Genomic DNA, 57671 nt, shown 5'->3' on the forward strand with positions numbered 1-57671 from the left:
CAGAAGTGAAACGCAAACGCGCCGATGGTAGTGTGGGGTCTCCCCATGTGAGAGTAGGTCATCGCCAAGCGCCTAATAATCTCATTGAGATGTAACCAAGCCAGCTGAATAAGCTGGCTTTTTTACGTCTGCAATTTGTCTTAATCCCATCTATACATTGCTCTCATTCATGTGATTAACGTAGAAGAGTGAATCTCTATCTGATAATAACAAGCTTTTAGGTGCTTGCTTATCTTGGGTTTGGTCTATTCTTGTCTGTTATGTCATAAGTAACTCAACTATCGAATTGGCCAAGTTATTTTCTGAATCACGGGTGTTACTATAAAAGTAGCCTTCTGACACGCTTAAGTCGATAGAGTGCATAAACAATTCATTTCATCGGTGCAATATTTTGATTTTATTTAACTTACTTTGTTAATTGCTGGTCGCTGTAGAAGTTGTGTTAAATCGATGACTCTATCTGCAGCTTTAATGGTTTCGGGCCGATGGGCGATTACCACTCGGGTGATATTCAATTTTTTCATCGCTTGATTAACAACAGACTCAGTGACAATGTCTAAGTGACTTGTTGCTTCATCCATAAATAAAATCTTCGGTTCCCGATACAGCGCTCTTGCCAAAATTAACCGTTGTTTTTGCCCACTGGATAGTGCTGAGCCCATATCGCCTATTAAACTTTTATAGCCCATTGGCATTTGACAAATATCTTGGTGTATTGCTGCCATTTGTGCACAACGAGTGAGCTTTTCGACATCAATTTTTTCCGAAAAAAAAGTAATATTATCTTCTATTGTCCCACCAAGTAATCGGTCTTCTTGCATTACAGCTGCGACTTGCTGGCGATATTGAGCTAATCCTAATTTCACCAATGGTATGTCATCGATTAAAATCTCACCTTCGGTTGGTGTTAATAGCCCTAATAACAGTTTCATTAAGGTACTCTTACCACAACCGGATGGACCTATAATTGCAACCGACTCACCGGCGTTTATTTGTAATGCTAGATTGTATAACACTGGCTCAGCGACGGAGCTATAACTAAAACTAACCTGTTGTAGACAGATATTTCCGGCCACTTTATGCAGCATTGGTTGTGGTGGATAAGTTTGCTCTTTGGCTGTTAGGGCAATATCTGCAATCCGTTCAAAATGTAAACTTAGCATGCGATATTCAATTAACTTTTCGATCAACTTGCTCATACGCTCCATAAATTGGGCTTTATAGGCAATAAACGCAAATAACATTCCTGTGGTAAAACTGCCCGCCATTACTAATTCTGCAGCAAGATAGATCACTACAATATTTTCTGTACCAAATAGCAATTTGTTCATTATTTGATACGAAATTTCATATTTCCCGAGCGTAATGGTCCTGTTCGTTGCTTTAACATAGTGATTTTGCCAAATCGCTTCTCGCTGACTTTCAAAACCAAATAGCTTAACCGTTTGAATTGCTCGGATCGTTTCCATAAAGTTAGATTGTTCACCTGCTAAAGCTAGAATTTGCTGCTCTGAGGCTAAGCGTAAGGACCGATATAACGCTAATCTCAAGGCGCAATATGCTAGCACTGCCACTAGCACGACGAGAGACAATAACGGGCTGTAAAAGAAGATCATGCATAGAACTCCTAGCGCCATAAAACCATCAATGATGGCTTCAATAATGCCGGTAGTCAGCAGTTCCCGTAATTGCCTTAAAGAACCAAATCGTGATACCAGATCCCCCATATGACGTTTTTCAAAATAGGCCAATGGTAGCCGCACTAAGTGATGGAAAAGGTTACTGGCTAGCTGCACACTAAGTTGGCTGCTGAAATTCAGTAGCACTAAGCTGCGTAAAGCATTGGTGGCAACATCAAATAATAGTAACAAGGCAAAGCCTAATGCCAACACTAATAGCAACTGACCATCATTATTGATAATAACGGCGTCTACCACGAGTTGAATGTAATAAGGTGAGGCTAAAATAAACAGCTGTAAAAAAACGGACAAACTGAGTAACAACCCTAACGATTGCTTTAAACCAGTGATCTTAGAAAAAAAGGATGAGAATGTTAGTGATTGTTTAGCTTGTTCTGCAGTAAATGTAGCTGTCGGTGTCAATTCTAAAGCGATACCAGTAAATGATTTTGACACTTCTGTTAGGGATATTCGCCGCACTCCTAAAGCTGGGTCATGAATAATACAGTGTTGAGTGTTCACTGACTTTAGTACCACAAAGTGATTGAGATCCCAGTGCAAGATACATGGCGTAGCTAAGTCGGATAATTCTTCTAATTCAATTTTCAGTGGGCGGCTACTGAGTTGCAACTGCTCTGCAATATGCATCAGATCCAGTAAGGTACAGCCTTCTAGCGATAGCGAAAAACGTTGTCTTAAGCTATTTAAATCAGTTTGATAGCCATGCATGCTTGCCACCATAGCTACACAGGCTAAGCCGCATTCTGTGGCCTCAGTTTGAACGATCATAGGTAAGCGGTGGCCAGACCAAGTTCTAAGCTTCTCTTGCAGTGTTGCCATTAGTTTTGACCCTTATCATCAACATTTGGTGTAAACAACCACTCCAATAGTCTGCGTGGCGCGAAGCTAATATCAACCTCTAATCCCATACCTGCTCTCAGTGGCAATTTTTTTGCGTCTTCCGTCAATGCTAAAACGGCTCTATAACTCGGCTCCGATAAGGGTTGCGATTCATTTATAGTTATAGGCTGACTTCCTATCTCAACCAGAGTGGCTGTTTGCACACCAAAATGTTGATAGGGAAGTGCCTCTATGCGCATTTGTAGCTCCTGCCCCAATGTGAGTTGTCCTATAACTCTTGAGGGCACATATACAATTGCGAACAAGGTTTCTGGTTGCGATAATAACGATATTGAGGGGTTTGATGGGCCGATATCCTCTCCAGACGGCAATAAAACTTCGGTAACCGTTCCTGTAAAAGGAGCTTTTAGTAAAAATGATTTTCCCATCGTATTTGGGAGGTTCAGCTGTTGTACTAAAGGTTGATTCTGCTGCACTTGCTCGCCAACTTGTACTAAAAGATGCCCTGCGTTGACTGATTTAGGAGTGGGCAAACGAATCGCCATCATGGCTGGCTCGATAGAACCTTGCACATGTTCTTTGCGTTGATACTCGCTAAAATACAAAAATAGTAATGCACATAAAAAAAGCGTGCTAATCAATACTGTGAAACCAATAAAACTAACTGGCTGGGTTAAACTTACTTCCCCTTGTAATCTTTGCTGTTGCTGTACAACAACTTCTTTTCGAAATAAATCGCTCATTGCGATAAACCTCGTACTGGTTGTGCGCGTTTGCTTAGATAGATACGGCGTAACATGTCATAAACGACAAACTCTTGCTCTCGACCATAAGCCTTGAATAAACGGTTAGTAAACATATGTAATAACGAGCCTAATAAATTATCGCGACTGCCTTGTGCCTGTTGGGACTCAAATAACGCCAACATTGCCTGACAACATGGTGTAATCGAAGATGAAAACTGCTGTAAACTCTGCTGAATTTGTTGTTTAAATGGCTCAATAGTTTGGTTCTGCCAATCCAATAATTGGCTATCTTGTTGTAATTGTGATTGATAGTGTCGATATTTATCGCCCATCTGCTGGCGTAACTCTAAGTCTTCTTTAAATTCTTGTGCAAAACCTGCCCGCAAATTATCGATCAGTGTAAATTTCTCGGCGGGTAAATAATCGAATTGAGTTAAAATTAAATCTATTGCTAAAATGGCTAAGCGCCACCTCAAACTGTCATCTTGTTCACTGAATATTATCGCCTGCAACACAAACTGGCTGTCCAAACAGAAAAAGCGCTCAGCCAAAGGCATCATATGATCGCCCCCGTAACGTTCTGTCTCCTGCATGTAAGTGAACAACTCAATGCGATGTAAGCCTGCACTGGCTAGGGATGGTGCTAATAAACAATTTAGCGCGGGTAGTAACTCCCCATATAATTGTTCCGGCTTGCCAAAACATCGTAACCGTAGATGCCAATCGGGATCGCCATAGCGAATAAAGAACCAATGCTTGAGCACACCATCTTGCTGCATCTGCGTTAGCCATGGTGCCAATTGCTTTAGTAATAGTTGCTCCACACTACTTAGCCCTGCATATAATTTGACACTGAGCCATTCTGAGCCAGGCGCGAAATGCCTACACTTGTCATTGGTTGAGTTCGTCAATGGTACTATGCGTGGTGCTAAGTATGGGGGTGCGGCACTATTTGACAGCGGTACAATTATTTCATGTTGATAAGGGCCATCTTGCCCTTGCAGTGAAGGTTGGTATTTCATCGCGAGCACTTCATTCAACCTAATGTGGCTTTTATGATTTACCTCTGCCAACAACATTTGGAACATCATATTATTTTGCAGATCGATCAGTAACACATGGTCGGCTATGGCATAGCTCATATAACGCTCTAAACCATATTCTTTCTGCAGTTGTTGCCAATCGGATTCAACAAACTGGCCTTCTTGCCATAAGCGTTTCAATAGTGCTACTGGAATATTGCAGTGGGCCTCTTGCAGGACCAGATTATCTAACATGATCCTTGGAACTCGTTTTGCTTTATGCAGGTTATCAGGTAAGGAGAAGTGAGGCATTTGTAAGTTTTGATGTTGAAGTGAGCATAAAAACCGATAAATCCCTAAACTACGATCACTGAAATTATGGGCAGAGGATAAACGGGGAATTATTCTTTTTTGTAGTCGCTGTGACCACAAACATAACACGTTATTTTCTTGATAGACCAATAGGTCGCTGATTGGGATTTGCCACTCATTTGCTAAGTGACTGTCAGCAAGAAAAACAATCTCATAGGCTCTAAATGTCGGTCTAGCGATGACATTGCCTGGACGCCCCTCGGGCATATGTAGTACTTCTGCAAAAAGGACTTCTGGAGAATGCGCTTCTTCTTGAGATAAATGTTGTTTGACCTGTTGCAGCATATCTGTTGATAAATGACAGAAACGTCCGAGTAAATTCGCTGCAGAAGGACCATAGCAACCATGATAATAGTAAATAACTCGGCCATCCTCTTGTTGATACGCTGACAAATTAATCGCGAAGGAAGCGGGTAACTTAGCCATTAATGTCGCACTTTCATGTTTAGACAATAACGAATCACTTGTTAATTTCAGCACAGTTTCGCTTGGGGATACATCACTTAGAGCAGCGATAATCGTCTGTTGCAATGGTTCGATAACATCTTGTGTGGGGGGGTGACGATTGGTGATATTTAACCCCGCTAACAAAGAAGTGTGGTAGCCAATATCGCTGGAGAATGAAATACCAACTTCGTCATCTAATAAGGTCAACAGTGGCACATACTGGCTACCAAATCTTGCTTCAAATTTTTGGCTAAAGTCATTAAGTGGTGTTTTATAAGGTTTTCGTATCGCTAATAATGCCAATAATGCAGGCATCAGGGCAGAGACTTCTGCTTGTGCTAATTGGCACTGTGAAAATGAGCGCAAAATATCAGTCTGTAATAGGCGATTCTCGCTTACAGGATACGGCAGTGTTTGCAAGCTATGATAAATTTCTTGATATTGCTTAAGCGGGTTAACAGGTTGTTTATCCATGCTGTTTAACTGAGTGAGAGCTCGTTGCAATATATCAGCACTGTCTGTAGCGCCCATACTTTGTAACGCCGTAATAAAAGTTTGATCTGGGGAGCCAGAAGTTAACGTTAGTGGTAATTTGACTTGCAGCACACCGGCAGTAAGTAACTGCTTAATATAATCCTGTATGCTTGCAGTATTCGCCGTAGGATAGAGTTGTTGAAATCCATCTTGTAACGAAGCAAAGTTCCCTTCCTTCTTCGCCAGTTGCAGCATAGCAAGCAAATATTCATCTAATACCAAGGTACTTAAACGATATTTTTGCTCAGTATCTGAAAAATACGGTTCAATATAATGCAGACCATCGCTCTGTTGTTGCAACGTCGGATTTGCTTGATAGCACAATAACGGCCACTTCTCGGCCTCATTTGGTTCACTTAACTGGGCTCGAATTGCAGTTAAATAGGCTATGTCAAAGCGGGTATGGCGCTTATCTCGCAGCATGCTATTACACTGTAAGCGCGTTTCATTTGCTACTTGCCCCAAGGCTACGCCTGCAAATAACCCAAATGGCGTCGCTCTAGAGCTAAACCGAATAAAATATTTCAATAAGGAGTTAGTTATTTTAATTGCCGCTTTACTGTGTGGTTGCAGTTGCCAATTAGGCAATCTTTCCATCAATGAAGGACTTGCAAGATATAAGGCTTCTTGTACTGCTGGGTTTGCTAACCAACTGGCGAGAAAATCGACTAAGGCCGTAGGCTCTGTTGGTATTTTTCGTAGTTGAGACAAACTTGATCTAGGTGCCCGGATAACAAAAAAATCCGCGGCTTGCAAAACCTCTACACTCATAAACAATCCCTTGTTATAAAAATAGCCAATACATCGAAATCAATTATTGGTTAATAAAAGCGCATCTAGCCAATTAGTTTCTACGTTGAAGGCCATCAATAGCACTAAACCTATACCGGCATAGCCTCCAAGTAAGCCATGGTCTGGTAGGCGGCAGGTTGAGTTATCTTGTTCGCGTACGGCATTAAAACCGTCGAGTCCTGATGTTTGATATAGTGCTAACGTATGTTCAAACCAATATTGTGCAGCCTGTGAAAGAGAAGATTCGGTGTAATAGCGCGTTATGACTTGAAAGATTAAAGCCAAACCTGCACTACCATGACAGATACCTGCATCCTGCACTTGGCTACTTGTTAACCTACGCTGAGCAGCTTTTAAGGCAATGTTCTTACCTGCGGCGGTAAAGTTATCGCTGTCTATTGCATTGCCCACTCGCAGTAATGTTAAGGCGATGGTGGCATCTCCATAACACCAACCGAGTCGTGACTGGCACGGTTGATCAGTTATGTAAGCAAAGCAACTACCAAATATCTCGGATGCCTGTTGCTGCTGAATTAACCACTGACAACTGGCTTGCAACAACGTCTTAATTTGGCTGTGCAGTTGCTGATGCGCTAATAATGGTAATAGGGAGGCAATGATTGAAGGGACTCCGTGAGCTAATCCTAAATTAAACTCAGAGTCATCTGTTGCATGATTAAATCTAAAGAAAGAGTTTGTTGCCACTTCCCAAGCACCAGTACCATCGGCAAATTGATGCCATTGCTGTTCCAGTAGTGTCAATAACGCTTGGGCCAAAGGTAAGCCTAATTCCGCGGTTTGACGCCGCGCTATATAGACTGCAAAACCACTTAGTCCGCGAATAAATTCCAATTCTCCAGTCCAGTCGTTCTGTTGTAAATGTTGTAGTAAGAGCACATCAGTATTGTGATTAAACTCCGCTTGGTAATTCCCTTCATGCAAAAAAAATTCATATAGCCAAGCGACACCAGTCAGTCCATAGCCAAACGCGAACTGTGAATGTAGGAATGGTATTTGCTCTTCTATTAATGTCATTCGTGCTGAAAATTCATGTTGGCATGCTAGTTCTGGAAACTGTTTATGTAATTGCCAGAAAAATAATTGTTGCCCAGCTAAGCCAGTTAACAAACCAACCCCTTGCTGCTCTAATGATTGTTTGGCATCTTTCACTAATAGCGCAGCTATGTCGTTCAATGCCTGTCTAGCAAGGCTAGACTGATGGGGTTGATTAAATTGCACTGAACCACCTTCCTTTATTTCCATGAAGTACAGCTTCTACATATTGGCTCATTTAGAAAGTCAAAAGGGCATAGTGGATATGCCCTTTACATATCTACTGATAAAATATGCTGTGTTATATTGTGACGTCACAACCTATTTGGTTACTTGAACCCCGTATTAAGGGATTTGACAGCAGCGATGAGTGCTACCTGTACGATCAGAAGGGCAGGTGTATGCATTGGCAGTCAACTCTCCGCAAGCACGAGTTATCACACCACCAGCAACTTGTGGTGTTAATTCGCTAGGTAAGACTTTTTTATCATGGGACAGATTCACTAACTCAGCTTTTTTTAATTTAAGTTCCATCATGTTATTCCTTTTACTTGATTAGTAATTTTTCGCCCTATCATTTAGGCAACTTATTTCTAACATTTGATGGGGAGAGTTTAAATCAGTATAAAGAATGAGCAGGTTGAAGGTTGAATAAGTCTAAAGGTTGAATGTTTTTTATGGAATAGGATTAGAGCATTGATCTTTTCATGCTTAGTGAGGCTTTGAAGCTGATAATGACTCTTGCTAAATAATGCCTTTATGACATTTTTTGTTACATTTGTTTCTGGATCTAGCCAAAATATATAGTGTAAATCATAATGCATACGGTTAAATGTGTAGGCTAAATAGTATTTATCCTTGCTCAAGGTTTTGATTTTTAAAAATATTTAATTATGAGATAACGCTTTGCGGATAGTTAATTATGTTGGCTGGAGGAACAGAGACTATTCGATTTTACTCAGTTCGAATTCTTTGTAGTTAATTAAGTGATAAGTCTTTTATCTACAAATGCTTAACTGTCTTTTATAAAGCGAGTTGATAAATAATAGTCTATGAAGACTGTAAAATGATATGTCTTTTATATTTATAATTTGTTCTACCAAATATATAAATAATGCCTTTACAGGCACTCGTACCATTTGTTGCTTAGCAGCTTTGCTGTGTTAAATGACATTAAGCTGTGAAGTGGGAATGGGCTTACTGAGCTTTAATGTTTCTGAAATATCAGTTTTACTAAGCTTTAATAGAGCCGCCAGTTCATATGTGACACTAAGCTGGCGGTTTTAAATAGATAAACTGAAGCGGTATGGGTCACTCTTTGTTTATTTTAGCTTTGAAGCTGGCTTTGGTATTGTCGTTAGCTTGTTTGTACCAGTAATCCAGCATTTGACTGATTTCAGCTTGGCTAGGTGTGGTTGCAGGAGTAGTTTGTTGAGCCTTGTCATTGACCGCTGCGGCTGAGGATGACATAACTGCTGGCGCGATCAAGTTCGTGGATGTGACTACTGCTGTTTGGCGTATTTGTGGCTGGCTTGCCAATACGGGTGTAATAGCGTCGCTTGGTTGTGTTGTCGCGGTATTCATAGTGAGATTTAATGAAGCCGGATGATTACTAAGGTTGTACTGCAGTATCTCGTGTTCGAAATCCCGTCCCAGTTGAATGCCATTCTTAATCAATTTATCGCTGGTAAAACCCACTGCTTCATCTTGAGCATTTAATAGTGTCAGCTTAGGTGACTCATCAAATTTCTTTGCATCTCTGGCTGAGTTGATAGCGGGAAGTGTCAGCGTGAGTGTTTGTGCTGACGCATCAAAACGGACGATGAGCACGTCGGAGAGATAATGTACTGAGTCAGCTTGTTGTCGATATTGCGCGGCATAACGGAAGGCAATCTGATTGGTCCCATCGGCTAAAACGAGATCGCCACTCTTTACGGCTGGCTTGCCATTGACCGTTAACACTTCAGTATTTTTAGGTAGTTTGAGATTAACATCGGCCGTTGCTGGCTGCACAGTCCCCAGCACTAATGCCGTGGCACATAAGATTGATTGATATTTCATAAGCTTTCTCTGTTGTTGCGAGGACGCCGCTAAATAATAAGGCAGATATTTGGCGACACAAAGCAGGTTTAACCTTTAGTGTGGAGCATGATGAGCTAAATGGCGACACACTGTTTATAGCGCGCAGATTAGCGTTAATTTGATCTGCAGGGAATAAAAAAGGCTCACGAGGAGCCTTTTGAGCATGATATTTTGGAATTGAACGCTTATTTGGTTAGGTTGATGCTATAAACGGCGAAACCCAGTTCATCCTTACCGATCTTCTTCATTTCACGTTGTTTATTGGCTTCGATAAAGGTAGCGGCTTTGTCACTGTCTTGGGTTTCGAAGCGAACGTCCAATGTGACGTTGGTAGTGATGGTTTTGAAATCCCAGTTGTAATCAGCACTTGGATTGACCATAGCTTCGTACTTACCTGTGGTTTCGTTGTACTGAGATTGCGCTGTGATATAAGCAGCTAGTGCTTCACGGTTAGTATCGGGCAGTTCAAGCACCACATGGTCGCTACCCGTACCAGCAAACTTACCCCCAAAGGCGCGGTAGTTATTTGAGGTAACGATAAACTCTTTCGCGGCAAATTCTTCACCTGTGATGACTTTGCCGTTTTCGTCTTTATAGCTTAAATCAACGATACGGTTTGCGTTGGCATTAACGACGGCGCAATCGCGGTCAAACTTGCTCGGTTGGGTCACATCAATTTTATAGGTTAAGCCATCGAGTACGTCGAAGTTATAGGTTGGATGACCATCCCAGTTGATTAAACCTTGTGGGGTGGTTTTTGCTGGGTCGATTTGATTGAACTGGTTTGCTGAGCACTCTAGCCAATCTTTCAATTCGGCGCCCGTCGCTTTGACTGCCACCATAGTATTGGGATACAGGTACAGATCGGCGGCGTTTTTAAAGGTCAGTGGGCCTTTATCAACTTGCACAAATTGATCGGCATCACTGGTTGTACCGTGGCGACCGCCCGCTTTAAAGGGTGCGGAGGCTGATAGCACTGGCAGACCTTTTAATGCTGCAGGTAATTTCGCTTTCACGTTAGCGATTTGCGCATCAGAAACGATTTGTACCGTAGGGTCGTCCTGCACTAAGGTAAGGAAACTGTACATGTCGGCGGCGGCAACGCCGATAGGTTCATCCACAAAGGCGAGGGTGCCTTGGTGTTCTGCTGCGACTGCATCTTTAATTGCAGGATCTTGGCTAACTAACTCTTCCTTAGTCGCACCATTATAGATAGGGCGAGCTTGCGTTTTGGCACTAAGGACATGCCATTTACCATCTCTACGTTCAAGTTTAAAGTCAACAACCCCTAAGTTATCACCCCAACGACCTGGCATCACTGCGGGGACGCCGTTCAGTAGGCCCTTAGTGACGTCGGTATTGGGTAAGTCGGCATATTTAGCATCTGGGAAGATAGAGTGGCTGTGGCCGAATAGAATCGCATCGATACCGTCAACATAAGTCAAAGCGTAAGTGGCGTTTTCAGCCATAGGATCGCCAGGATTTTCCGTCGAACCAATGCCAGAGTGTGGAATGGCGATAATGATATCGGCACCTTTGGCTTTCATTTCGGGGACATATTTTTTCGCGGTTTCAATAATATCTTCGACCGTCACTTTCCCCGTCAGATTTTGCTTATCCCACAATAGAATTTGCGGTGGCACAAAACCAATATAACCAATGTTAATGGTTTGATTATTGAGTTCGCTGTCGATAATAATTTTTTGTTTAATGATATAAGGGGTGAATAAATGCTCACCTTTTTTAACCTCATTCCAGCAACCATTATCGTCGGCGCAATAAACGTTTGAGTTGATATAAGGGAAATCTGCACCACTAATAGATTTATTTAAGAAATCTAAACCATAGTTAAATTCATGGTTGCCGATATTACCGACTTCATAATCTAATAGGTTCATGGCTTTATAGGCTGGATGAATATCACCCATTTGCAGGCCAACTTTAGCCATGTAATCGCCCATTGGGCTGCCTTGTAGTAGATCGCCGTTGTCGACGAGTACGCTGTTTTTGGCTTCGTTGCGTGCAGCGTGGATTAAGCTTGCAGTACGGGCTAGACCGATAGTGGGGTCATTTTTGCCACTGTAGTAGTTGAAATCCATGATATTTGTGTGCAGATCTGTGGTTTCGAGTACCCGTAAATCGGCTTGAACGACTTTGTCGTCATCAGAATTACAGGCGCTTACACCAAGGGCGGCAGTGATCATCACTGCGAGTATTTTCTTATTTAACATAGTTATCTCTATTTATATTTATTTGACCCCAATGCATGTTCCGTAAAAGAACATGCCCATCATCCCGTTAATTCAGCGTAATTTAACTGTTAGGTTAATTTTCCGCTAAGTTAACGAGCGGGAATTATAAAGACATTTGATGATCTGAATGTGACATTAATCGGATAAAAGCTGTTTCAAATTGTGACCCAAGGTTTGCCTGCTTAAATAGTGAGCCGTTTAGCCTGTTTATTTGTTACGGCAATGTTTAAATAATTACAGTAAACAGTTTATTAAGAAGAATTAATATTTGTTATTGGAATGGCATTTTATTTGCTCAGCCCCTTGTCTATGTCGGGGATATTTGACGTAAAACTTCAGTAGAATTGTTTTAAATAATTCTTTTACATCAAATTTTAGCCAATGTTGATCACTTATGCTCGCATGTCTCTTGGCTTGATTGAGGTGAGTTAGGTTTAGCGTAGCGTTGGCATAGGCTTATTTAGACGGGTAATACACATAAAGTGATACAAATTAGCTGTGCTCTGGGCGGGTAAAACTTGGCTGAAATGCGCGTAACTTGTTAAGGTAGTTCATCGAAATTGACGTACGAAGCTACACAAGTTCGTTAAAACAGACTGTTGTAAACCGAAAGCCAAAATCCGTTTGCGCGCACCTTTCACCTTAAAAATACAATCGAAAGGGCAGCAATATCCAAGGGAGTTAATATGCGTAAGTCCGTTATTACCACAGCCGTAGCTGCGGCATTGTTACTTGGCGCTTGTTCAGACAAGCCTGATGTAAGCACCAATGAAGCCAAAAATGCCGTTGCGACTCAATCCGCCGTCAAAGCCGAAGCAACTAATGTGCTGCTGAGCAAGAGTCCACTGCAAGATCAAGCGCCGCAATTTAATCTTATTCAGTCCGCAGATTATGCTCCCGCCTTCGAGCAGGGCATTAAAGCTCACGATGCAGAAATCGCTGCGATTGTGAATAACAAACAAGCGGCCAGTTTTGACAACACCATTCTCGCCATGGAAACCTCGGGTGAATTGTTAACGCGCGTATCGCGTACCTTCTTTAATCTCGCAGGTCTGATTTCTGATAATGATTTCCAGAAAACCGAAGCGGATCTTGCACCTAAGCTATCTGCCCACCGAGATAATATTTATCTCGATCCGACTTTATTTGCCCGTGTTGAAGCCGTATACCAGCAAAAGAGCAGCCTAAATGCGGAAGATCAGCGTTTAGTTGAATACTACTATGAGCAGTTTGTCCGCGCTGGCGCGAAATTGTCGGCCGAAGATAAAGCTAAGATGCGAGACTTTAACGCTGAGCTTGCAACTTTAGCGACGGACTTTTCACAAAACAGCTTAAAATCATTTAAAGATGATGTGATTGTTGTGACTGATAAAGCCCTGTTAGCCGGTTTATCCGACAGCGAAATTGCTACTTTAGCTGCGGCTGCTAAAGCTGCTGGTAAAGAAGGCTATTTGATTACCTTAGTAAACACGACACGCCAACCTGTACTTTCTAGCCTGAGCAACCGTGAACTGCGCCAAAAAGTGTGGGAAACCTCGGCGCACAGAGCCGTCGCAATCAATGGTCCATTGATTGTCAAAATGGCGCAAATACGGGCTAAAAAAGCCAATTTACTGGGGTTCGATACTTGGGCATCCTATGCGGTTGCCGATCAAATGGCGAAAACCCCTGCTGCTGTGTATGAAATCCTCGATGATTTAGCGCCAAAAGCTTTAGCTCGCGCCAAAGTGGAGGCGGCTGATATTCAAGCTGAAATCAAAAAGGCGGGCGGTGATTTTGAGCTGCAACCTTGGGATTGGGCTTACTACGCTGACAAAGTGCGTCAAGAGAAATACTCCCTCGATGAAAGCAGTATCAAGCCTTATTTCGAGTTTAATACTGTACTGAAAGACGGGTTGTTTTTCGCTATGCATAAATTGTATGGCATCAGCTTAAAACCGCGTACTGATTTACCTGTGTGGCATTCCGATGTTTTAGCCTTTGAAGTCTTTGATAAAGATAACAGTTCTATTGGCTTATTCTACCTAGACCCGTATGCCCGTGAAGGCAAAGGCGGCGGTGCGTGGATGGATGAGTTCGTCACCCAAAGCGGTCTGCTCGGCACTAAGCCCGTTGTCTATAACGCGCTTAATATTCCTAAGCCAGCCGATGGCCCAACGCTAATGACCTTCGATGAAGTGACCACTCTGTTCCATGAATTTGGCCATGCGATACACGGTTTATTCTCGCAGGTGAAATACCCAAGCGTTGCTGGCACATCAACTGCACGTGACTTTGTTGAGTTCCCATCACAGGTCAACGAAGATTGGAATATCGACCCTGCTGTGATTGCTAACTATGCAAAACACTACAAAACGGGTGAGCCAATTCCTAAGGCGCTGCTCGATAAAATTTTAGCGGCCAATAAGTTTGGCCAAGGTTTTGATACCGTTGAGTACCTGTCAGCGGCCTTGTTAGATATGGAATGGCACTCTATCAGCGCCGATACTCAAATTAGCGATGTAGAGAAGTTTGAGCACCAAGTGCTAGCTAAACATGGTCTTGATTTTGCGCCAATTCCACCCCGTTATAAGTCGAGCTACTTTAGCCATGCCTTCTCTGGTGGTTATTCCGCAGGGTATTACGCGTATTTGTGGACAGAAGTGTTTGCCGCCGATGCCTTTGCCTATATGGGCGAGCAAGGTGGATTGAAAGCCGATAATGGTGACAAATTCCGTAAGGAAGTCTTATCTAAAGGTAACAGTGAAGATCTCATGCAAGATTATATTCACTTTACTGGTAAAAAACCGACAACAGAGGCACTGTTAAAGCGCCGCGGTTTAGTCGATTAATTGATTAATTGTAAAAAGCTAAAGGCTTGTTAGGGAAATCTAGCAAGCCATTTTTTACTGATGTCAGGGCGGATTTATTAACCATTTTTTGTTTCAAGACAGGAGGTTTAGAGGATAAGGAAATCTGCAGGTAACGCTCCTAATCACAGTTCCAAAATAGTTTGTTGGAATGTTGTCGAAAGACAGTCTTAAACTATTTTTTATTGATTAAATTGTTATGTTTGATTGTCACTTATAAAGTTAGCAATAGTGTCCTCCTTACGTTGACTCTCTAATAGCCACTCAACCCTCCATTCTGTTAGGCGTTCACCTGTTTTATGAATGAATTTTCCTGCTTCTGGTTCATCAATCCATTCAAGCTGTTTAATAAGTACTAAAGGCGCTTCAGACCCATCAGTTTCATTCGAAAATTCAAGAGCCTCATTATAAGTATGAAAGGCGTAATAGTAGATTTCACCATCAAATTCATCTGGAGCGCCTTGCCAAGGGCGGCACCAAACACGATATTCTAGTACTTGATCATAGAAATAACCGCCGCCTGATTTTGTTTCCGCCGGATACTCTCCAATCCTATTCTCATCGATTGAATCAGGATACATCTACAATCCCTCAATGGAATATAACGCCATATGCAACAGCGGATAAGGTTTACCCTGTCCATCAACGGGTGAGCGACCCGTTACTGAAAAACCAATATGCTGGTAAAAACCTAATGCTTGCTGATTCTGCTCATTAACATCAACCTTTGTGGCTCCCAGTTCATTAATTGCATGTGTCGCTAGCATGGAACCAATCCCTTTTCCGCGCGCGTCAGGTGAGATGAATAGCATTTCAATATTGCCATCATGTATCCCACAGAACCCGAGTATTTCTCCATTGTCATTTTTAGCGCACTTTAAGTGAACGGCGTCAAAATATTGTTCGAGGATCAACGGCTTTAATTCCTGTAGATCTTCTTCTGCTAAAAAGTCATGGGTTGCTCTTACCGATGCTTCCCAAATATCGAGCAGACTAAGATGATCTGCTTTTTCTACCATCTCAATATTCATCATATAACTCTATTGAAAATTTAATGCCGCCTAAGCGGTGAATCATAGTGGGTTAACATGTGAAGCGTAAAGGTACCAACCTTTACGAATCCGCGTTTAAAAAGTTTAGGCGTTAGTTCCGTAGCATCTTTTTCCCAAGATGTTAGCTGCCAAGCTGCACTCTGTCATCTTGACCCTTCCTTGCCATTTCCCTATTTGGTATCAGTAAAATAAAAACAGGGAGTGTTAGCTCCCTGTTGGTGATATTTCAAACTTCAATTTAGAGGGATGATGTTATGTTACTCGGCCAGTAATCCGCGGCTACGTAGTAGCGGCTCTATACCGGCTTCTTTACCGCGGAATTTTTTATACATCAGCATAGGATCATCACTGCCGCCTTTCGACAGGATATTATTACGGAAGGAATCCGCAGTGGCTTTGTCGAAAATGCCGTTTTCTTTAAAGGCTTCGAAAGCATCTGCACCTAAAATATCCGACCAGAGGTAGCTGTAGTAGCCTGCTGAATAACCGCCCGCGAAAATATGCGAGAAGTAAGTGCTGCGATAGCGTGGGCTAATTTCTTCAATCAGTCCCATTGCCGCTAATGAGTCCGCCTCAAACTTGGCCGCATCCTTTGGCGTAGTGTCGGTCAGTGTGTGCCAATCTAAATCGAGTTTAGTGGCCGCCATGTATTCAACGGTAGAAAAACCTTGGTTGAACTTGCTGGCTGCTTGGATTTTCTTCACTAGTTCTTGCGGGATCACTTCGCCGGTTTTGTAGTGCTTGGCAAATTGTGCTAACACTTCTGGCTGAGTCATCCAGTTTTCATTCACTTGCGATGGGAACTCAACGTAATCGCGAGGTACGGCGGTGCCGCCTTGTGAGCGATATTCGACGTTCGATAACATGCCGTGTAGTGCGTGGCCAAATTCGTGGAATAGTGTGCTGGCTTCATCGAAAGTCAGCAACGCTGGCTCATTACCCGCTGGTCGAGGGTAGTTTAATACGTTGACAATAATAGGTTTAGAATCAACGCCATTCATATTGTATTGTTTGCGGAAGGAGTTCATCCAAGCGCCGCCACGTTTGCTGTCACGGGTGAAATAGTCACCCATAAAGATGGCCATCAGTTTGCCGTCTTTATCGTAAACTTCCCAAGTACGAACTTCTGCATTGTATTTGGGCAAGTCGGTGCGTTCTTTAAAGGTTAAACCGTACAAACGGTTAGCCGTGTAGAACACGCCTTTTAATGTACTGTCGAGGGAGAAATACGGGCGAGTTTGTTGTTCGTTAAAGCTGTACTTAGCAACACGGATCTTGTCTGCGTAGTAATCCCAGTCCCACGCTTGCAGCTTAAAATTGCCACCTTGAGCGTCAATCATGGCTTGCATATCAGTCACTTCGTTTTTGGCTTGGGCCAATGCCGCTGGCCATACTTTATTGAGTAAACCGTAGACGTTTTCTGGTGTTTTAGCTGTGCGTTCTTCTAACACGAAATCCGCATGGGTTTTATAGCCCATCAGTTGAGCACGTTCAGCACGCAGGGCAGCAATCTTAGCGAGGATAATCTTGTTATCGTTGGCGTTATTGTTGTTACCGCGCTCGATATACCCTTTGTAGAGCTTTTCACGTAACTGGCGATTATCGGCATAGGTCAAAAAAGGCGTAATAGAAGGGCGAGACGTGGTAAATACCCACTTGCCTTCATGGCCACGTTTTTTGGCAGTTTCAAAGGCAGTGGCAATCACATCTGCGGGTAAACCTGCGAGATCGGCTTTGCTATCAACCACTAATTCGAAGGCATTGGTTTCGGCTAATAGATTGTCACCAAAGGCTAAATTGAGTTTGCCGATCTCTTCGTTCAGCGCGCGCAGTTTGGTTTTATCTGGCTCGCTTAAGTTCGCGCCGCCACGGGTGAAAGATTTATAGGTATCTTCCAGTAATTTGGCTTGGGCTGTGCTGAGCTTCAGGTTGTCTTTTGCGTCGTGGACGGCTTTAACTTTTTGAAACAGTTTGTCATTAAGCAAAATATCGTCTTCGGCGGACGATAACATAGGCGACACTTCTTTCGAGAGTGCTTGCAATGCTTCATTCGTATCCGCGCCCGTCAGGTTAAAGAAGACGTTAGAAACGCGCGTCACTAGATCGCCAGAAAACTCCATGGCTTCAATCGTATTGGCGAAGGTGGGTTTTGCTTTATTATCAACAATTGCTTGAATTTGTTCGTGTTGTTGGGCGATTCCCGCTTTAAATGCGGGGAGGAAATGCTCAGGCTTGATTTTATCGAAGGCCGGAATTTCCATAAAAGTATCATAGGGTTTAAAGAATGGATTCGTCGCATTCTGGCTGATAATTTGCGCTGACACTGCATTTGGCGCCGTACTTGCTTGAACACTGGCATCGGGTTGTTGTGTGCTACAGGCACTCAAAGTTAAGGCTAAAGCGATGGCACTTAGCGTGAGTGCTTGCGGTTTGAGGGTTAGTCCCTTCATTATTTGTTCCCCGTTAGGTCGATATTGTTATGGATGTTTGCATGATGATGGCCTTGGATTTCAAGAAAAAATTGAAGTCTACGTGCGGCTAAAACCATTAAATTAAGCTTAATGTGACTGTTTAACATGTATCGGACTAGGGGTTCCATCGATTTTGTGTTTAGTTTGTAACAAATGTTTTGTTTCAGGCTTTTAAGCAAAAAATGATGGCAAACTGGGCGAGGATATTACCGTTTCTAGGGCGTGCGTTCTTGGCATAGTTGGTCTTAAATCCGTTGAAATTGGCGGCTCAACGAACAGTAAATTATTCCCCATTGCTTTAAGTTTTGCCCAAGCGATGCTGGGCGTGGAATACACTGGCCATACCGAAAAAGAGTTCATCACCCATAAGCAATTTATGCTGAACCTAAAAATGTACACCGCAGCATTTATCGAGCTATCGGCGGTGAAATAGTGATCTCTACCATTACAAACTTCGTTTGAATTCTTTAATCACAATCAAAGTCGTGGGGCTTCCCCCCACACCCGACCAAGGAGGACTGCTCGTCCTATCCTCCTTGGATGCTCTATGACGTCCCCAACGGAGTTGAAAGCTCCTTGTGCTCATTGCCAAATTTGCTATCGCTTCCGAAGGATGCGTCCCTGCACCTGCGAAAGCTAGTCGGTCATCCATGACCGAACTCACGCACTCTTTATTAAATCAAGAGCTCTATTCGCCCTGCGGCAACTCCGAGGGGAGGTGTATTCCTTGGAGTTTTGAGTCGTTAGATAGCGATTCATCAGCAAAAATAAGTGCGAAAAATGAGAAAGCTAAAACGATATCAAGTGATTACCCATCAAACTGTATAAAAAACCGCTTCCGCAAAAAAGCAAATTCCTATAGCATCATTTATACCAATTGACATGGATGTGGCAGCGGTAAAGTCCAACAAGCGATTTATGCCCTGCAAACAGCGCAGCGCATAAATACTAAGACGTTATGAGTAAAGGAATGCATCGTGTTCGGTAAACTCTTCAGCCGAAAAGACAAGAATGAAGAAGCCAAAGAAGAGCTGGTTCCTGTTCTCGTGCCCGCGTTAGTGGCTGTTCTTTTAAACAAAGAGCACGAAAAAGGAGCTCCTCTTACTGAGAAAGAGGTTTTGGAAATCCGGGATAATGCTGTATGCATAATGATGCCTGTATCGGTAATTTCAAAAATGGAAGAGTCCAGAGGCTATCTAGATCTAGATCCAGAATACGCATGGGAACAATGGCAACAAGCTAGATTGGAGATAATCGGTAGTGAAAACTCATAACCAACCAATTAAGTTCGCTCCCTGCGGTCGCCGGATGCTCGTTCCTCGCGCCGCTTATTGCGGGCGTTAGCCCATAGAAATTTTAATTTGAAACTTACTAATTTGAGCTAATGGTCTAACTCGGAATTGTCCAAAAGCGTGCTGGGTATCTCCTTCATACAGACAGGTTACACTAGTGCCAAAAAGGTGAGCCATGGCGATTAGCGAGACGACCGTCCGCCCCATGGATGGGGCGGTCGAGCATCCACGGACGGACTGGCTGCGAGTCGGAGAGTGAATGCCATGGCAAGCCTATATTAGTGGATACCAGCCAACGCTAAGATCCCAATAACTGACATTACAGTTTACCAATGAATTTTGTACAGAAGTGCGTTAGGTCTCAGTAGATACTTCATGACTCACCTGTCGCTTCATCAAATTAAAAGTTAATGTAAATCAGCATGATAAGGTGTAATTTAAAATAATAAAAATCCCTTCTTATACAGTGATGTATAGTAGGGCTTTTTGATTGCAAGTTTGTATTCGTTGAGTGAAAGTACAAGCTTTACTCAGGGTTTATGACCTAGTTCGAATAGGTCATAAATCCTTTTATCTCATCCACCTATTTCTCTCACTCATCTCTTTACACTCATCTCTTTCAATAAAATCGGCATCATAGGGATGCTAGTAGCCGATGGCTTCGCTACCGGAGTGGCGTGGATCAGACGCACCAAAAATTCCTTGTTCGGTCACCATGATTGATTGTGTGCTGCCCATAGCGGATTGTACTTTCACTTTGTGTCCTTTGGCTTCGAGCAGGGAAATGGTATCGCGATTAAAGCTGGACTCGACTCGCAATTCATCGGGTTGCCATTGATGGTGAACCCGCGCCGCATTACTGGCTTCGGCGATATTTAATCCATGATCAATAACATTCATGATGATCTGCAGTGTGGTGGTGATAATGCGCGAACCACCTGGACTGCCAGTGACGAGGAAGGGTTTGCCATCCTTCATCACTATTGTTGGGCTCATTGAACTGAGTGGGCGCTTATTGCCCTCGACCGCATTAGCATCACCGCCTACTAAACCGTAGCCGTTTGGCACGCCGGGTTTGGCAGAGAAATCATCCATCTCGTTATTGAGCAGAATCCCTGTTCCCTTAGCCACTAAACCTGAGCCGTAGCTGAAGTTTAAGGTGTAAGTATTAGAGACTGCATTACCCCATTTATCGACTACCGAGAAGTGAGTGGTTTGATCGCTCTCATAGGGTGCGAGCTTGCCGGGCTTGATTTCAGCGCTCGGTGTAGCCTTATTCATCGCAATTTGGCTGGCGATTTTTTGGGCGTAGTCCTTACTGGTTAAGGCTCTGACGGGCACCTTATAAAAGTCGGGATCGCCTAAGTATTCGCTGCGATCGCTATAGGCGTACTTCATGGTTTCTGCCATCAGATGAATCGTCTGGGCGGTATTGTGGCCGAGTTTATCTATTGGGAATTGCTGCAATACGTTGAGCATTTCTATGATGTGTACACCGCCCGATGATGGCGGTGGCATAGACACAACCTCATAGCCACGGTATTCGCCGCGCACGGGTTCACGTTCCACTACCTTATAATTTTTAAGGTCGTCTAAGGTCATAATGCCGCCAGCGTCTTTCACCGCATTGATGAGCTTAGTGGCGGTTTCTCCTTCGTAGAATCCTTTGGTGCCTTTTTCAGCGATAAGACTTAACGAATGGGCAAGTTCAGGTTGTTTAAGAATATCATCCACTTGATAGTCACTGCCGTCGGCTTTGTAGAAGATAGCGGCCGTGGTTGGCCATTGGGCCATGCGGCGTTTTAGGCCGGCAAGGGATTGGGCAAGATCTGGCGTCACGCTAATGCCTTCCTGCGCCATTTTAATCGCGGGCGCGGCGACTTGGGCGAGAGTCATAGTGCCATATTTCTCAAGGGCTAAGCTCATGCCCATCACTGTACCTGGCACACCCACGGCAAGACCGTGTTCACGGCTCAGTTTTTCAACTGCGTCGCCATTTTCGTCGAGGAAAATGTTTTTCTTGGCTTTAGACGGCGCCATTTCACGGTAATCGATAGCGATGGTTTTGTTTTCTTTGGCAATATGCACCAGCATAAAACCACCGCCGCCGATATTGCCAGCACGGGGTAAGGTGACTGCCAAACTGAAGGCGACAGCCACGGCGGCGTCAACCGCATTACCGCCTTGCTTTAGGATCTCAACGCCGGTGCGACTGGCGAGAGTTTCTTGGCTTGCGACCATGCCATGCTTAGCCCACACAGGTTGTGCGGTGGCCATCTGGCTGAAAATTGGCGATTCATCGGCAAGCAGACTGGGAGATGATAGTAAGGGAAGCGCCATCGCAATGGCGAGAATAAGAGGTCTAAAAGGTCTTGTTGGACGCATACTCAATCCTGAATTTATTTTAATTATGGCTATGCAATGTGCCGAGAATTAGGCTTAATTGCAACCTCGTATACTTGTTCACACCAGTAAAGGACGATAATTTACCCAATGAGACAGCTTATCTTGGCTTTTGCGAGCTCAATGTCGGATATTTCGGCCAGTGCGTGGAATGCTGCCATGGGTAAGGCGAATCCCTTTTGCCGCCATGAGTTTCTGTTGGCACTCGAGCAAAGCCGCTCCGCTTGCACTGCAACCGGTTGGACGCCTCGACATTTATGCGTGTTCGATGCGGGTGACACATTAAATGATGTCGCCAGTAAGGATAAAAGCTTGTCACTTTTGGCTGAAGGAGGGTTTATCAGTGTGCAAACGGCTAAGCACTTCAATCAGTTCCCACTTATTGCCGTCATGCCCTTGTACCAAAAATCCCACTCCTACGGTGAGTATGTGTTCGATTGGGCGTGGGCCGAAGCCTATGAGCGCCATGGGCTCGATTACTATCCCAAATGGGTGAATGCGATCCCTTTTACCCCAGTGCAAGGTCAACGGATGGGCATTCATCCCGCAGTAGAGCGCGCCGAGCAACTGCGCGTGGCGGCATTACTGCTGATGACATTGAATCGCCGACTAATATCAGCGCAGGATAATCTCGTACTTAAGGAAGCTATTCTTAATGGGCCAGAGCAGGGCAATACCCCGATTACCTCATGGCACAGCCTGTTTGTTACCCCAACACAAACGCCGTTATTTGAAAGTTTGCCAAATTCGCTGTTAAAACGCTTAGGCACTCAGTTCCATTGGCATAATCGCGGTTATCGGGATTTTAATGATTTTCTGGCAGGCTTTAGTTCCCGTAAGCGTAAAAATATCTTGAAGGAGCGGGCGCAGTTACAGCCTTTTAATCTTAAGTTTCAGTTTGTCGAAGGGGAGCTGATCACCGCTTCGCAATGGCAGACGTTTATCGAGTGTTATCAATTAACTTACCTTAAACGCTCCGGTCATCGCGGCTATTTAACGCCAACCTTTTTTCAGCAGTTGGGGGCACAACTCGCTGCGCAAGTCCTACTCTTGGTGGTTGAAGATGCAAAGGGCGAGATGGTCGCTGGCGCCTTGTATTTAAAAGGTGAGAATACCCGAGGGCAGAAATGCTTATATGGTCGTTATTGGGGGACGACGGTTGAGCTCGACGGTTTACATTTTGAGGCCTGTTATTACCAAGGTATTCAATATTGTATTGAACATGAGTTTCAAGTGTTTGATGCGGGCGCGCAGGGGGAACATAAGGTGCTGCGAGGCTTTGAACCCGTAGCAATGTATTCCTACCATAACATCGCCCATTTGGGATTTAAGGCGGCGATTGCCGACTTTGTTGAGCAAGAAACACTGCAAATGCAGCAATATATGGCGCAGATGCAGGATGTGTTGCCCTACAAAAAAGCGCCTTCATAAAGACCGCGTTAACAGGACTTTATTGGGCTCATTTTAGGTAGAACGGGTTACATTTAAGCGGTTAGTTCAAACCGTTAGCTCATGGCTAACCAAACTCCTACGCCTATCATTAGGCTGCCCGCAATGCGGTTTAACCAGCGAATATTATCACCACGGCTCAAGAAGATGCGCAGGCTTTTGCCACCACTGGCGTAGGCGAGCATAGAGGTAAATTCGGTCACCATGATAATGCTCAGTAAGGCGAGGAGCTGCGGCGCGACGTCGCGCTCGGCATTGATAAAAGGGGGCAATAGCGACACCATAAATGCCCAACCTTTAGGATTGGCAATGGCGGTAATAAAGCCTTGAGAGATCAAGGTAAAATTGCTGGCTCTGGGGTTAGTGTCGTCATCACTTAATATGGCCATCTTGCCGCGCGCGCGCCACATCTGTACGCCGATAAAGCCTAAATAAATTCCGCCAACCCATTTGAAGATTTGAAAGATTTCGGGATAGTTGAGCATGATACTGGCAACGCCCATCACGGCGGCCGTGGCCACTAACGCCACCCCAACCAGTTCACCCAACATCATCCACAGGGTGCGGCGCACACCTATACTCATGCCCAGTGTCATGGCGAGTGTCATGCACATGCCCGGCGTGATAGAAACAAAGAAAAAAGTCGGGATAAACACAGCGAGTAAGGCAAAATCAGGCATGGTTTGGTCATTCTTGGGTGAAGATGAGAAGGCCGATAGTGTAATGAAAACGGCGGATTTAGCCAATCTGCTTATTTTGAACTTGCTCTCTTTAAATGTAATCGGTTGTGTTGGCTGGCGATATTTCACGCAAAAAGCATACTGTAGTTATTATTAACAATATGCTCACTAACCCCATTGTGATTAATTCTGCAGTTGTTCGGTTAACAGCGATTAACCTCATAGTTAACAAGATAAGACATTGACTGTAGGTTCTACATCAGTATCGATCAAGTAGACACTATCGGCGCCCACCATATAATAACTGTATAGGTCTTGGTAAATATGTTCGCCTAAGTCACCATAATAAGGACGGCGTGCATTTTTTACCGACTTCCATATTGGCCAAGGTAAAGAAAAATAATCGGCATTGGATTGATTCGTGATATTTAAATCTGAATCAATAGGGAATGGCGTATTGCTTTTATCATCATGTTGAATATTACTAAATTTATCACTTATGTTATCTAAGAAGGTTTGATAACTTGACTCATCAATTACTTGTATTCCTGAAATCGTTGGGAAATACAATTCCATTGTGAATGCATCGTTATCAAGTTCCTGCCACAGTATGGTTAAAGATAAATGGTCTAATCTGCAACTCAGGTTCGGGTGTGGCTTTAGGTTTCTGTTCACGGGAAACCAAGGTTGATAAGCCGCTTTAATCATAGCGAATCCTCGTTATATTATTGTATTAAGAACATATCTTAGTCGTTTGGTTGTTACTTTTTTGCATTATTTTTGCTGAAAGTACCATAACCTAAAAATAACTGAGAAGCATGTTGAGATTATCCAATATTTTTTGAAACTCATATCAACCAAATGCGCCTTATCAATCATAATTTGATTGATATGCTAACCCACATTCTCAAATCAATGGTTAATGACTGTTCTAGGACAGTTCAAAAATGGGTTCAGCATATTATGAAATCGCCTTATTTCTCCTCTTTTAAAAAGACTCTCTTGGTGACTGTCGCTTTGGCCGCCAGTATTAATTACGTTATGGCTGACGACAGTGCCTCTGCGTTTAGTCTCGAAAGTAATTTAGCTGATAATTCAAGGTTCCCTCCTGAGTATTATTGGAATCAATTTGGTTGTTCGGGCGAAAATATTGCGCCGCGTTTAACTTGGCAAAATGTACCTGCCGGTACCAAGAGCTTTGCTGTCACTTTATATGACAAAGATGCGCCTACTGGCAGTGGTTTTTGGCACCGTGTTGTGTATGACATTCCGGCACAGGTGTCGACTCTCGCAGGTGGTGTGAATGGCGGAGCGCTACCTAGTGGTGCCATTGAAGCTAATACCGATTTAGGTAAACCTGGATTCTTTGGACCTTGTCCACCAGAGGGACGTGAACACAGTTATGTATGGACAGTGCATGCTTTGGATGTGGCGCAGTTGCCGATAGACAAGGGATCAACACCCGCTTTGGTGGGATTCTATCTTTGGCAGCATAGATTAGGCGAAGCAAGTTTAACGCTTTTAGCTGGCCCACGTTAGGAGGAATGAAGATGACCATATTATCTACGCGCATTACATACCCAATGTTATCAAAGGTTTTTACTCTACTGGCAAGCAGTTTGTTGTGTTCTCACTCATGGGCGACACAGACTGAGCCGCTGGCAAAAATGGAAGTCTTTGCCGAACTTGATGGGGCTGTGGGCGGTATTACTTTCACATCAGATGATCGATTAATGTTTAGTTATCACCCTTTCTATCAACCTAATATTAAGGTAGCCGAGCTTTTAGCGGATGGTAGTACTAAGCCATTTCCTAATTCGGATTGGCAGCAATGCCATGATCCGCAGGGTAAAGCGAAAGAACCTGACACTTGCCTTAATTGGGTGTTGGGGCTGCGAACCGACGATCAAGACAGAGTGTGGCTATTAGACTCTGGCCAGCAGACGCCACGTATTGAGCCTAAATTAGTGGCGTGGGATACCAAGAAAAACCAATTAGATCGCATTATTCATTTGCCCGCGCCAGTCTCTCTTCCTGAGTCACAACATAATGACTTTGTTATCTCATCTCGACATCAAGCGATTGTGATTGCCGATGAGGGGATTGGCACGGGTCCCATTGGTGAAAAGGCTGCGCTGGTGGTTGTGGACTTAAATACAGGGAAAAGTCGGCGCCTATTACAGGGTGATAACAGTGTGATGCCAGACTTACAGCGGCCACTGATTATCGATAAAGACTCAAAAGATAGAAAGCAGATTGAAGTCTATGTGGGTGCCGATGGCATTGCTTTAGATAAAAATCAAACATGGCTCTACTTTGCCCCGATGAATAAAGACAAAGTTTACCGTGTGCGGATGACAGATCTCATCAATCCTTCGTTAACGCCTGCGGCACTCTCTGCCAAAGTGGAGGCTTATGCCGATAAACCCGACAACGGTGGCTTAAGTATTGATGAAGCGAATAATTTATATCTAACGGAAGTGGGAGAGCGGGCCATTGGCGTGATCCCTGCTGATTCTCGCCAGTATCGCACTTATGTCCATGATGAGCGTATGGTTTGGCCCGACGGTGTGAGTTATGGCAAGCAAGGTTATTTGTACTCTGGGGCTGCGCAATTACCGTTATCGGCACCATTAAATAATGGCAAAGCTGAAAACAGTCCACCTTATTATATTTTCCGTTTTAAGCCGTTAGCGGCGGGCGTTCGTGGTAATTAATCCGAACAATTAATCTCATCAATTAATTTTATAACCTTACGCCAAGTGCTTATCTGAACTGAATTTATTCACACGATTTTTGCGGATTAAAACGGTTTGGATTCGCACTTGGTTATACCGAGTCAGTACTGCCAGAGGATGACAATATGAACATAAACGGATTGGATCACTTTACCATCAGAACGCCCAAACTGGTTGAAACGCTGTTGTTTTATCAAGTCATCCTTGGATTGAAATTAGGTTGGCGGCCACAGTTTGGTTTTCCTGGACATTGGCTCTATGCCTCAAATAAGCCCATTTTGCATTTAGTGGAAGCGGGCGATCAGGCGCTAGATGCCTACTTAGGGGAAAGCAGAAATATTTATGGCTCGGGACGTGTTGACCATTTGTCGTTTCGTGGTACGGATTTACACCAGATGCAGCAGCATTTATGCCAGCAGAGGATGATTTTTCAGGAACGAATTGTGCCTGAGATTGGTGAGCATCAGTTGTTCCTTGAAGATCCTAATGGCATCAAAGTAGAGATGATATTTCCCTATGCAAAGGACAACGCCATCGTAGGAATTGTGATGGATAGGCTCACTATTTTAGACACCAAGGAGCCTGAACATGGCGGAGATTAATGTCTTCAGAAGGCAATTATTGCAAACGTTGGGATTGGGCAGTTTGGCATCATTGGCATTATTTCCTCGAGGTGTGATAGGTATGAATTCATTGAATACGAGTACAAATATGGAGAGCTCACAGGGTAAGCCGATGATTCGCATGGGAGTGACAGACTTAAGTTTTCATCGCGTCACCGCCGCTGTGGTGGCCCATGTGATAGGGATTATGGGCAAAGAGGTTCAACGAAGCTATGCATTGCACGAGGCTAATTTTGAGCAGCTAGGTGAAGGCAAAGTGGATATGCTGTGTTCAGCATGGCTGCCCCATAGCCATGGGATTTATCGACAAGGTGTCGAAGAGCGAGTTGCTACGCGGCAACTCGGGCTGCATTATGAGCCCTATGCGCTCTGGGGCGTACCCGATTATGTGCCTGCTGAGCAAGTGTCGAGCATTGAGGATTTACTCAAACCTGACGTGCAGCAACGTATGCGGCCCATCATTCAAGGGATTGGTGAGGGGGCGGGGATCACGCGATTTTCTAAAAATATTATGACGCAATATGGATTAACGGCGGCAGGTTATCAATTTAGAACAGGCACTCAGGCCGACTGTGTCGCCGCTTTTGAGTCTGCCGTAGCGGTAAACGATTGGGTGATCGTTCCTTTGTGGCATCCACAATTTTTACACCATCAATACGGTATTCGCGATCTTCAGGACCCTAAAGGTTTACTCGGGGGAAAAGATAAAGCGGTATTGCTCGCCCGTGAACGCGAGTTAGCGGTTAATTTCTCGCCCGCACAAATTCAGGTGCTTGATAACATAGTATTATCGAATCAAATGGTTGCAGAACTCGATTATGCGGTTAATCGACAAGGAATGACGGAAGATGAGGCCGCTGCGAACTGGCTGACAGTCAATCCTCAACATTTGACGACTTGGTTAGCCCCGCTGCTTAATCCTGCGAATGCCTCATCTCAGGAGGTGACATTATGATGATCACACCTGAATCGCGGCTAGTGGCGGCTGGGCTTGAACTACCTGAGGTTGCTGCGGCTCTTGGAAATTATGAACCCTATTCAATTGTTGGCAGTCAGTTAATGACCTCGGGTCAGTTTCCCTATTTAGAGGGCGAGCTTCAGTATCAAGGACAATTGGGCGCCGATCATACTGTGAGCGAAGGCTACGCAGCCTGTCGTCTTGCTACCCTTAATGCTATTGCCCAATTGAAACAGGCTTGCGGTGAGCTTTCGCGGATAAAACAAATTTACCGCTTGGAAGGGGTGCTAAATGTGCATCAATCTTGCTTTGAACATCCTAAAGCACTCGATGGGGCTTCGGATTTATTGCTTGAAATCTTCGGTGAAGCAGGGCGTCACAGCCGGATGATTTGGACAAATCCTGTCATGCCGCTGAACAGTTTGTGTCTAGTGTATTTATTTGCAGAACTCTATTGTGATGACGAACAAAGGCAATGACCTTTGTCTCGATTGAGATTTAATGCTTGAATGTGACTCACATTGGCTATTAGCTAAATGTTCTGTCAGCAAGACGGGTAGTTCATTCAAGAGCATATGAGGCAGTTCTTGAACTTTCATCAATCGATTGTTAGGGTTAGGTCATCATGGACTGAATGTTGACAATACGATGACTGAGAAACAAAAAATGTTGGCGGGCCAGCCCTATAAGGCTTGGGATGATGAGTTATTGGCTGAGCGGATGCGGGCGAAATCCATTTGTCATCAGTTTAATCTGGCCGAACCGACTTTACTTGATGCCCGAATGGAGCATCTTCGTGGCCTGCTTGATATTCAACACTGTGCCCATATTGAGCCTAATTTCTTTTGTGATTACGGCTATAACATCCATATTGGTAAACAATTTTACGCCAATCATAATCTAACCATATTAGATGTTTGCTCCGTCTCGATTGGCGATAATGTGATGTTTGGTCCCCATGTGATGATTTCTACCGCAACGCATCCTATTAATCCTATCGCGCGGCAAACGACGGAATACGGCGCGCCAATTCAAATCGGCAATAATGTTTGGCTAGGCGGAAACGTCTCTGTACTGCCCGGTGTGACCATTGGTGATAATTGTGTCATTGGTGCTGGTAGTGTAGTGAATAAGAGCATTCCCGCGAACTGTGTGGCGGCGGGGAACCCTTGTAAAGTTATCAAACCTATCGATGTGGACTAGCGCAGGAAAGTTAAAGCCGAGTGATTGGTGTCAAAGCTGATAGTGATTTAGATGACGATATAGATATTCGTAGAAAGAAAAACGGTACGCAGTGCGTACCGTTTTTTATTAGTTGGATGACAATTTACAGTACGCCGCGGCGCATTTGGTCCCGTTCAATTGATTCAAACAGGGCAGTAAAGTTGCCTTCACCAAAACCTAAGTTATTCTTACGTTGGATGATTTCGATGAAAATCGGTCCAAACAGGTTTTTAGTAAATATTTGCAATAAATAGCCTGTATCATCACCATCCACCAAAATTTGGTGATGTTTGATGCGCTCACGATTCTCAGTCACTTGAGGCAACTTGTCGAAAATGGTGTCGTAGTATTCAGGGATGATGTCTAGGCACTGGATTGAACTGCCTTCCATCGCATCCAGAGATTTAACGATATCGCGGCTTCTAAAGGCTAAATGTTGCACACCAGGGCCATTGTATTCCTTCAGATATTCATCAATTTGGTTTTTATCGCTGCCTTTACCTTCGTTAATCGGGATACAGAAGCTGCCATCGGGCGAACGCAGGGCGTAGGACACTAGCGCGGTTTGTACGCCGCTGATGTCAAAGTAGCGCACTTCAGTAAAACCAAAAATGTTTTTATAGAAGTTAGCCCAATGTTCCATTGTGCCTTTGTAGACGTTGTTGGTTAAGTGATCGACCTCGATAAAGCCTTTCTCTTGGGTGATAATTTGCTCGTCTAAATCTTCAAAATCAGCGGCATAGATATTGTTACCTGCGCCAAAGGTGTCGATGAAATAAATTAAGCTGTCGCCAATGCCGTAAATCGCAGGATAAGGCAGATCTTTGTTGGCATCATCGGCGGGTTTTGCACCACGTTCAACGGCAACGCGATAGGCAAAGCCGGCATCTTCTACACGCCAGCCCATAGAACAAATGGCTGGGCCGTGGGATTTAGCAAACTTAGCTGAGAAACCTTCGCGCTCAGTGTTGAGCAGAAAATTAATGTCATTCTGTTTGTAGTACAGGATGTCTTTGTTCTTGGCTTTTTTCAGCAGAGAAAAACCAAAGTCGATAAAGACTTTGTGCATAAAATCAGTATCAGGGCTGGCGAATTCAGTGAATTCGATACCTAATAAGCCCAGTGGATTTAGTTCGCTTGCCATGATGTTTTCCTCGTTATTTTAGTGCAACACGCCGTCACTCTAATGACTCCCGCATGGGAGTGCTGGTGGCTTGGGGCTAGCCTTCTAGCCAAGAGCGGTTGTAGTCTTTGCTCATGCAATTTTGTACATGTTCGGTTAATTTCAGTGGGGCGAACGTGTCCACCATCACTGCATATTCATAGGTTTCTTTTTTGCCAATCGAGGCTTCAGTGCGGCCCGGTTGTGGTCCGTGGGCCACACCTTTTTGATGTAAGGTCATGTAACCCGCTTCAATGCCCGTGCGGCTCATAAAGTCGCCATCGACGTAATACAAGACTTCGTCGCTATCTATGTTGTTGTGGTAATAAGGCGCCGGAATCGATTTAGGGTGGAAATCGTAGGGGCGCGGTACGAAGTTACAAATCACAAAGTTATGGGCGGTAAATACTAAGTGATCAGAAGGGGGGAGATGGATTTTGCCTACCTTTGGTGCGTATTCTGTGATGTTGAATGCCCAAGGGTAAACGCAGCCATCCCAACCCACTAAATCAAAGGGATGCCATTCAAGCGTGGTGAGTTGGTATTTATCGCCAAACTTACACACTAAGGGGAAGGCGCCGCGCTCAACCACAGCCTCTTGCAATGTAGGTACGCGCAAATCGCGCTCGCAGTAAGGTGCTGATTCTAATAGCTGACCATACTCGTTACGGAAATGCTTAGGCACTTCCACCATAGAGAATGACTCGATGACGAAAAGTCGCACATTGCTGTAATCGTTGAATTTTAGTTGATAAGTGGTACCACGTGGGATCACGAGATAGTCCCACTTTTGGACCTTAATCGTGCCGTACTCGCTGTAGAGTGTGCCTTCGCCTTCGTGGACAAAAACCACTTCATCGGCATAGGCGTTACGGTAAAACTCGTCGGTATCGGCGGTGACTTTGGCGGTATACAGTGCTAAGTCATTGTTATAAAAAATCTTGTTGCGGGCACTGAAAAAATTACCTTCACGGTCGGCATCGCGGGAATCGAGTTTATAGTTTTGGACCAGCGAATCTTCCCAATTGGCACCATGGCCTAGGCTGTAGGGCGCTACTTCTAATGCTTTGGTTGGCATGTTGTGGTGATATTTATTGGAATAAATATTGGAAAAACCATGGGTTGAGAACAGTTCTTCACGGTAAAGCTCGCCGTTTTCCTTTTCAAATGCGATATGGCGCTTATGGGGAATCTGGCCTTGTTTCACATAAAATGGCATGGAGGATCCTTGGTTTTTACAGCGGCGTGAGATTAGCTCTACTTCGCTTGTCGTTATGGTTATGTGATCTTGTTATCAATTTAGTTGCTTGAATGAACAAAAAAAAGAATAATAAATCCGTTGTCTCAATCTAAAAATTAGATGGTATTCTAATCTTTACGAATCGTAGTGTTTCCGTGACATGTTCATTAGAGCCAAGGAGTGACCATGCGCATCGATATTGATGCTTTTAATGTGCTGCAAGTGCTGGTGGAAGAGGGCAGTTTTGCCAAGGCGGCGGAGCGATTACACAAAGCGCAATCGGCGGTGAGTTATCAAGTTAAAAAGTTAGAAGAGCACCTAGGCGTGCAACTTTTTAGCCGTGAGCAATATCGTGCTGAGCTGACGCAAGAGGGCCGCGTGATTTTGGCCGAGGGACAAAGATTACTGCAACACCTTGCAAACATTGAACATCTTGCCAGTCGTTTCAGTGAAGGCTGGGAGCCAAAGCTAGAGCTAGTGATAGACGGTGCCTTACCGATGGAGCCTATCATGACGGCCTTAAAGCGCATGGCTGAACATCAGATCCCCACTAAAATTCAGCTGAATATGGAGTTTTTAGGCGGTGTACAACACAGATTCGAGCGTGATAATGCTGACTTGATGTTAGTGAAAGATTATCGCACTGGCCCCTACTACCATCCGCAGCCGTTGCCTGCAATTACTAGCGTACTGGTAGCCAGTGCTTCGCATCCTTTGTCTTTTATTCGCGAAATTAGTTTGTCTGAGCTGCAGCAACATGTGGAATTAACTATCGAAGACTCTTCACCCAATAAAAGTTACCGCGATGAAATGCAATTTGGCGGCGATAAAGTGTTTTATCTTTCTGGCTTTATCATGAAAAAGAACGCTTTGTTAAAAGGCTTAGGTTTTGGCTGGTTGCCGGACTTTTTAGTGCAAGAAGAGTTAGCTAAGGGCGAATTAGTTGAAATCGACTTCGTCGGTGGCAGTCGTTTTACGTTTATTCCACAACTCGTCTCGACCTTAGAGCGTCCGTTAGGCCGTGCGGGACAACTTTTTACCGAGTTGATATTAGAGGAGTTTGCTAAGGCTGAGCAGTTTAATGGTGTGGGTTTGGGTTGATAAGTCTTCGCTTGTCATCTTTTGATACAAGTTACCGCATAAAATAATCGCATTTTGACATTTTATGTCATAGATTAATGCCTAGGTCAGATGAAGGTTTGGATTGAGAGTTAAAATAAGGCCTAAATTCAGACTGAGCTTAGATCTAGATTAAGGTCGAGATGAAGAGTGAAATTGAGCCGCGATAGGTAAAGAGTCGTCCATCGGGGTCAATCTAAAGGATAGTAACAAGGAACTGACAGTTAAGGGGAACAGTATGTCTAGACGTTGTCATGAAGTGGATTATGAAATTATCGGCCACAGTATGCAGTTGGTTGAAGTGGAACTCGATCCTAACGAAACCGTGGTCGCTGAAGCGGGCGCGATGAATTATCTAGAGCAAGATATTAGCTTTGAGGCCAAAATGGGCGATGGCTCTGAGCCTGAGTCAGGCTTTTTTGGCAAGTTGGTGGGCGCGGGTAAACGGGCATTGACAGGTGAGAGCATTTTTATGACTCACTTTACCAACCAAGGCAATCAAAAACGTAAAGTCGCCTTTGCCGCCCCTTATCCTGGCACTATCCTAGCGATCGACTTGGCCGAACATGGTGGTGAGCTTATCTGTCAGAAAGACAGTTTTTTGGCTGCGGCTTTAGGTACACGCGTGACGATGAAATTTAATCGCCGCTTAGGTACGGGATTTTTTGGTGGCGAAGGATTTATTCTGCAAAGCCTACAGGGCGATGGTATGGCGTTTATCCATGCGGGTGGCACCTTAGTGAAAAAAGAACTAAAAGGTGAAACCTTAAGAGTTGACACCGGTTGTCTTGTTGCATTTACCTCAGGGATTGATTACGACATAGAGCGTGCAGGCTCATTAAAGTCTATGGTCTTTGGCGGTGAAGGTTTGTTTTTAGCCACACTCAAAGGCCACGGGACGGTTTGGCTACAAAGCTTGCCATTCTCACGTATGGCGGATCGCATTATCGCCCATGCCCCATCTGCGGGAGGCAGTGATCGCGGAGAAGGCTCTGTACTCGGAGGTCTTGGTCGCATGCTCGATGGGCGCTAAATGATAAGCTGACATGCTGTCTTCTCTTAAGGCATTCCAGACTATCCTCTGGGATGCCTTTTTAGTTGAAACCTCTCATTTCCTTTATCGTTTTAAGCATTTTCGCCGTTGTTAAGGTTTTGCTGAATGCGTCTTTCAACTAGTTTAGATATGAGATACATCATCAAATAGCCCGTGCCTAAGGCTAAAATCACCGCGACGACATTCTCCGTATACAGGCGGTAAGCGTAGAAAGTACCGACCAGTACTGCGATACCAGCAAGGCGAATAAGTAGACTTTGAGTAAAGTAGCCATGAGCTTTGATATAAGCAAGCTGGTAGCCATTGAGCATCATAAATATAAAAAACATGGAGAAATGCATTAATACTGGAGCCGCTTTAATGTATTGCTCGGGGAATAACCAAGCGACTAACGGCTTGCTCGCAAAAACCATAACGACAAAAAAAATACCGCTGATCCACAAAGAAACTTTCGTCAGCCATGACTTAATTTGTTGCACTTCGTCAAAGCGTTTTTCTCGTACGCACACTGCGACTTCGGGCAGCACAAAACGGTAGATGGGAAAGACAAAAAGCAGGGTGAGGTAAGTGATCATCGGCCGCACCACCACTTGGAAATCACCCAGTTCATCTATGCTGAAATAGGCAATAGTCAGCAGTACGGTGATGTAAATCATCAAGATACTGGCCCCCGCTTCCATGGACGCCGTCAGGCTTTTCTTCATAAAACTGCGTAAACCCGTATCAAAATGCACTGCACTTAAGGGCGGAGTGGCAATATCTTTGCGCCGTTTTAAGTACATATATAAGGCAACGATGAGCGATGACAGTGTCATGCTGTAAAAGAGTGATGCAATGGCGGTTTGTTTTAAGCCGTAGAAACATAATAAAAAGCTAGTCACTTGCGCGAGCGGCTCTAACCAAGTGACTCTATTGGAGATGGCATATAGCCGGTACATGGCAATTTGATTGGTAAAATAGACCTTGAGCCCCATACTCAGAATAATCCCAACCAATTGAAAATATTCTACATTGAGCTGAAGTTTGTGTTTGATATAGGGTAAAACTAAGCCCCATGTCAGTAATACCATAGCGATCAAGCTGTAGCGGAATATATTGGTAATATCCACATCTTGCTTGGTCTGGGAGTAGGTCACCACCATAGAGGAGCGAAATCCCGTCATTAGGATTAGCGACAGTGAGATAATGTCGATCACTGTGTGATAGAGCGCTAGATCGGCTTTGGCAACCCATTGTGCTAGCCAGAGTTTAAATAGAAAACCCACAGAAATACTGGCGAGTGATGCCCAGAACCCCGCAATAATTGCCTGCTTAACCCGTTGAAGTGAGGTGTTTTCCATTATCAAAAATCCAGCGTTAGTCTACGGTCATTATCGGGATGCTATGAATTCAATTAAGATTTTGCCTTAGCCGCATGAGTATTTTTAGGTGACACTTATCTTGTTCTGTTCGATCTCTTTTCACCCTGCATGAGTCTAGCATTTAGCCAATTTACGACCAATAGCCAGATAGTAAAGATATGATAAATATCAATATGTTGCTTTATTGTAAGTTAGAACGTTATTGAGTGAGGACTGGGATGATAAATTGTCTTACAGACAACGTTTTTTGATAGATGAAAGCAGTATTAAGAAGTACAACTACGCCCAGATAAGCGCTGGGCGTAGTTGTAAATGTGTCAGTTATAAATGCCATTTTGTCATGGGAAGTTAATCGGTAATGATATTGACGATATCGAGGATTTTACGGCTGTTATTATCGAGTTTGATTAGTGCACCTTCGACTTGAATGCTAATGATGCCATCTCTGTCTAAGGGCACTACGATGCGGCCGCGATCATAAATATCATGCTCAAGCACATCACCACGCTGGAGTTTTTTCTGCCAACCGGGTGGCAGTGGCTGACCTTGGTCAACTTTTTTCTGTAATCCCGGCGGTAGACTTTTATCCTTTTTGTGGTGCTCATGGTCATCTTTAGCAAAGGTTGAGATGGACATCGTTAAGCTGAGGACAAGTCCTGTGATTACCACTGAGGTCAATTTATTCATCTGTACTCCTAAGGGGCATTGAGTTGATGTTGTGTCCAATGCTGGATGTGGCCAACAATAGGCGATGCGAAATGAACTATAGCTGAACGTTCTAGCTCAAGATTGCTTTCTAGCGGGTTAACATGAGTACAGCTTGCCATTGTTCGGCGGTCACAGGTTGGATACTGAGTCTTGACCCCTTAGAGACTAAATACATGTCCGCCAGTTGGGGTAAACTTTTTATCAAACTTAAGGGTATAATCTCGTTAAATTTTTCGACAAAGCGGATATCCACTCGCAGCCATCTTGGTTTGGTTGGATCTGACTTAGGGTCGAAATACTTCGATTCGGGATCGAAGGCTGTGCTGTCGGGATACGCATTTGTCACGACTTCTGCTATGCCGACAATACCGGGCACTTTGCAGCTTGAATGGTAAAAAAATACCTTGTCCCCAATCTGCATCTCATCGCGCATAAAGTTACGCGCCTGATAGTTACGGATCCCATGCCAAGCTTCGGTTTGGTTAGGGCAAGCCTTAAGATCATCTATGCTGAATTCGTCGGGTTCCGATTTCATAAGCCAGTAGTTCATCTTGTTTCCTTTACTCATAGTTGCCGTTAAGCGCTTCAATACCGCTGAGTTTATCTGAATTTTGTCGAATACCCCAGTTCGTCACCCATATCAAATATTGTGAGTTTGATTAAGTTTCCGTTCAGATAAGGTGGCTTAGCCTGTTGACAGCAATCTTATTTGGTATGCCTTATGCAAATTCGTGTTTATAAGGCAAAGCGTCAAATTCGATCTCGGTTTGTGACTGGTGTCGTACAAGTAGTGGCAGCAGAGGCAACCAAAACCTGTGAGGTGTGTTATGGGGACTTCAACAATGACATCCGATTGTGGCTTATACACTAAATATCTTAAGGATTTTACGGCGGGTGATGTGATCTTAAGTCATGAGCGAATGCTGGAATTTATTAATGACCTGACAACGCAAGGTTGGTTATTGGCTAATTTCACTTGGGACTATTGGTATAACAACAGTTACTTAGTCGATAAACCTGCCTATATTCGTGATGCGAGCATCGCACAATGTAAGTTGCTGTTGACGGCCATGACGCGACTCGAGGTTTTTAGCCCCGGCGTGTTAGAAAATATGCGTCGCCAAGGCGTGTTACTGGCCATTGTTGAGCGGTTACAAAGCTTAAATGTGCCTAAGTCGAGTGCTCATTTTGAGTTTATCAGCCGTTAACACTGGGCTTTAATGGATTGTTATCTAATAGTTTGTCTTACTCTTTAGTCTAATAAAGTGCTTTTTTACTTGTGACATGATCCGTGGATTGGTTAGTTTGGACCTCGCTAACCATAATAATAAATGCACGGAGGCCTTAATGTCAGTTCCTACAAGCCAAGTTATAAGCCCGCTCAACGTTAGCGAGTTTAGAGGCGAGTCATCACCGAAACTCGTTGAGAAGACCATAGGTCAATATCTTGATGAGATTGCGGCAATGTATCCCGACCAATTAGCTGTCGTCGTACACCATCAACATATCCGCTGGAATTACCGCCAATATCTTGCCCAAATCGATGCGCTCGCCACAGGACTATTAAAACTCGGTATTAAGTCTGGTGATAGGGTAGGGATTTGGTCGCCTAACAATATCGAGTGGTGTTTAACTCAATATGCGACCGCTAAAATTGGCGCCATCATGGTGTGTATTAATCCTGCGTATCGTCCTGAAGAGTTGCAATACGCGCTGAGTAACGTGGGTTGCCGTGCGGTAATTTGTGCTGATAAGTTTAAATCCAGCAATTATCTTGAGATGCTATATGAATTGGCGCCTGAGCTAACCTCTTGCCCAGCGGGTAAATTACAAGCTAAAGCCGTACCTGAGCTTGAATTTGTGATCCGTATGGGCGCAGAGAAATCCGTCGGTATGTTGAATTTTGATGACTTGATCGTTGATGTGACCGCCGCAGACAGGATAATGCTCGAGAGTATTGCTAAGGAATTAAGCCCGTACGATGCGATTAATATCCAGTTTACCTCTGGCACGACGGGCAGCCCTAAAGGTGCGACCTTATCCCATCATAACATATTGAATAATGCCTATTTAGTCGCAGAGGCGATGAAGTTTACCTGTCACGATAAACTCTGTATTCCAGTGCCTTTATACCATTGTTTTGGCATGGTACTCGGCAGTTTAGTCTGCATAGCTAAAGGCGCAGCTGCTGTGTTCCCCGGAGAATCCTTCGATCCACTGACGACATTGCAAGTGATTGAGCAAGAGCGTTGCACTGCTTTGCATGGCGTACCGACCATGTTTATTGCCGAGTTGGAACACCCCGAATTTGCTCGTTTTGATTTGAGTTCCTTACGTACCGGTGTGATGGCGGGGGCAACTTGTCCTGAAGAAGTGATGCGACGTGTACAAAACCTGATGTATATGAAGGAAGTGCTGATTGGTTATGGTCAGACTGAGTGCAGTCCGCTCAATCACATTACTGAAATCGACTCACCCGTAGAGAAACGCGTTCTCACCGTTGGCCGTGCTTTACCCCATACCGAAGTAAAAATTGTCGATGAATTTGGCGAAGTGCTGCCAATTAATCAACCTGGCGAAGTCTGTAGTCGTGGTTATTGCATTATGCAGTGTTATTGGAATGATCCTGAGAAAACGGCGGCAACCATAGACAGTCAAGGCTGGCTACATTCGGGCGATATTGGCCAAATGGATGAGCAAGGTTATGTGCAAATTGTGGGGCGCATTAAAGATATGATTATTCGCGGCGGCGAGAATATTTATCCCCGTGAGATTGAAGAGAAACTTTACACCCATAAAGATGTGCAGGATGCGGCGGTCTTTGGCGTTCAAAGCGATAAATACGGCGAGGAAGTGTGTGCTTGGATCAAAGTCCGCTCAGGCTCCGCGATTACAGAGGCAGATATTCGTCATTTTCTCACCGAGAAATTCGCCTACTTTAAAGTGCCGCGTTATATCAAGTTTGTGGATCAGTATCCAATGACAGTGACGGGAAAAATTCAGAAATTCAAAATGCGCGAGCTGATGTATCAAGAGTTATATGAAGATATTAATGCTTAAGTGATGTGATTTTGCGAGTGTGCTTTTTTGACTTTCAAGCCGCGCAATGCGGCTTGAATTTTATTCTGTCTAGTTATTTCGGTTAGCAGATAAACGAACAAGCTAATTGGCTAATGAAAAAGTCGGCGAGTCATACCATCAAGCCAAGCTGTACTTTGAGTTAGCTTTTGCTGCTAATGTCGTTATTCTAATTGTAACAAAACTTCACTTCCCCACTGTGGCTTGATGGCTATACTAAAACTAGTCATAAAATCTAACCAGTCATAAAATCTCGGCAGATAAAAACGAAAGCGTTGAGTTGTCGATGATGTAGTCGTAAATCCATGCAGGCAAAGGAGTACTAAATGGTTCGATGGCGTTCAATGCTCCTTGTGTATTGTCTTTCCTTTATGGGATTGAGCGTAGCTAAAGCGGATACCTTAATGCTTACTTCTTTACTTTGGCCGCCTTATTCAGGAGAGCAATTAACGGAGCAGGGTGCCAGTATTGCCGTGGTACGGGCGGCGCTGAACGTCATGGGACATCAGTTAAAAGTGGATTTTTATCCGTGGAGCCGCGCTGTCAAACTTACGACTATGCCGAACTCTGACTACATAGGTTATTTTCCTGAATACTATGTAGAGACTGAAAAGTTTATCTTTTCAAAACCGATTGGCGAAAGTCCATTGGGGCTGGTGGAGCAAAAGTCCCATCCAGTAAGTTGGAATTATATTGAAGATCTTAATCGCTATACCTTAGGTGTGGTGAAAGATTATGTGAATACTCAGGCCTTAGATCGCATGATCGTTTCTGGTGTTCAGCGGACTGAAGCTGTGACTTCGGATGAGCATAATGTCAAAAAAGTTGCCGCAGGTCGGATTGATGCCGCGGTGATTGATGTTAACGTTCTGCACTATTTACTCAAGCAAAAGCCCTTACAGCCGCTGGCGACAAAGTTGCAAATAAATCGGCAAATTCTGGCGAATAAGCAGCTCTATGTCGCGTTTCGTAATACAGAAGAGGGACGGCGTTGGCGAGATATTGTTGACCAAGGCTTAGCGCAGGTTGACGTAGAAACCATCATTGGAGAGCTACTTTATCGTGAAGACTAATGTAGGGTTTTAGGATGGTTTATTCTTTGTTTTACCCGCTATTTTTCCGCTTATTTCCCCGTAAAGTCACTTCTGATATGCAGTTTGTCATCATTGTGTCTTTGTTCAATATTAGTATCACTTTAACGGCATGAGTTGTTCTCTCATTTTATTGATTAAGGTGACATGAAGAAACTTCCTTTCGAGCTTCCATTTGAGTTAGATACGCTGCAGCAACTCATTGATACTCATCATCTTAAGTTGGATTATCAGATCCTTGCCGACATTCCATTCCGCCAAGAGCATTTCCCCCTTTACAGTGTTGAGTTAGGTGGTACAGATACGCCTTGTCCGACGGTACTCTTTGTGGGTGGCGTGCACGGGGTTGAACGTATTGGATCTCAAGTTATTCTGGCATTGTTGAACAGTTTGTTGCAGCGGCTTGTTTGGGATAAACACCTACAACAGATGTTAACGGGCCTGCGGTTAGCTTTTGTACCTGTAGTGAATCCTGTTGGGTTATTCATGGGAACGCGGGGCAATGGCAATCAAGTGGATTTGATGCGTAACGCTCCGATAGAATCCCGTGAAAAAGTGTCCTTTATGGTGGGAGGACAGCGTATATCGTCACGGCTGCCCTGGTATCGCGGTATTGGGGGAATGGAGCTGGAAACGGCGGGCTTAGTTGCCTATGTACAACAACTGTTGAGTCGCAGCACAAGTTTGATTTCGCTCGATGCCCACTCGGGATTTGGTTTGAGTGATCATATCTGGTTCCCCTACGCCCATACCCGTACCGCCTTCGAAAATGCCAATTATATTTTTCATCTAAAACAATTATTTGAACAGAGTTATCCCCATCATGGCCATTATCGGTTGGCGCCGCAGAGCCAGTTTTATCGCACTCATGGTGATATTTGGGATTATCTCTATCGCCAGCACCAAGTGGCTGATCCTTCTGCTCAGGTGCCATTTTTACCTTTGACATTAGAGATGGGATCTTGGGCATGGATAAAGAAGAATCCTAGACAAATATTTAATTTTGCTGGCTTTTTTAATCCACAAAAAACACATCGTCACCACAGGATTTTACGCAGGCATACAGTACTCATGCAATTTATGATGGAAGCGGCCTATGCCCAATCGTTAGAGCAGTTAACACCTGAACGTTTGACTGAGCTGACAGAGTGCGCACGGCATTATTGGTATCGGGAGTCTCAGTCATGACCACTTGGGTGTTATTAAGGGGATTAATGCGTGATCAGCGCCATTGGAATGGTTTCGATCAGCGTCTGCGACAAAAGGGATTGCGAGTGCTGACACCGGATCTTCCGGGCAATGGGACGCTATCCCACGAATTAAGTCCGCTTAAGATTGCCGATTATGCCCATGCCGTGTGGCAGCAATTGGATGAGCAGGCACAGGAAGGGGAGACTATTTATCTCCTCGGCTTGTCTATGGGCGGTATGTTGGCGCTGGAAATGGCATGCCAGCGACCTTGGCAGATAAGGCATGTCTTTGTATTAAACAGCAGTGCGGCGAATTTATCGTCTTGGTATCAAAGATTTAACCCGCTGAATGCATTGAAGGCTTTTTTCATGCGGGCTCGGGGTGACGCTTTACATCCAATCGAGTCGACTATAGTGCGTTTAACCAGTTTTCGTCATCGGCGAGACCGAGATTTAATTGTCAAGTGGAGTGAGTTTCGCCGCGATACCACACCAAGTAGACGCAATGTATGGCGACAACTTTGGGCGGCTTTTCAATACCAATGTCCATTGACAGTGGAAGTACCGATAACTGTGCTCTGCGGTGACCGTGATGCGCTGGTGAGTATGGCATCGAGTAAGGCGTTAGCACGGCATTTTTACACCGATTTGATTGTACTCGCGTATTGTGGTCACGATGCCGCTATAGATGCACCCGCAAAACTGGCGCATTATCTGTTGGACATTGTGGGGGCGACTAAGCTGCAAGTGCAGTTTTCTGTGGATAGTGAGCCTGCCAATACTCAATATGATTGCAACGATTTATTGGAGGAAGAAATAGCCTTAAACGAAGCGATATTTGCTGTATGGGATGACAAAGCGCTATCCACTCTTGAAACCAAATAATCGAGAGTGAATAGCGCAGTTAACACATTGTCTTATTAAGCTTTAGCCACTACGGTTTGGCCTATCGGTGTGAGGCTGAGTAAAGCCAATTTAAGATGCTGTATCCCAAAGGGAATACCGATAATCGTCACAAAACAAGCTAAGGCGTGGACCAAATGCCCTATGGCTAACCAGATCCCAAACAGTAAGAACCAAATGATATTTCCTACCATGCCTAATGCACCTGTGCCCAAGTCTTCACGTCCAGTTAAGTGGCGACGGTTCATTTGTTCTTGGCCGAAGGGCCAAAAGGTCATTTCGCCGATAACAAAACAGGCGCGGCCGAAGGGAATACCAATGATACTGATAAAACACAGGATACCTGCAAGCCACCAAGCGAGTCCCATTACAAATCCGCCGAGTACAAACCAAGCTATGTTGAATATTAAGCGTAATACAGCCATTGAAAACTCCTTATGTTTACCCTGTTAGCCTTTATCGTTAGCTTCGATAAATTGAATATATGTCAATGTCTAAGCGATAACTATGCCAACTATTTAAATTATTCATAATCAATGGGTTAATTATATGTATTCGAGATTCATGTGTCATTTTCACTAGTTTTTCGCCAAATTGATAATTTCTTAAGGGCGTAACAGGAAGGGCGGAGTTACACTAGCCTTCCCTTAACTGGTTTAAAAACCAGATAATTTAATTGTTTGAGTCGCTTGATGTTTGCAAATTCCCCTGTCGAACCCTTTGCCTTTGCTGGCAGAGACATTTTCCTAAAACGTGATGATTTACTGCATCCGGCGTTTAGTGGCAATAAAGCACGCAAATTCGGCTATTTTTTAGATCATGAGTTTGCTGGCATCAGCAAGGTGATAGGTCATGGCTCGCCATTAGCTAACTCACTGTATTCATTGTCAACATTAGCGAAGATGAAAGGCTGGCAATGTGATTTTTATGTAGATCATATTGCCAGTCAAGTGGTTAAACATCCTACGGGCAATTACGCTGCCGCTTTAGCGAATGGCGCTAATATTATCGATTTAAGTGTGTTAATAGCACAAAAGCAGGCGTGCACTCCGTCGCAATCTGAACCTCACGTTTTGTCAAATCTTAATGCTAGGCCTGACCCTACAGCGCAAGTGGGCGATGTGCGACTGAGTTGCCAAGATTATATCGAGGCTCAAGTACTCGTGAATGAGCCGACGGCGCTTTTTATCCCTGAGGGGGGTCGTTGTGCTTACGCTGAATACGGGGTAAATAGATTGGCGCAAGAGATAGTACAGTTTGCGAAGGCGAATGGATTGATTGATTTAACGGTGTTTTTACCTTCGGGGACGGGAACGACAGCATTATTTTTAAATCAGTATTTTATCCGTCTGCAAACGGATATTCGCGTCGTGACTTGTGCCGTTGTCGGTGGCGATGATTATTTGCGCTTGCAATTTTCCTTACTTAATTCCAATACCAGTGAGCATCCACAGATTGTTAATGTCGGCAAAAAATATCATTTTGGTAAAATTTATCCGGAATTTTATGCCATGTGGCAGCGGGTCTGCGCCTCAGGCGTGCAGTTTGAATTACTCTACGATCCCTTAGGTTTTATTGTGCTTGAGGAATATTTACAAGGCGTAGGCTCTCGTCCTGTGATGTATATCCACCAAGGTGGCTTACTCGGGAACGAGACCATGTTGCCACGTTATCAGCGTAAATTTGGGCAAAGTGGCTCATCCTGTGCCTCTGAGCATTGACTTAGTGACGCTAAGACATAATATGTTTGAAGCTATGTAATGCTAAGTTAAGCTGATGATTTGGAACGATGGGAAATATCAATGACTGAAGCGGAATATCTCGCCAATTACGATCCTAAGGTTTTTAAGGCTCAGCTACTGACAGTGGATGCCGTATTGTTTACCTATCACGATCAGCAACTTAAAGTACTCCTAGTACAACGCTCAAATCATCCATTTTTAGGTTTATGGGGATTACCTGGAGGGTTTATCGATGAAAATTGCGACCAATCCCTTGAGCAAACTGTATTACGTAAACTGCATGAGAAAACCGCGGTAGTGCCACCTTATATTGAGCAGCTATGCACTGTGGGTAATCGTGGTCGCGATGTAAGAGGCTGGTCTGTGACTGTGTGTTATACCGCCTTGATGAGTTATCAAGCTTGCCAAATTCAGATTGATTCAGTGAGTGATGTTAAGTGGTGGCCATTAGCGGATGTGTTGCAGATGCCCTTGGCGTTTGATCATTTGCAGTTAATTGAGCAAGCGCGGGAACGCTTAACACAGAAAGCCTTATATTCTTTAGTGCCAGGATTTGCACTGTCTGAACCTTTTACCTTGCCAGAATTGCAGCATGTACATGAGGTTTTACTGGGCAAGCCTATCCAAGGTAAATCTTTTCGTCGGCGGGTTGAACAGGCCGATTTATTGATCGATACGGGATTAAAGCGCACCGAACGTGGTCGTCCTGCTAATTTATACCGCTTGAAACCCAATACCGCATCGTATCGCTTCTTAAGAAATCTAGAATGTTGATCACAGTGAATGTGGATTTAAGCAAGATATTCGCCTTGCTCAATATGAGTAACGGTGACTTTGAATCAGTAAAGGCTGTTTAATTACTGATTTTGCCTTAATGTCTCCGATTCTTGTATTACTCGATACCCATATTGTGGCTTCTTAGTTGTCGCACCTATCAATAGTGTCTAAAGGACACTATATGGCATTTAAGCATAACATTTCAGGTTGCTCCGTCTGAAATAGTCTAAAAATCAACTTTACACAATAATGTCTTTAAGACACTATTGTTCATGTAGACAACAAGGGCGCCGTCAATTTCGGCAATCTTGCCACAGACAGGAGGTTACTATGTCTCAACGTATTCAAGCGTCTCAACGTATTCAAACGTCTCAAGATGTTTCTCACGCTCAATGTTCGCAAGCCGATTTTTATCGGTTACCCGCTGCTAGCGATGAGACTCACTACCGCTTATTTCAATTTGGTGCGGGGGAAAATCATATTCAGCTGCTTGTTCCTCCTGCTAAACGAGTAACGATCTTTTTCAGTTATCGGGGCGATCATTCCATCATGCAACTCTTGTTGTTAACTGATGCATTGCGTCGCAGTGGTGCCGAGCAAATTGATCTGTTACTGCCTTATATGCCGGGTGCTCGCCAAGATAGGGTGTGTAATGCCGGTGAGGCCTTGTCGGTAAAAGTCTATGCTAGCCTGATTAATCAGCAGCAATATGCTTCGGTCACCGTTTTTGACCCGCACAGTGATGTCACTGCCGCATTGTTAGAACGGGTTCAGGTAATAGATAACCACAGTTTTGTCGCAGCGATCGCAGCCCAATTAACGGGGGAGCTAGTGTTAGTCTCGCCCGATGCGGGGGCGAATAAAAAAGTATTCGGCTTAGCTAAAGCGTTACAGGGAATGCCGGTGATCAGGGCCGATAAACATCGTGATGTGGTCAATGGCCATATTATCGCTACTGAAGTGTTCTGTGATGACTTGTCGGGTAAAACTTGTTTAATCGTTGACGACATTTGCGCGGGTGGCAGAACCTTTATTGAACTTGCCATCAAATTAAAGCAAAAGGGGGCCCAAAGCGTTATTTTGATCGTGTCACATTATGAAGATAAGGCCAGCGAATCGGCTCTGCGCGAGGTGGGCATCGACAGATTATTTTGTACCGATAGTTTAGGTGTCCCTGCACATATTTCGAGCGAGTTCTGTGATTGCCATGCTGTTTTGAGTTATATGAATCATTAAGGAAAATATTATGTACTTGAATCCCGTTACTGCCATTGATGGCTATAAAGTCGACCACCGTCGTCAATATCCCGATAATACACAAGTGATTTTTAGTAACTTGACCGCCCGTAAATCCCGTCGTGGTTATACAGACCAAATGGTGTTTTTTGGCTTGCAGTATTTTATCAAGCATTACTTAATTGACAGTTGGAACCGTGATTTCTTTCAACAACCCAAAGATCAGGTCATTCGCCAATTCTCCCGCCGTATCAATAACTATCTCGGGCCGAATAATGTTGGCACTCAGCATATTGAGGAGTTGCATGATTTAGGTTATTTACCAATTAAAATTATGGCATTACCTGAAGGCTCAATGTATCCATTAAAAGTGCCTTGCTTGATTTTATACAATACCGATGAGCGGTTCTTTTGGTTGACCAATTATCTCGAAACCATCCTTTCCGCTAATGTGTGGGGTATGTGTACCAGTGCTACTACCGCGCTGCAATACCGCAAAATATTTGAGACTTACGCGCTAGAAACCGATGGTGACATCGCTTTTGTTGATTGGCAGGGTCACGATTTTAGTTTCCGTGGCATGTATGGTGCAGAGGCCGCGATCATGAGCGGCGCCGCACATTTACTCAGTTTTACTGGGACTGATACCATACCTGCCATTGATTTTCTTGAGCAATATTACCTTGCCGATAGTGATAAAGAACTTGTCGGTGGCAGTGTGCCCGCAACGGAGCACAGTGTCATGTGCGCGGGTGGCATGGAGAATGAATTAGAGACGTTCCGCCGTTTGATTGAAGATATTTACCCAACGGGCATTGTCAGCATTGTTTCAGATTCTTGGGATTTTTGGCAGGTGATGACAGAATTCACCTTAGCGTTAAAAGACCGCATTCTTGCCCGCGATGGGAAAGTGGTGTTTAGGCCTGATACGGGTTGCCCTGTGAAAATCATTTGTGGCGATCCACAAGCACCAATCGGGAGTCCTGAATATAAAGGCGCTATTGAGTGTCTGTGGGACGTCTTTGGGGGTAGCACAACTGCCAAAGGTTACAAAGCGCTGAATAGCCATGTTGGACTGATTTATGGCGATTCAATCACCATTGAACGGGCTGAAGCCATTTGTGCTGGCTTAAAGGCTAAAGGTTTTGCGTCAACCAATATTGTGTTTGGGATTGGCAGTTTTACCTATCAACACGTGACCCGAGATACTGACGGTTATGCTGTGAAAGCGACCTTTGCGAAAGTTGATGGTAAAGACAGAGAAATATTTAAAGATCCTAAAACAGATGATGGCACTAAAAAATCTGCTAAGGGTTTAGTGGCGGTATTTAAAGATGAGCAGGGTCAATTTTATCTTAAAGATCAAGCCAGCTGGCAAGATGTCAACAATTGCGAGTTTGTTCCCGTATTTGCCGATGGTGAACTATTAACGGAATATTCTTTGGCAGATATTCGCGCAAGGTTGGCAGAGTCTAGAAGTTGAGCCTATCGATTTGTGATTTTTAACGGCTATCGACAATAGCGAAGATAAAACTGGCAATGTGATTTCTATTAGGGTCATATTGTCAGTTAAGTTTTGAATTTATTTTACGTCGTGTAAGTAAAGCGCCCCATAAATAGTAAAATGCAAATACAAGCGATTAAGACAGTAACTGGTTCCGTTTAAGAATTTTATAGGTACGACGGCCAATGTTTTCGAGGTTTTTTAAATCTTTTAGGCTAGGCGTCACCTCACTAAATTGCCAATAACTGATTTCGGCATCTAACATTTCCAGCATTTTCTTCGAACAACCTAAACATTGTCCCTGGCACAGTTGTGCTTCTTCTAAATTGAGTGGAATAGTCTCTTTGATCTGGTTTATCAAGGTTTGCATGGCAATTTGAGTATTGGGTTTTGGCATAGATGATGTGCTGAACAGTATTCATGTGTATGAATATTAGCGGATGCTGCAATGGAAAGAGGTGATCTAACGCTGGATTTGACTCATTTGGTTCGGCAGGTATCTGTGTGAGAGAGATACAGCCTGAACCAAATGTGCTCGTCATAATGACGTAAAAAAAGGATAGCGTGTTCGTGACATTCGGCTATCAGTCTACTTAAGTGCTCGGTACTGCGAAGATAATGGAAACCGATTAAATACACTTGAGTAAACGGGTACTGCGGTATTAATTTTTAACTTATCGTTTTACTTACTGTTTGACTTATTTGTTCGCGGACAATAACCATTTCATAAAGCTGATGGCTTCTGTACGTTTAGAAAAAGTCTGTCTGTTTTTACCTTGACGATCGGTAAAAGCAATTGAGGTTTTATTTACTGAGATTGAATCTACAGGGAAGTTCACTGTAATTTCATGTCCATTAATTTTGTATGACATATGCCACACTCCTTTTTGTTAATTCACCCATAGGTGAGATAGTTGTAACTATAAAATATCCTTAGCAATTGTGCGAAAGATTCGTTCTATTGAGTATCGAGGTTACCCCATCTTTGATTCATTAATCAAGAGATGCTTAATCGATAAATATTTCATGTTGTCGATTACGTCAATGGAATAACTCGATTCAACCAGTTGACCATAGCTTAATGACAATACTATGACAACAAGGAGAACGGTAAGTTCACAGACATAACCACATGATTTTAGTGATATCGAATGATTGAGCTTATGGGGTTTTGCTTGTAGTAGGCTTTCTTTATGAGGACCGAACTCTGATTGCTAAATATCAGGCTGGGTTAAAAAGGTAAACAACAAGGTGTATCTCAAAACGACGTGCAGTATATCAATAAAAATGGCTTATGCAAGTTTAATTTTTATTCGATGTCATTATTTATTTGCTAATGTTGAATTAAAGTGTATTTTTCGTGACTATTTGCTTGATTTAAAGAGGAATTGTCAGGCCTGTTTATGGGGTCGTTTTTATTTTTGTGGTAATTGACTAAGGTTAATATTGCCGTTTTATAGGTAAATATTATAAAAAATCCCACTAAAACAGGTCATTTTAATGGGATTAATCGTAGTCAGTTATGTAATGGACTCATTAAACTGAATTTATAAATGAATCTATGCGTTTGCTCTTGTTTAAAAACTCAGTCAAAAGGTTTAATAAATCAGTTCACCTATGGGATTAAGTAGCTTACTCAGACCTTTGGTAAAATGCAGCGGTCCATCTAATACTGTGTAGCATAAGCAACCGTTAATGGTTTTCGGTGAGTGATGATGTTGGCCGTCAAGCACGATAAAATCACCTGGGACATAGTCACCATTTAGATCGGAAAACTCTCCGGCTAGTAATAGTGTTAGTTCATAACCTTTATGGGTATGTTGGGGGATTTCACCTTGGGCATCTATATGCAATAGGCTAGCGCGGGTGTTCGTTTCATCGACATCAAAACGCATGCGACTGACTTTGCCTAATATTTGCCATGGACGGGCCAAATGCTGACGAAACACCGAGGGCACAGTGTAATGCTGTTGCTTTATGTCGACATCGATAGGGGCGTTATTAGGCACATTTGTTGCTGCCGGTTGAGCCATGATTTGCGCCATCATAGCGTCAATGTCCAATGCCGATTCTTGATTGCCGCCTGAGTGTTGCACCTCAACATACTCTCTGTGCATCAACTCTTCGCCCGTATCATTTGCAGCATGACCGCCATCAGGATTTAATGCTAAATTTGCAGCTTGTTCTGTGAATAGGGCAAGCTGCTCTCGACAAGTATCACATAGGTCGCAGTGTGCGGATATTGCTATCGCCATTGATAAAGGTAAGTTCCCATTGGCATGGCTGACGAGTAATTCTTGTTGGGGATGATGCTTAATCATTGTGTGTCTCCAAGAAGCTTTTCAACTTTTCTAGCCCTAATCTTAAACGGGACTTTATGGTCCCTATCGGTACCTTTAGGGTATCGGCTAGCTCTTGTTGAGTGAGTTCTTGCATGTAAATGCCTTGCACAACTTGTCTTTGTGCTATGGGAAGGGCATCAAGATGTTGGAGTAATTTAGCCGTCAACTTGTGATCAGTGAGTGTGTCCTGAGCCATGGTCGCATCACACAGCGGCCAAATATCATCACCGAAAGTATCTTCTCTATTGTGTTGTACCCGTCTAAGCATATCGAAACATTGATTACGCATGATGGTAAACACCCAAGTTGTCACTGACCCTTTTTCTGCATTATATAGATGAGCCTTAGTCCAAACGCTGGTCATGGTTTCTTGTACTAAATCCATCGCCAACCCTTGTTGATTCAGTCTTTGTAAACCAAAGGCTCGGATCTTGGGCATGAAATGCTGAAATAAGTGACCAAAGGCGGCTCTGTCTCGGTTGTCTGCTACTTGTAGCATAAACGTGATTAAAGCATCCGCTTGAGGCTCGCAGGTTTGGGAAGCTGGAATTTCGTTATCCATAGCCGAATTAGTCAGAGACGTGATTGGGACATGATACCGAGTTTGCCTGCTTTGTGATTGAATATTTTCCATTATTTTCGCTCTTATCGCAGTCGTGAGTGCTGAGTGTGATATCAGTAACGACAAAATTGAGAAGTGTGTTGCACTTCTGAGCCCATTTTTGCTGTCAAACTTTCAATCAATACGAAGTGGCTTAAATAAAGGATCATTCACAGTATTATTTAATGACGGCCCGCAATAGATCTCGGGTCATAATATGATCTAAGGCATTAATGCAGGTGTACTTTTCGGATGCTTGTACGGGTAATATTTCTAGCCAGCGCTGGCAGACCCAAGCGATATCATCGAACTGTTCTGTTTGGTAGTGCTTGAGATGTTGCGGATATTCCTTAAGAATGTTTTGTAACATTTGACTCAAGTAACGTTCATCGGTCGCAATACGTACAGCAGGCCAATTGTCGATTAAACTGACGTCTCCGCGTTTTAAACCATCGGCTTCGACACTGATTTTATCAAGTTTAAAGCGTTTAGAACCTTGAATACTGATCCCTAATAGTCCGTCTGGTAAGGTTTCAAAATCAATAATATGCACTAAGGTGCCTATGGGCTGAATGGTTTTACCATCCTCTTCAAGCATACATAAGCCAAAGCCTTGGCCTGACTTTAATGATTCGGCGACCAAGCGCTTATATCTAGGTTCAAATACCCGCAGTTGTGTGTAACCTTCGGGCAATAAACAAATGGGTAATGGAAAAAGAGGTAATTTCATCGTGGCCTCTGGTGAACTTATGTTCCTATCATTACGTACCATAATGGCAGTTCGATCAGTAAAATTATTCAACAGTAGTTTACCCATAGTGAGAGGATGGCATGAAATTAAATCCATTTGAGAAAAAGATCGTTCAGCATCCATTACGTTTTTGGTTACAAAATCATCTCGAAGCGCCCTTATTGACCTCTATGATGCCAAAACCTATGGCTTTGTGCGAACGCGCATTAGAAATAGGTTGTGGGTTTGGTAACGGCATTCAGTTGATCCGCGAACATTTTGGCGCGGGACATATCACGGCCGTGGATATCGACCCTGACATGGTTGCCTCCGCACAATCCCGCTGGCAATCTCGGCCGCAAGGGTTAAAAGGGCTGAGTTTCTCGGTTGCTGATGCAACATGTTTACCCTTTGGCGATGGCGAGTTTGATATGGTGTTTGATTTTGCCGTATTCCATCATATTCCAGAGTGGCAAGCGGCCATTAAGGAAGTTGCAAGGGTGCTGAAACCGAACGGATACTTTGTGATAGAGGATTTATATCGTGCCGCAATTTGTAATCCATTGAGCCGGCGCTTATTTGAGCATCCACAGCAGAATCGCTTTAATCATAGTGATTTGTTAACGGTATTGCGCCAGCTGGGATTTAAGATTGTCCGCGATAGAAATGCCTTTAATCTTGCGGGTATGGTGCTCGCCCAGAAAATATTGCGTTAACACTAAGACCAAATATTAGCAATGTCGCGTATTATCTGAAAATATAAGCTTAGGGATGCAGATATCTGAGATGCGCTAAACGAAGTTTATGGCCGAACTTTGCGAGAGTGGTTGTAATTTTTAGATAAAATAGACTCTCGGCATGGTTCTTCATGGGAGTTTACCGCTATAATTTGAGCTAATCCGTCGCATGTGGGGAAAGGATTTTCCTCAAGAGTAGAGAAGCAGCATTATGGCAAACGTACTTGCAACCGTAGATCAGCGTACCAAACTCGTTGGTGAGAACCGACTTGAGTTGTTGCTCTTTAGCATTAATTCCACGCAGTTATTTGCCATTAACGTCTTTAAAGTCAAAGAAGTTGTCAAGCTTCCTCCCTTGAATGCGATGCCGGGTAGTCATCCGCATATTTCTGGTGTTGCTAATATTCGCGGAATTTCTATCCCCGTGATTGATTTACGTTCGGCCATAGGGTTTAAGCCCGTGCCGCCTAACGAAGATGCCAATATGATCATCACAGAATATAACCGCAGTGTGCAGGGTTTCTTAGTCGGTAAGGTTGAACACATTATCAACATGACTTGGAGCGATATTATGCCACCGCCGAAAACGGCTGGACGTAATAATTATCTAACGGCAATTACTCGCATAGAGCATCAAGGTCAGTCGCAGTTAGTGTCTATTATCGACGTAGAAAAAGTCTTGGCGGAGATCATTCACTACGATATCCGTTTATCTGAAGGTGTACTCGACGAAACCTTAGTCCATGAAATGCCTGGCAGAAAAATCCTGATTGTGGATGATTCATCGACCGCCAGACGTCAAGTGCGTGAAACGTTAGGCCAACTGGGTATCGAAATTATTGAGGCATCTGATGGCTTACAAGCGCTGACGTTATTGCAGAAATGGCGTGATGAAGGTAAACAAGTTGCCAAAGAATTATTGATGATGATTACCGATGCCGAAATGCCCGAAATGGACGGTTATAAGCTCACTTCTGAAGTGCGTAGCGATAAAGCTATGTCGGATTTATTCATCACCTTAAATACTTCGTTGAGTGGCAGTTTTAACCATGCCATGGTTGAAAAAGTGGGCTGTGATAAGTTTATTTCTAAGTTCCAACCGGATTTGCTGGTGGAAGTGGTGCAAGAAAGATTAAGACAAGTGATCAATCTCTGATCGCATTTTGAGATTCGAACTATCGGTGATTGACCTTGAGTCGATCATCGGTAGGTTTAGTGTTTTTAAAGAACGCTTTAATAACAGTTTTTAATATGGACTTTGAATCACATTCTTTCAACTGCTACTTTTTCAACTGCTTTTCTGCAAACTCACTACCTATAACTCGCTCGATTATAACGCTAATTCGGCTGCTACATCGTGTAATACTTGGCGCTTCATTTCTTTGGCGGCGGCGATATGGATACGGGCGAGCCTTAAGGCATAGTTGAATCTTGCTCGGCCGACGAGGCGTACAAGTTCGGCAAAAAACTGTGGATCTAAAGTGAATTGCGTCGAATAGTATTGGATAGCAGCATTGACTGAATTAAAAGTCACGCCATCGAATTCAAAACCTGCGCTATAACCTTGGTCGTCAATTTCTTCGCCCTCTAATACCAGTGGCCAACCGGGCGCATTGATACGGTCGCGGGCAATTTGGTACATCATCCAAGCACTTTTTTTAAAACCTTCAAACACTTTGCAGGAGAATTCGGACTCAGCAAGCTCTTCTTCGGTCCAATTAATCCCAATGGCGAGGTGTTTCGCATAAATACGCATTAGTGCATCTTTGACGGCCATACGACAATCCCAAATGGAGCTAAGAGTATGTTGTTTGGCTAATCGCAAACATTCGCTGCAGGCGGGCACAGCTAACGAAGAATGTGGTGTATGTGTGTGTGCGATATATTCGAAGTGTTGATGACTCGGTTCGCCACAAAACCAGCAGGTATGGCGTTTGTCGAAGGGAATATCGATAAGCGGAATAGCAGACATCAAGGAATGAGCACCTCAGTCCTTGATGTCATCAATGGCATACTGAAGCGATTAAACCTCTTCAACATCAACCAAATCTTTTGCTAAAACAATCGGATCAAGTTCAAGACAATCTTCATCGGTTTGCCAATCGACACCGATCAATACACCATCATCGTTTAGATCTGAGACCCAATATTCTAGAAATTCTTCTAATGAAATAGAAACGGGTTGATAGTCGTGCCATTCGTCGCTGCAATGGGATTTTGCAGTAGCTTCATTTGACCATAATGGCATCACATCTGTGTCTTCAAATTCTGAAGAATCACAAACGACCCAGCCTTCGCCAGTTTCATCCATTAGACCCCAAAGCGTCTGATGTTGTTTTACATTTTTGATAAAGCCAGCCAAAGCCGCATTGATTTCAGTCATGATAGATCTCTTTGATGTGTGCTGTTAACTTATCCATTATACGGTAACGTGCTGCGATACCAAGGGATTCTTTGTTAAGAATTTTTTTGTGTTGGATAACTGAGCAATAAGCCTATGCCGCAAGGTATTTATGGCGATAAGGATTGTGTTACGTGTCACTATGGGTCAGGATTATTGGTAATGAGTCGCCTTGGTACTGGCTATTTTACTGACTAAATGTGGCTCAGATAGGGGCTTTACGTGGCGGAGAAACATGTCTTCTATGCTCTTGGCCGTTAAAGGTGTTTTGGATTCTAACCTTTCACTCGTTATGCCAAGGCGAATATCTCTCTAGGGTAATTCCCTCTTGAAGACGGAATATTGTCGTGTTTAGCCACAACAGTGTGATTGTTGTGAGATCAAATATTGGAGTTGTTGATTTGATTAAAATTAAAGGGTTAACTTATCTGTTTGCGAGTATTGCCGCCTGTGTCAGTCTGAGTGCCTGTTCAAGTGCGCCAACGGCGAGTGCTAACGCAACCAGCACTAACGCAAGTGGCATTGCTGCTGAAGTCAATCAAATGCCCGATATCAGTGCTAGCGTACAATCTAATGCAGAGGCGTTTCCAATGTGCTTGACTGGACTGCAAGCGCGGGCACGTGCAGAAGGCCTGTCTGAGGCGACGATAAACTCTACCATTGCGAACTTGAAATTTGTCCCTCGAGTGATTGAGCTGGACCAACAGCAACCCGAATTCAGCCAGACATTTGATAATTATTTCAGTAAGCGCGCGACCGAATGGCGGGTCAATGAAGGCCGCCGTTTACTGCAAAAGCACAGTGTCTTACTTAATCAATTAGCGCAAAAATACGGTGTCCCACCGCAATATATCTTGTCTTTTTGGGGACTGGAAACAAACTACGGCTCCTATAAAGGCAAAATGTCGGTATTGAATTCGCTGGCGACTTTGGCCTGTGAGCCACGCCGTAGCAATTATTTCACCATAGAGCTGATGCAAGCCTTAAAACTGAAAGAAAAGTATCAGTTCGATGATGACACTATGGTGGGATCATGGGCAGGTGCTATGGGACATACGCAATTTATGCCTTCTGCGTATGCCAAATATGCGGTCGATGGGGATGGGGATGGTAAGGCCGATTTATGGAATAGCACTACAGATGCGCTCACTTCTGCCGCGAACTTTTTGCAGCACTTAGGTTGGCAGCGTAATCAGCGTTGGGGGCGTGAAGTCTTGTTGCCAAAGGATTTTAGTTACAGTCATTTAGGCGCGAAACAGCCCTTGTCGTTATCTGAATGGGCTGCGCTCAATGTAACGCAGTCGAATGGGCAACCTTTGCCTGCCGTCGATATTCAAGCTGCGCTGTATTTGCCTGCGGGACACACAGGCCCAGCCTTTTTAGGTTATGAGAATTTTAATGTGATCATGCGTTGGAATCGCTCCGAATTTTATGCCATTACGGTTGGACACTTGGCCGATCGTATTAATGGTGGACAACCCTTGACAGTCAGTCCGCCTGAGCAACCACGCCTAAGCCGCGAGCAAGTAAAGCAACTGCAAACAAAACTGAACGAGGCTGGATTTGATGTTGGTAAGCCTGATGGCGTGTTGGGACGTAACTCTATGGCAGGGTTGCAAGCCTTTCAACGGAGCAAACAGATGATTGCCGATGGCTTCCCAAGCCCAGAGGTGTTTAGCGCTTTAGGACTATCACTGTAGTTACTGTCACTGTAGCCAAAGAGCGCTCGCTGCGGGTTTTGAGTGCTTTGAGGCCGGATAAAAAAGTGGAGTGAAAAGCGCAGTTTTGTTAAGCTCGGCCCACAATTGAAATCGAAGAAAATCAAAGGATATTCGATGAGCATTAAAGACGATATGGTTGTGCAGTTTAACTACACACTACGCGACGAGAAAGGTGAAGTGATCGAGACGAACGAAGGTCGCGATCCGATTGCCTATTTACACGGTCATGACAACATGATGCCAGGTGTAGAAAACGCGATAAGCGGTAAAGCTATAGGTGAAAAGTTCACTGTGACCTTGCCTGCCGCTGAAACCTACGGTGAGCGTGTAGCGGATGCTGACGCACACCAACGTGTGTCTGTTAAGCATTTACTGGGTGCGACTGTGTGGAAACCAGGTATGGCAGCAGTGGTTAATACCGACCAAGGTCAGCGCCAAGTGACTATCGTTAAAATGGGTAAGTTTATGGCGACTGTGGATGTAAACCATCCATTAGCCGGCCGCGAACTGACATTTGATATTGAAGTCGTAGGTGCCCGTGATGCGAGTGATGAAGAAATCGCCCACGGTCATGCCCATGGTGCAGGTGGTCATCACCACTAATCTTTAGGTTTCGGGCTCGGCTTCGAACTTGGCTTTATCTGACTCAATGTGAGTGGAGTATAAGTTCAGTATGGGTTGAATGAATCGAGGCTAAAGATTAAATAGCAAAAGCCCAAACCTAGGTTTGGGCTTTTTGTTTTTATGGTGCTAATGGCTTAATGATTGTCGCAACCGCTAATGGCTCCTTATCTCGCTAATGGCTATGTTCATGCTCGAGTGGTTTGTCGGCAAACATCATATCTAGGCTTGCTTGGGTTTGGGGATGGTAGCCGCTGCGAGCCCTGAGATAGACGCTTTTGGCCCAGTCGTATTTATCAGAGCTTGCTAGCTTTTGATATAAAGGCACGATTAAGCGCATACGGCCAATATGGGTTAAGTGTTGTTTTAATGCGGGTAGTACTGCGTAATAGCCATTGTCTAGGGCCAGTGAATACCATGCAAAAGCGATTTCACTATTGCCAGTGCCCGTAAAATGGAACGCCTTATCTAGCTCGGCAAGTTTGGTTTGATCTAGATTGATCCTTGGCATTTCATTGATGAATCTTAACCACTGGTGGACTGTCCAAGTGCTGGTTTTCAACTCGCTTGCACTGAGTTTACCCTCGAGCCAAGTTTGTCTTTGAGCATCAATATCATCGAAGGCATGGGAATTGGGCGGCACAAGAAATGACGGTAAACCTTGACCTTCAATCCAAGTATCCACTTCGCCTTCACTGACAAGATGGGGATATTTGTTTAATAGATTCAAAGATAAATATTCACGGAACTGCGCCGTAGTAATACTCTGAAACG

The 57671-nt window shown here is 44.0% G+C and carries 51 protein-coding genes and 1 pseudogene (1 of these 52 running past the window's edge); 25 read left to right on the forward strand and 27 right to left on the reverse strand.

Annotation, left to right across the window (positions count from 1 at the left end):
- Positions 1–401 precede the first annotated feature (401 nt).
- The 7 genes from GWI56_RS17690 to GWI56_RS17720 form a co-directional block, all read right to left on the reverse strand.
- Positions 402–2519: a peptidase domain-containing ABC transporter gene (locus GWI56_RS17690; RefSeq protein ID WP_242068438.1), complete on the reverse strand. Its 2118-nt coding sequence runs from the start codon at positions 2517–2519 to the stop codon at positions 402–404.
- Positions 2519–3283 (reverse strand): HlyD family efflux transporter periplasmic adaptor subunit, encoded by a 765-nt coding sequence (locus GWI56_RS17695; protein WP_198573667.1) that lies wholly within the window; start codon positions 3281–3283, stop codon positions 2519–2521. The genes GWI56_RS17690 and GWI56_RS17695 overlap by 1 nt, the downstream gene beginning before the upstream one ends.
- Positions 3280–6432, reverse strand: coding sequence for a lantibiotic dehydratase (locus GWI56_RS17700; protein WP_198573668.1), 3153 nt, complete (start codon positions 6430–6432; stop codon positions 3280–3282). The genes GWI56_RS17695 and GWI56_RS17700 overlap by 4 nt, the downstream gene beginning before the upstream one ends.
- Before the next feature lie 39 nt (positions 6433–6471).
- Positions 6472–7716, reverse strand: a complete 1245-nt coding sequence (locus GWI56_RS17705; protein WP_198573669.1) for a lanthionine synthetase LanC family protein — start codon at positions 7714–7716, stop codon at positions 6472–6474.
- A 135-nt stretch (positions 7717–7851) separates the two neighbouring features.
- A complete protein-coding gene (locus GWI56_RS17710; RefSeq protein WP_147250506.1) occupies positions 7852–8043 on the reverse strand; it encodes a hypothetical protein in 192 nt (63 codons plus the stop codon).
- Between the two features lie 774 nt (positions 8044–8817).
- Positions 8818–9567: a DUF2057 domain-containing protein gene (locus GWI56_RS17715; protein ID WP_198573670.1), complete on the reverse strand. Its 750-nt coding sequence runs from the start codon at positions 9565–9567 to the stop codon at positions 8818–8820.
- Positions 9568–9773: 206 nt separating this feature from the next.
- The gene (locus GWI56_RS17720; protein WP_198573671.1) at positions 9774–11819 is read right to left on the reverse strand and encodes a bifunctional 2',3'-cyclic-nucleotide 2'-phosphodiesterase/3'-nucleotidase; all 2046 of its coding nucleotides are present in this window, start codon (positions 11817–11819) and stop codon (positions 9774–9776) included.
- Between the two features lie 707 nt (positions 11820–12526).
- Here GWI56_RS17720 and GWI56_RS17725 point away from each other — a divergent pair.
- The gene (locus tag GWI56_RS17725; protein WP_198573672.1) at positions 12527–14671 is read left to right on the forward strand and encodes a M3 family metallopeptidase; all 2145 of its coding nucleotides are present in this window, start codon (positions 12527–12529) and stop codon (positions 14669–14671) included.
- A gap of 215 nt (positions 14672–14886) precedes the next feature.
- Here the strand turns inward: GWI56_RS17725 and GWI56_RS17730 are convergent, their stop codons facing one another.
- The 3 genes from GWI56_RS17730 to GWI56_RS17740 form a co-directional block, all read right to left on the reverse strand.
- On the reverse strand, positions 14887–15270 hold the full coding sequence (locus GWI56_RS17730) for a GCN5 family acetyltransferase (protein WP_198573673.1): 384 nt from the start codon (positions 15268–15270) through the stop codon (positions 14887–14889).
- The gene (locus GWI56_RS17735; protein ID WP_198573701.1) at positions 15271–15720 is read right to left on the reverse strand and encodes an acetyltransferase; all 450 of its coding nucleotides are present in this window, start codon (positions 15718–15720) and stop codon (positions 15271–15273) included.
- 278 nt (positions 15721–15998) lie between these two features.
- Entirely contained in the window at positions 15999–18191 is a 2193-nt protein-coding gene (locus tag GWI56_RS17740) for a M3 family metallopeptidase (RefSeq protein ID WP_198573674.1), read from the reverse strand.
- Between the two features lie 253 nt (positions 18192–18444).
- On the opposite strand from GWI56_RS17740, the pseudogene GWI56_RS21765 reads away from it, so the two are divergent.
- Both GWI56_RS21765 and GWI56_RS17745 read left to right on the forward strand, forming a co-directional pair.
- Positions 18445–18645, forward strand: a pseudogene (locus GWI56_RS21765) (hypothetical protein); the annotation flags it as partial.
- Between the two features lie 544 nt (positions 18646–19189).
- Complete coding sequence (locus tag GWI56_RS17745) at positions 19190–19486, forward strand: hypothetical protein (protein WP_198573675.1); 297 nt, start codon at positions 19190–19192, stop codon at positions 19484–19486.
- A gap of 663 nt (positions 19487–20149) precedes the next feature.
- Here the strand turns inward: GWI56_RS17745 and ggt are convergent.
- On the reverse strand, positions 20150–21889 hold the full coding sequence (gene ggt / locus GWI56_RS17750) for a gamma-glutamyltransferase (protein WP_198573676.1): 1740 nt from the start codon (positions 21887–21889) through the stop codon (positions 20150–20152).
- Positions 21890–21997: 108 nt separating this feature from the next.
- Between ggt and GWI56_RS17755 the strand changes: the two genes are divergently transcribed.
- Positions 21998–23338 carry a GNAT family N-acetyltransferase gene (locus GWI56_RS17755; protein WP_198573677.1) on the forward strand — a complete coding sequence of 447 codons (1341 nt, stop codon included), beginning with the start codon at positions 21998–22000 and terminating at the stop codon, positions 23336–23338.
- A gap of 74 nt (positions 23339–23412) precedes the next feature.
- Here GWI56_RS17755 and GWI56_RS17760 read toward each other — a convergent pair whose 3' ends face one another.
- Both GWI56_RS17760 and GWI56_RS17765 read right to left on the reverse strand, forming a co-directional pair.
- The gene (locus GWI56_RS17760) at positions 23413–24036 is read right to left on the reverse strand and encodes a LysE family translocator (RefSeq protein ID WP_131525032.1); all 624 of its coding nucleotides are present in this window, start codon (positions 24034–24036) and stop codon (positions 23413–23415) included.
- Between the two features lie 225 nt (positions 24037–24261).
- Positions 24262–24744, reverse strand: a complete 483-nt coding sequence (locus GWI56_RS17765; RefSeq protein ID WP_198573678.1) for a hypothetical protein — start codon at positions 24742–24744, stop codon at positions 24262–24264.
- A 297-nt stretch (positions 24745–25041) separates the two neighbouring features.
- Between GWI56_RS17765 and GWI56_RS17770 the strand changes: the two genes are divergently transcribed.
- The 6 genes from GWI56_RS17770 (at position 25042) to GWI56_RS17795 (ending at position 29558) form a co-directional block, all read left to right on the forward strand.
- Complete coding sequence (locus GWI56_RS17770; protein WP_263168142.1) at positions 25042–25575, forward strand: YbhB/YbcL family Raf kinase inhibitor-like protein; 534 nt, start codon at positions 25042–25044, stop codon at positions 25573–25575.
- Positions 25576–25586: 11 nt separating this feature from the next.
- Positions 25587–26753 (forward strand): major royal jelly family protein, encoded by a 1167-nt coding sequence (locus GWI56_RS17775; RefSeq protein WP_242068439.1) that lies wholly within the window; start codon positions 25587–25589, stop codon positions 26751–26753.
- A 146-nt stretch (positions 26754–26899) separates the two neighbouring features.
- Positions 26900–27376, forward strand: a complete 477-nt coding sequence (locus GWI56_RS17780; protein ID WP_131525029.1) for a VOC family protein — start codon at positions 26900–26902, stop codon at positions 27374–27376.
- On the forward strand, positions 27363–28352 hold the full coding sequence (locus GWI56_RS17785) for a glycine betaine ABC transporter substrate-binding protein (RefSeq protein WP_242068440.1): 990 nt from the start codon (positions 27363–27365) through the stop codon (positions 28350–28352). The genes GWI56_RS17780 and GWI56_RS17785 overlap by 14 nt, the downstream gene beginning before the upstream one ends.
- Entirely contained in the window at positions 28349–28834 is a 486-nt protein-coding gene (locus tag GWI56_RS17790) for an Atu1372/SO_1960 family protein (RefSeq protein ID WP_198573679.1), read from the forward strand. Before GWI56_RS17785 ends, GWI56_RS17790 begins: the two co-directional genes overlap by 4 nt.
- A 169-nt stretch (positions 28835–29003) precedes the next feature.
- Entirely contained in the window at positions 29004–29558 is a 555-nt protein-coding gene (locus GWI56_RS17795; protein WP_131525027.1) for a sugar O-acetyltransferase, read from the forward strand.
- A gap of 124 nt (positions 29559–29682) precedes the next feature.
- Here GWI56_RS17795 and hppD read toward each other — a convergent pair whose 3' ends face one another.
- Both hppD and GWI56_RS17805 read right to left on the reverse strand, forming a co-directional pair.
- Positions 29683–30723, reverse strand: a complete 1041-nt coding sequence (gene hppD / locus GWI56_RS17800; protein WP_113940921.1) for a 4-hydroxyphenylpyruvate dioxygenase — start codon at positions 30721–30723, stop codon at positions 29683–29685.
- A gap of 76 nt (positions 30724–30799) precedes the next feature.
- A complete protein-coding gene (locus GWI56_RS17805) occupies positions 30800–31960 on the reverse strand; it encodes a homogentisate 1,2-dioxygenase (RefSeq protein ID WP_198573680.1) in 1161 nt (386 codons plus the stop codon).
- Positions 31961–32167: 207 nt separating this feature from the next.
- Here GWI56_RS17805 and GWI56_RS17810 point away from each other — a divergent pair, with 207 nt between their 5' ends.
- Both GWI56_RS17810 and GWI56_RS17815 read left to right on the forward strand, forming a co-directional pair.
- Positions 32168–33082, forward strand: coding sequence for a LysR family transcriptional regulator (locus GWI56_RS17810; RefSeq protein WP_115334369.1), 915 nt, complete (start codon positions 32168–32170; stop codon positions 33080–33082).
- A 256-nt stretch (positions 33083–33338) separates the two neighbouring features.
- Positions 33339–34133, forward strand: a complete 795-nt coding sequence (locus GWI56_RS17815) for a TIGR00266 family protein (protein ID WP_113940919.1) — start codon at positions 33339–33341, stop codon at positions 34131–34133.
- Between the two features lie 92 nt (positions 34134–34225).
- On the opposite strand, the gene GWI56_RS17820 is transcribed toward GWI56_RS17815, so the two are convergent.
- The 3 genes from GWI56_RS17820 to GWI56_RS17830 form a co-directional block, all read right to left on the reverse strand.
- Entirely contained in the window at positions 34226–35494 is a 1269-nt protein-coding gene (locus GWI56_RS17820) for a hypothetical protein (protein ID WP_173244220.1), read from the reverse strand.
- Positions 35495–35863: 369 nt separating this feature from the next.
- Complete coding sequence (locus GWI56_RS17825) at positions 35864–36202, reverse strand: hypothetical protein (protein WP_173244223.1); 339 nt, start codon at positions 36200–36202, stop codon at positions 35864–35866.
- Positions 36203–36311: 109 nt separating this feature from the next.
- Positions 36312–36773 (reverse strand): EVE domain-containing protein, encoded by a 462-nt coding sequence (locus GWI56_RS17830; protein ID WP_105252186.1) that lies wholly within the window; start codon positions 36771–36773, stop codon positions 36312–36314.
- Positions 36774–37050: 277 nt separating this feature from the next.
- Here GWI56_RS17830 and GWI56_RS17835 point away from each other — a divergent pair, with 277 nt between their 5' ends.
- The 5 genes from GWI56_RS17835 to GWI56_RS17855 all read left to right on the forward strand — a co-directional run bounded on the left by GWI56_RS17835 (position 37051) and on the right by GWI56_RS17855 (position 42467).
- Positions 37051–37431, forward strand: a complete 381-nt coding sequence (locus tag GWI56_RS17835) for a DUF6508 domain-containing protein (RefSeq protein ID WP_168827411.1) — start codon at positions 37051–37053, stop codon at positions 37429–37431.
- Between the two features lie 139 nt (positions 37432–37570).
- The gene (locus GWI56_RS17840; RefSeq protein ID WP_198573681.1) at positions 37571–39283 is read left to right on the forward strand and encodes an AMP-binding protein; all 1713 of its coding nucleotides are present in this window, start codon (positions 37571–37573) and stop codon (positions 39281–39283) included.
- A 344-nt stretch (positions 39284–39627) separates the two neighbouring features.
- On the forward strand, positions 39628–40374 hold the full coding sequence (locus tag GWI56_RS17845; protein WP_198573682.1) for a transporter substrate-binding domain-containing protein: 747 nt from the start codon (positions 39628–39630) through the stop codon (positions 40372–40374).
- A 165-nt stretch (positions 40375–40539) separates the two neighbouring features.
- Positions 40540–41580, forward strand: coding sequence for a M14 family metallopeptidase (locus GWI56_RS17850; protein ID WP_198573683.1), 1041 nt, complete (start codon positions 40540–40542; stop codon positions 41578–41580).
- Positions 41577–42467: an alpha/beta hydrolase gene (locus tag GWI56_RS17855; protein ID WP_198573684.1), complete on the forward strand. Its 891-nt coding sequence runs from the start codon at positions 41577–41579 to the stop codon at positions 42465–42467. The genes GWI56_RS17850 and GWI56_RS17855 overlap by 4 nt, the downstream gene beginning before the upstream one ends.
- A 35-nt stretch (positions 42468–42502) precedes the next feature.
- Here GWI56_RS17855 and GWI56_RS17860 read toward each other — a convergent pair whose 3' ends face one another.
- Entirely contained in the window at positions 42503–42910 is a 408-nt protein-coding gene (locus tag GWI56_RS17860) for a YccF domain-containing protein (protein ID WP_028759602.1), read from the reverse strand.
- Between the two features lie 267 nt (positions 42911–43177).
- Between GWI56_RS17860 and GWI56_RS17865 the strand changes: the two genes are divergently transcribed.
- The 4 genes from GWI56_RS17865 (at position 43178) to GWI56_RS17880 (ending at position 47723) form a co-directional block, all read left to right on the forward strand.
- Positions 43178–44206, forward strand: coding sequence for a pyridoxal-phosphate dependent enzyme (locus GWI56_RS17865; protein ID WP_198573685.1), 1029 nt, complete (start codon positions 43178–43180; stop codon positions 44204–44206).
- 81 nt (positions 44207–44287) lie between these two features.
- Positions 44288–45001 carry an NUDIX domain-containing protein gene (locus GWI56_RS17870; protein ID WP_131525016.1) on the forward strand — a complete coding sequence of 238 codons (714 nt, stop codon included), beginning with the start codon at positions 44288–44290 and terminating at the stop codon, positions 44999–45001.
- Between the two features lie 333 nt (positions 45002–45334).
- Positions 45335–46240, forward strand: coding sequence for a ribose-phosphate diphosphokinase (prs, locus tag GWI56_RS17875; protein ID WP_198573686.1), 906 nt, complete (start codon positions 45335–45337; stop codon positions 46238–46240).
- Positions 46241–46250: 10 nt separating this feature from the next.
- Positions 46251–47723 (forward strand): nicotinate phosphoribosyltransferase, encoded by a 1473-nt coding sequence (locus GWI56_RS17880; RefSeq protein ID WP_198573687.1) that lies wholly within the window; start codon positions 46251–46253, stop codon positions 47721–47723.
- Between the two features lie 157 nt (positions 47724–47880).
- On the opposite strand, the gene GWI56_RS17885 is transcribed toward GWI56_RS17880, so the two are convergent.
- The 5 genes from GWI56_RS17885 to GWI56_RS17905 all read right to left on the reverse strand — a co-directional run bounded on the left by GWI56_RS17885 (position 47881) and on the right by GWI56_RS17905 (position 51417).
- Entirely contained in the window at positions 47881–48141 is a 261-nt protein-coding gene (locus tag GWI56_RS17885) for a hypothetical protein (RefSeq protein WP_011789018.1), read from the reverse strand.
- Positions 48142–48442: 301 nt separating this feature from the next.
- Positions 48443–48616 (reverse strand): hypothetical protein, encoded by a 174-nt coding sequence (locus tag GWI56_RS17890; RefSeq protein WP_006082106.1) that lies wholly within the window; start codon positions 48614–48616, stop codon positions 48443–48445.
- Positions 48617–49342: 726 nt separating this feature from the next.
- On the reverse strand, positions 49343–50065 hold the full coding sequence (locus GWI56_RS17895) for a ChrR family anti-sigma-E factor (protein ID WP_198573688.1): 723 nt from the start codon (positions 50063–50065) through the stop codon (positions 49343–49345).
- Positions 50058–50720, reverse strand: coding sequence for a sigma-70 family RNA polymerase sigma factor (locus tag GWI56_RS17900; protein ID WP_198573689.1), 663 nt, complete (start codon positions 50718–50720; stop codon positions 50058–50060). Before GWI56_RS17900 ends, GWI56_RS17895 begins: the two co-directional genes overlap by 8 nt.
- 145 nt (positions 50721–50865) lie before the next feature.
- A complete protein-coding gene (locus tag GWI56_RS17905; protein WP_028759610.1) occupies positions 50866–51417 on the reverse strand; it encodes an LON peptidase substrate-binding domain-containing protein in 552 nt (183 codons plus the stop codon).
- A 101-nt stretch (positions 51418–51518) separates the two neighbouring features.
- On the opposite strand from GWI56_RS17905, the gene GWI56_RS17910 reads away from it, so the two are divergent.
- Positions 51519–52133 carry a class I SAM-dependent methyltransferase gene (locus GWI56_RS17910; RefSeq protein WP_028759611.1) on the forward strand — a complete coding sequence of 205 codons (615 nt, stop codon included), beginning with the start codon at positions 51519–51521 and terminating at the stop codon, positions 52131–52133.
- A 232-nt stretch (positions 52134–52365) separates the two neighbouring features.
- Entirely contained in the window at positions 52366–53310 is a 945-nt protein-coding gene (locus GWI56_RS17915; RefSeq protein ID WP_028759612.1) for a chemotaxis protein CheV, read from the forward strand.
- Positions 53311–53484: 174 nt separating this feature from the next.
- Here GWI56_RS17915 and GWI56_RS17920 read toward each other — a convergent pair whose 3' ends face one another.
- Together GWI56_RS17920 and GWI56_RS17925 are read right to left on the reverse strand one after the other, a co-directional pair.
- Positions 53485–54126: a hypothetical protein gene (locus GWI56_RS17920; protein WP_168827433.1), complete on the reverse strand. Its 642-nt coding sequence runs from the start codon at positions 54124–54126 to the stop codon at positions 53485–53487.
- 51 nt (positions 54127–54177) lie between these two features.
- Positions 54178–54537: a DUF2750 domain-containing protein gene (locus tag GWI56_RS17925; RefSeq protein ID WP_028759614.1), complete on the reverse strand. Its 360-nt coding sequence runs from the start codon at positions 54535–54537 to the stop codon at positions 54178–54180.
- 419 nt (positions 54538–54956) lie between these two features.
- Between GWI56_RS17925 and GWI56_RS17930 the strand changes: the two genes are divergently transcribed.
- Positions 54957–56255 (forward strand): lytic murein transglycosylase, encoded by a 1299-nt coding sequence (locus tag GWI56_RS17930; RefSeq protein WP_198573690.1) that lies wholly within the window; start codon positions 54957–54959, stop codon positions 56253–56255.
- A gap of 135 nt (positions 56256–56390) precedes the next feature.
- Entirely contained in the window at positions 56391–56879 is a 489-nt protein-coding gene (locus GWI56_RS17935) for a peptidylprolyl isomerase (protein WP_198573691.1), read from the forward strand.
- Positions 56880–57072: 193 nt separating this feature from the next.
- On the opposite strand, the gene GWI56_RS17940 is transcribed toward GWI56_RS17935, so the two are convergent.
- On the reverse strand, positions 57073–57671 hold the 3' portion of the coding sequence (locus tag GWI56_RS17940) for a M1 family metallopeptidase (protein ID WP_198573692.1). The gene runs 1345 nt beyond the window's last position; the window shows 599 of its 1944 coding nt (coding positions 1346–1944); the start codon falls outside the window, past its right edge; it ends in the stop codon at positions 57073–57075.

Source organism: Shewanella sp. DW31 (genome assembly GCF_015767295.1).
Taxonomy (GTDB): domain Bacteria; phylum Pseudomonadota; class Gammaproteobacteria; order Enterobacterales; family Shewanellaceae; genus Shewanella; species Shewanella oncorhynchi.

Excerpts from the sequence above, each read along its gene's own strand:
- GWI56_RS17690 (WP_242068438.1), bottom strand. The coding sequence starts at position 2,519 with ATGGCAACACTGCAAGAGAAGCTTAGAACTTGGTCTGGCCACCGCTTA.
- GWI56_RS17695 (WP_198573667.1), bottom strand. The coding sequence starts at position 3,283 with ATGAGCGATTTATTTCGAAAAGAAGTTGTTGTACAGCAACAGCAAAGA.
- GWI56_RS17700 (WP_198573668.1), bottom strand. The coding sequence starts at position 6,432 with ATGAGTGTAGAGGTTTTGCAAGCCGCGGATTTTTTTGTTATCCGGGCA.
- GWI56_RS17705 (WP_198573669.1), bottom strand. The coding sequence starts at position 7,716 with ATGGAAATAAAGGAAGGTGGTTCAGTGCAATTTAATCAACCCCATCAG.
- GWI56_RS17710 (WP_147250506.1), bottom strand. The coding sequence starts at position 8,043 with ATGATGGAACTTAAATTAAAAAAAGCTGAGTTAGTGAATCTGTCCCAT.
- GWI56_RS17715 (WP_198573670.1), bottom strand. The coding sequence starts at position 9,567 with ATGAAATATCAATCAATCTTATGTGCCACGGCATTAGTGCTGGGGACT.
- GWI56_RS17720 (WP_198573671.1), bottom strand. The coding sequence starts at position 11,819 with ATGTTAAATAAGAAAATACTCGCAGTGATGATCACTGCCGCCCTTGGT.
- GWI56_RS17725 (WP_198573672.1), top strand. The coding sequence starts at position 12,527 with ATGCGTAAGTCCGTTATTACCACAGCCGTAGCTGCGGCATTGTTACTT.
- GWI56_RS17730 (WP_198573673.1), bottom strand. The coding sequence starts at position 15,270 with ATGTATCCTGATTCAATCGATGAGAATAGGATTGGAGAGTATCCGGCG.
- GWI56_RS17735 (WP_198573701.1), bottom strand. The coding sequence starts at position 15,720 with ATGAATATTGAGATGGTAGAAAAAGCAGATCATCTTAGTCTGCTCGAT.
- GWI56_RS17740 (WP_198573674.1), bottom strand. The coding sequence starts at position 18,191 with ATGAAGGGACTAACCCTCAAACCGCAAGCACTCACGCTAAGTGCCATC.
- ggt (WP_198573676.1), bottom strand. The coding sequence starts at position 21,889 with ATGCGTCCAACAAGACCTTTTAGACCTCTTATTCTCGCCATTGCGATG.
- GWI56_RS17755 (WP_198573677.1), top strand. The coding sequence starts at position 21,998 with ATGAGACAGCTTATCTTGGCTTTTGCGAGCTCAATGTCGGATATTTCG.
- GWI56_RS17760 (WP_131525032.1), bottom strand. The coding sequence starts at position 24,036 with ATGCCTGATTTTGCCTTACTCGCTGTGTTTATCCCGACTTTTTTCTTT.
- GWI56_RS17765 (WP_198573678.1), bottom strand. The coding sequence starts at position 24,744 with ATGATTAAAGCGGCTTATCAACCTTGGTTTCCCGTGAACAGAAACCTA.
- GWI56_RS17775 (WP_242068439.1), top strand. The coding sequence starts at position 25,587 with ATGACCATATTATCTACGCGCATTACATACCCAATGTTATCAAAGGTT.
- GWI56_RS17780 (WP_131525029.1), top strand. The coding sequence starts at position 26,900 with ATGAACATAAACGGATTGGATCACTTTACCATCAGAACGCCCAAACTG.
- GWI56_RS17785 (WP_242068440.1), top strand. The coding sequence starts at position 27,363 with ATGGCGGAGATTAATGTCTTCAGAAGGCAATTATTGCAAACGTTGGGA.
- GWI56_RS17790 (WP_198573679.1), top strand. The coding sequence starts at position 28,349 with ATGATGATCACACCTGAATCGCGGCTAGTGGCGGCTGGGCTTGAACTA.
- GWI56_RS17795 (WP_131525027.1), top strand. The coding sequence starts at position 29,004 with ATGACTGAGAAACAAAAAATGTTGGCGGGCCAGCCCTATAAGGCTTGG.
- hppD (WP_113940921.1), bottom strand. The coding sequence starts at position 30,723 with ATGGCAAGCGAACTAAATCCACTGGGCTTATTAGGTATCGAATTCACT.
- GWI56_RS17805 (WP_198573680.1), bottom strand. The coding sequence starts at position 31,960 with ATGCCATTTTATGTGAAACAAGGCCAGATTCCCCATAAGCGCCATATC.
- GWI56_RS17810 (WP_115334369.1), top strand. The coding sequence starts at position 32,168 with ATGCGCATCGATATTGATGCTTTTAATGTGCTGCAAGTGCTGGTGGAA.
- GWI56_RS17815 (WP_113940919.1), top strand. The coding sequence starts at position 33,339 with ATGTCTAGACGTTGTCATGAAGTGGATTATGAAATTATCGGCCACAGT.
- GWI56_RS17820 (WP_173244220.1), bottom strand. The coding sequence starts at position 35,494 with ATGGAAAACACCTCACTTCAACGGGTTAAGCAGGCAATTATTGCGGGG.
- GWI56_RS17825 (WP_173244223.1), bottom strand. The coding sequence starts at position 36,202 with ATGAATAAATTGACCTCAGTGGTAATCACAGGACTTGTCCTCAGCTTA.
- GWI56_RS17830 (WP_105252186.1), bottom strand. The coding sequence starts at position 36,773 with ATGAACTACTGGCTTATGAAATCGGAACCCGACGAATTCAGCATAGAT.
- GWI56_RS17835 (WP_168827411.1), top strand. The coding sequence starts at position 37,051 with ATGGGGACTTCAACAATGACATCCGATTGTGGCTTATACACTAAATAT.
- GWI56_RS17840 (WP_198573681.1), top strand. The coding sequence starts at position 37,571 with ATGTCAGTTCCTACAAGCCAAGTTATAAGCCCGCTCAACGTTAGCGAG.
- GWI56_RS17845 (WP_198573682.1), top strand. The coding sequence starts at position 39,628 with ATGGTTCGATGGCGTTCAATGCTCCTTGTGTATTGTCTTTCCTTTATG.
- GWI56_RS17850 (WP_198573683.1), top strand. The coding sequence starts at position 40,540 with ATGAAGAAACTTCCTTTCGAGCTTCCATTTGAGTTAGATACGCTGCAG.
- GWI56_RS17855 (WP_198573684.1), top strand. The coding sequence starts at position 41,577 with ATGACCACTTGGGTGTTATTAAGGGGATTAATGCGTGATCAGCGCCAT.
- GWI56_RS17860 (WP_028759602.1), bottom strand. The coding sequence starts at position 42,910 with ATGGCTGTATTACGCTTAATATTCAACATAGCTTGGTTTGTACTCGGC.
- GWI56_RS17865 (WP_198573685.1), top strand. The coding sequence starts at position 43,178 with ATGTTTGCAAATTCCCCTGTCGAACCCTTTGCCTTTGCTGGCAGAGAC.
- GWI56_RS17870 (WP_131525016.1), top strand. The coding sequence starts at position 44,288 with ATGACTGAAGCGGAATATCTCGCCAATTACGATCCTAAGGTTTTTAAG.
- prs (WP_198573686.1), top strand. The coding sequence starts at position 45,335 with ATGTCTCAACGTATTCAAGCGTCTCAACGTATTCAAACGTCTCAAGAT.
- GWI56_RS17880 (WP_198573687.1), top strand. The coding sequence starts at position 46,251 with ATGTACTTGAATCCCGTTACTGCCATTGATGGCTATAAAGTCGACCAC.
- GWI56_RS17885 (WP_011789018.1), bottom strand. The coding sequence starts at position 48,141 with ATGCCAAAACCCAATACTCAAATTGCCATGCAAACCTTGATAAACCAG.
- GWI56_RS17890 (WP_006082106.1), bottom strand. The coding sequence starts at position 48,616 with ATGTCATACAAAATTAATGGACATGAAATTACAGTGAACTTCCCTGTA.
- GWI56_RS17895 (WP_198573688.1), bottom strand. The coding sequence starts at position 50,065 with ATGATTAAGCATCATCCCCAACAAGAATTACTCGTCAGCCATGCCAAT.
- GWI56_RS17900 (WP_198573689.1), bottom strand. The coding sequence starts at position 50,720 with ATGGAAAATATTCAATCACAAAGCAGGCAAACTCGGTATCATGTCCCA.
- GWI56_RS17905 (WP_028759610.1), bottom strand. The coding sequence starts at position 51,417 with ATGAAATTACCTCTTTTTCCATTACCCATTTGTTTATTGCCCGAAGGT.
- GWI56_RS17910 (WP_028759611.1), top strand. The coding sequence starts at position 51,519 with ATGAAATTAAATCCATTTGAGAAAAAGATCGTTCAGCATCCATTACGT.
- GWI56_RS17915 (WP_028759612.1), top strand. The coding sequence starts at position 52,366 with ATGGCAAACGTACTTGCAACCGTAGATCAGCGTACCAAACTCGTTGGT.
- GWI56_RS17920 (WP_168827433.1), bottom strand. The coding sequence starts at position 54,126 with ATGTCTGCTATTCCGCTTATCGATATTCCCTTCGACAAACGCCATACC.
- GWI56_RS17925 (WP_028759614.1), bottom strand. The coding sequence starts at position 54,537 with ATGACTGAAATCAATGCGGCTTTGGCTGGCTTTATCAAAAATGTAAAA.
- GWI56_RS17935 (WP_198573691.1), top strand. The coding sequence starts at position 56,391 with ATGAGCATTAAAGACGATATGGTTGTGCAGTTTAACTACACACTACGC.